The organism is Segetibacter koreensis DSM 18137 (assembly GCF_000374045.1).
GTDB lineage: Bacteria > Bacteroidota > Bacteroidia > Chitinophagales > Chitinophagaceae > Segetibacter > Segetibacter koreensis.
Genome location: NZ_KB893326.1, coordinates 1 through 57671 on the forward strand (window position 1 = coordinate 1; position 57671 = coordinate 57671).

Here is a 57671-nt window from a genome sequence, read left to right on the forward strand (position 1 = left end):
GCATGGTCTTTGCCTTTAGGTGATCATACATTAACTGCCATCCCTTATTCAAACCGTGATGGTAAAGGTGCACAGGGTACGTCCCTCACCATCCATTTCACCGTCATTGGCTCCAGGGTCAACACTTTTACACTCGTAAATGCAAATACANACAAGGACATTNAGCCCNTTCCTGACGAAAGTATTTTAATTAAAACCGNCTTGCCACCAAATTTAAATATCCGTGCTAACACCACTCCAACAAAAGTAGNNAGTGTTGTATTTATTTTGGATGGCCAAAAAGTAAGAACAGAAANNGGTTTTCCTTATGCGCTTGCCGGCGATTTCCCTNNNGGCGATTATNTTGCATGGTCTTTGCCTTTNGGTGATCATACATTAACTGCCATNCCTTATTCAAATCATAACGGCACTGGTTTTCAAGGTGCATCACTTACCATAAATTTCACCGTTACNGCACCACAAGTTAAGTATTGTAATGGNGTAGCCTACGACCCANATAGACAGGGTTGTTGTGTTGGCGTAATCTATAATATTTATGAACAANAGTGNACTTCATGTGGTNTAATANATNNGTATGAAAAGTGTGCACCACCATGTGGAATAATTTCTATTGAACAGTCTTGTTGCCCGGCTGACTCAACTCCCTACGCAACTAACGCACAAGATTGCACAGCATGCGGTGTTAGTGGCGGCAGTGGNGTNGAGAAATGTACTCCTTGTGGTTACGTTCCATTAGACCAGCCACTCGAGTGTTGTGAGGCATTATTGACAGTCTACGATACGCTAANNCAGAAGTGTACCCCATGTGGCATAATTCCTATAGACCANNATTGTGACCAATTGGTTTCAAAAGCTGCTACAAATAAACCCANCTTTGTTGATAAGGCTGCAGGTGTTAAGCTAAGCCCTAACCCTGTTCAAAATACTTTGCATATTTCTATCAACGGACGGCAGAATAAAACANNNGAGTTATANATTTTATCAGCCTCTGGTGTGGTTATTAAAAACATTCACTCTGTNACTTCAACAGACGTTCGCTTAGATGTTTCATCATTGATTAATGGAGTATATTTTATAAAAGTTATCAGCGGAGATAAGGTGATGTATAAACAATTTGTGAAGATGTAAATGGATTTGTGATTAAAAAGCAATGAAAAGCGCTGTGAATATTGCATATTTATTTTAGGCTTCTTATGGTATTAACTTTTATGATGTTAACGAGAACAAAGAGATTCAAGTATAAATTACCTAAGTATTCTAAGTGATCGTGCCGGATACTTTTATCAGAACGTAATCATTGAAAATGTCACTAATTATTAATAACCTTGCTTATCTGAGGTTCTGACGCAGTTGTAATTTGTATATCTGGTTGTAAGTAGATTGGTTAGATGTTAAGGTCACAGTTTTCCTAAAGAGGTTATTCTACAAGCGATATATTTTAAATTAAGATTCAGTCTGAGTTACCGGGATGTGGAAGAGTTATTATCTGTCAGAGTTTTAAGGGTAGATGATGCTACAATACAAAGATGGTATATAAGTTTACTCCATTCATTGAAGCTGGATTAAAGAAATGAAGAAAAAGTAATAGTTGGAAGATGGATGAAACTTATATAAAGGTAAAAGGAGATTGGATGTATTTATATAGAGCCGTTGACAAGGAAGGAAAGACAGTTGACTTTCTATTAACAAATAGAAGGAATAAGCTTGCGGCACATAAATTTCCAGTAAAAGCTATAGGTAATAATGTCTGCCCGAAAGTAATTAATATAGATAAAAGCGGAGCCAATAAGGAAGCTGTCAAAACTTACAATAAGAGGCGTTTAAAGAAAATCAAAATCAGCCAGAACAAGTATTTAAATAATAGGGTAGAGGCAGATCATCGATTTGTAAAATGGTGAACGTTTTTAGTATTAGGGTTCAAAAATTTCGATTCAGCACAAAGGACATTGGGGGGTATAGAAATGATAAGGATGATTAAAAAGGAACAAGTTACTTTTCCTAGGTGTACTTATTTTAAAACATTTTGTTCTATGGCGGCATAATTATCAGGGAAAAGGATAATGCGTACTTTTATTTTGACAGACGCGACAAAGCCTATTTTTGTTCCCCCATTAGATTAGTAATAGTGCTCAGATAAAAGACAAAATATCTAGTGTGACTGCTTTGAAATAAAAGTCATTAATAGTATCTGGCCTATGTGACACTGAACAACGCCTCACCATGAACGACCCGACTGGTACACCGAATTAGTTATATAATGATGTAAGCTCTTCAGCTTCTTTCTCTGTAAGTGCAATATTATAAATTCTTACCTCATCTATTTATCCTTTGTAGAATTGCCAGGTTCCCTTATCAACAGCTCCTATCATATTCCAAAATCCCTCGGTGCTATATTGAATTTCTCCACTTTGGAAAGAGTCTTGTTTAACAAGAGTTCCATCAATAAAAAGTTTAGCCGTATTTGAAGTGATATCATACGTGCCAATCACATTAAACCATTTTTCGGAAAGGGTTGAGTTTGACGCATATGAAGAAATATTAGTTGTTCCACCGGTACCTACATCCTTTCTAACCGCAATTGAATTTGAAGAAAAATAAAGAACGTATGGGTCCCTTTCTGGTTGCTCATCACCCCGCCAAACAATTATCCTATCTGCATAAGTATATTCTTGTATAAGATCGGGACGAACCCAGGCGGAGATAGTAAAGCTTTCTTTTATATCCAACGAGCTACTTTTAGGTATAAAAATGAAACTGTTCTCTCCGTTAAAATAATAAGCATGACTTTTTCTGCCAAATTTATCAGTTGTTAAAACTGTATTATTCACTTGACCATCATTGTGGTATTGAGTTGCATCCAAGGCATTGCCTGTAAATGGATAGTAGGCAACTAAATGACTGCTAGATGTGAAACCGCAATCCTTCTTGCATGCTTTCATCGTTACTGCAAGCATTAGGATAATTGATATTAATTATAAGCTTTTCATAATCAAAATTGATTTGTTTTAAAAAAAGGAGAGAGGGGTGGTGTGTCTTAACTTTTCTAAAACAAAATAGGAGTTTTCACGCAAATTTGCAAGTTCTTTTATTCTGTGCGGTCTGGCAAACTAACCCCTTTGCCGGTTTAAGCACTATTATACTAATACAGTAACTTTTTCTAGATCGAAGTTGCTTTGCAATTCATACCTGCCACAAAAGATTACAAAAATAAATCGCATACCTGTTTTTAAAAATTAGATTTCTATAAGAAATTAGAAGCTGGATTAGCCTTCTGGTAAAAGAAATACAGCTGCCATTCTAACATTATTCGACAAACGGATAAGCCAACTCTGAATGACCTGCTATGCACCAAATGAAAAGTTGAAGGCTACTTTTGATCCATCAGGAGCGATAGCCAGAATTTGAACCAAAGTGCGCTTTGCTGCCATCAATGCATTTTCTATATCCTCAGGGTCGTTAATTTGCCGGCCATTAATATAGGCGATAATAGTTCCTGGCGGTATTCCCAGTTGATCAAAAAAACCACCGGGCAATACTTCTGTAACCAACACACCTGAATTAATTCCCAGGCGTTGTGTAACGGAGGGAGTGAGACGGGAAAACCTGGCACCTAACCTGTTGTAAATTTCTTGCTTCGAAGGTCCGTTGTCGGCTAATTGTCTTTCTGTTGGTTCATCTCTTAGGGTAGCAGTTAAAGTATCTTTTTCTGTCTTACGTAAAATGCCGAGCGTTACTTTATCGCCCGGATTATGTCTTGCTATTCTTTCAGAAAACTCTGATGAAGAAAAAAGTTTCACTCCGTCAATCGTTTGGATAATATCTCCTTCTTTCAGGCCTGCTGAATCTGCAGCACTGCCTTTTTGTATCCCCGTAATGAATACCCCGGTAACAGATCCCGGAACAATACCTTGTTCTTTCAGAAACTGTTCTTCCGCTGCCGGGCTAGGAAAAGCGACACCGAGTACGCCACGTTTAACCCTTCCAAATTGTTTAATATCATTCAATACCTTTTTAGCCAGGTTAACAGGTATTGAAAATGCATATCCTGCATAACTTCCGGTGAGTGATGCAATAGCTGCGTTAATGCCAATAAGCTCGCCATTTGTATTTACGAGTGCTCCCCCGCTATTGCCCGGATTGATGGCTGCGTCGGTTTGCAGGAAAGATTCTATTGCCGATTGCGCCAATGGGGAACCACCTCGTTCTGATTGATGAATAATACCTATACTTCTGCCTTTTGCACTGATGATTCCCGCTGTAACAGTTGTATTAAGCGAATACGGATAACCTACTGCAAGCACCCACTCGCCCACTTGCACTTTATCTGAGTTCCCTAACTTAAGTACCGGAAGATTTGTAGCATCTATCTTCAGCAGTGCAAGGTCGGTTCCAGGGTCACGTCCTACTAATTTTGCTATAAACTGTCGTCTGTCGGGCAGAATAACTTCTAATTTAGTGGCATTTTCCACAACGTGATTATTCGTTGCTATATATCCGTCAGCAGCTATTATTACCCCTGATCCTGATGCCATTGCTGGCACATCCCCTCCATTGCCACGACCATAAACTTGCTGCTGTTGTATACTAGAGCCGTTCGGGTTGCCGTAAGTGCTTTTTATGTGAACCACAGCGGGCATAGCTGTTTTTGCAGCCGCAACAAAATTAATCCGGTCGTTTATGATTGTGGTTGTATCAGTGTTGCCGTCATTAGTATCATCTGCATCTTTTCCAGATACACTTTCTGTGTTTGAAGCGGCGGCCGGCTTGCTACCCAGCGAGTTGCAGCCAACACCTGCACAAACAAATAATGGGAACAGTAAAAAAACGGCATTTTTCATATATCTACATTTTCAGATTAAATATTTTATTAAAGAAGAACATCAACTTATCCAACAAGATCGAAAAAAGAAGCAAAGGTGATTGGCACTAAAAGAGCGCAAAATGAAATGCAGTAAATAGCATTTAGCTTCGGTAATTTCGGCGATATCGTAGTCTGCAAATAATGCTAAGCTGATCCAGCACAAGTCTCCATATTCCTGCCGGTAACCATTAGCTCTATCATATCCTTCATTTTATTTTTTTATCAAAACCTCCCAATCATCCGGCTTTTGAATAACATGAAAACTAACACCATAGTCGTGCCTGTGTACTTCGAAGTGGCAATAACTGTTTCCTACTTTAAGATTAGCTATAGTTACTTTGTTAAGGAAGTCAGGAAGCTGGGGCTTATTAAAGACAACACATTTTTCAATTCCATCTATTTCTATTTGTAGACATGCCTGCAGCATTAAAAACACCGCACCTACAGCCCATGCCTGGGGCGAACACGCAACGGGGTAAGCAGTAGGTCCTTCATTTCTGCGAGCATTGAAACCACAAAATAGTTCGGGCAACCTTTGTAATTCGATAAACAAAGATGAATCAAATAGGCCCTGCATAACCTTAAGCACTTCCTCATGCATGTTGTATTTAGATAAGCCATAAGCAACCATCGCATTATCATGCGGCCATACCGAGCCATCGTGGTAAGACATAGGATTGTAACGCTTCTCATTACTTGCCAATGTTCTTATACCCCAGCCGCTAAACATTTCTTTACCTGTTAAACGTTTTGCAAGTTTTTGTGCATGCTCTTGTTTTGCTATGCCGGTAAATAAACAATGTCCCGCATTTGATGATAAAACTTTACAGGGCCTCTTATAGCCATCTAAAGCCAGTGCATAAGCGCCTAACTCTTCATCCCAAAATGATTTATTGAACTTCTCTTTCAAATGCACTGCAGCTTGTGCTAATTCATCTCCATACTTGTCTTCGCCTAAAGCTTTAGCCATAACAGCTACATTTTTTTTTGCAGCATACACATAACCCTGAACTTCACATAATGCTATCGGCCCTTCACAAAGCTCTCCATCAGCATACATAACAGAATCGTATGAGTCCTTCCAGCCCTGGTTCGTTAAACCCTTTTCCGAATTATTTTTATATTCGACAAAACCGTCTCCGTCAAGATCGCCGTATTTATCAATCCACGTAATAGCAGCTTTAATATTGTTCCATATCGCTTTGATCGTTTCAAGATCATTTGTTTGCTTATAGTACATGCCCGCAAGCATTAAAAAAAGAGGGGTTGCATCAATCGTTCCATAATAATGTTTAAAGGGAACTTCTCCTGTATTAGCCATTTCTCCTGATCGCATTTCGTGTATTATCTTACCGGGCTCTGCATCATTATCGGCATTTACTTCGGTTGCCTGCTCGCTCGCCAAAAAACGTAACACATCTTTTGCCACTTGCGGAGCTAACCACAATATTTCCATAGCTGTAATAATTCCATCACGTCCGAAAACGGTATTGTACCATGGCACGCCGGCATAAGGATAATGACCGAATTTCGTTTCGGTTAGAAGGGATTGAAGATCTGCTCTTGATCGTGTAAGCCAGGTATTAAACTTTTCATTATCGCTAATGATATTTCCAAAAAGCAAACGTGTTTCCGCTATATCTTTTTGTATGCTTTCCTTTATATGGTTAAAAACAGGCATGGTATCGCTATATATCTTTAAACGGTCATCGTCTGTTTTAAAGTAAACAGCAAATTCAATTTTTTCGGCTTCCTGGCTATCGAGTTTTAATGGGAAGACCACGGTATTTTTATGTATCGTGTGCTTTGATTCTTTTTTAAAAGCTATTTCCGTGCTTCTATGTATGTGATCGAGACCTGTATAATCAAAAACGATTTTGTTATTTGTTGATGATAGTTCTGTTTCTGGCCGTATAACTTGTCTTTTGGTTCCTCTTATTTCAAATATGTCGGAAAAATCTGCACCGAAAGAGATTGAAAGCTCAACCCTGCATGTTGTTTCGCCATAGTTCGCCACGTTTATTTCTTCAAAATAAACACCGTTTCGTATAAACTGCTCCCGCAGTATGTGAAGGGTATTTTCTTTTATGTCTGGCTCATTCATCTTGCAATTAGTAAGGTCGACTGAGAGTATCTCATTATCCTGCTTAATAGCAGAGCTTAACAAAAGAGGCTTTTGCTTATTAAGACGCAACACCAGTTCATTTATAAAACGGCTGCCTTTATAAAATATTCCTTGTGCTTTTTTACCTTGAGGATGCACATTTCCCAACCGGTCAAAAATGCAAAAAGTGTCATAATGGTTGATCACCTGTGTTCTGTCATCGTAATTAATAGAATCGCTACCTACATTAAATTTTTCCCCTGTTGATGATGCTTGTGTTTTTGTCATAATATTAGAATTTTCATAACCATTTTTTGCCATCATTTAAAAAGTTGCAGCACCGGTTGGATGATTATTTATGCTTTTATTTTTTACCAGCTTTTTATAAATCTCTACGTAATCGAGCGCCATTCTTTCGGCTGTAAATTTTTGTTCAAATATTTTTCTAACAACATTTCTATCTACTTTTCCCAACTGACGTATCACCGCCACGGCTTCTTCTGTTGAAGTAACAATAAAGCCGTTTTTCCCTTCTTCTATAATTTCAGGCACGGAGCCTTTGTTATGTGCTATTATTGGTGTGCCGCAAGACATCGCTTCTATTATCACCATTCCAAAAGGTTCGTTCCAATTAATGGGAAATAAAAGTGCTTCAGCTCTGCCTAAAAACTCAGTCTTCTGGATCTCGTTGATTTCACCGATATACTCTATAAGGGGATGGTTTAACAGCGGTTCTATCTCGGTTTTAAAATACAGTTGATCAGCCTTATCTACCTTTGCCGCTATCTTTAATGTAACGTTTGCAGCCAGTGCCCACTCTATCGCTTTGTAAATTCCTTTCTCGGGAGAAATGCGGCCAAGAAAAGCAACATATCCTCCATCTCCATTGCCTTTTTTATGCAGGTTTGCCGGCAAACCGTGATAAACAGTGCCTACAAAATGGGCCTGAGGTAATGGCCTGCGCTGACTGTTGGATATAGATACAACAGGCTGGTCAAACTTGTTATATACACCCTGCAGTTCTGGAATATTAAGCTTGCCATGTAGCGTGGTAAGATGTGCTACGGGCGAATTTTGAGAGAAAGGAAAATGTAGATAATCAATGTGAAAATGAATGATATCAAACTGGTTCTGCCGCTCAAGAACATCCTCAATCTGCACGATATGCGGAGCGAGGGTATCTTCACTCAATGGGTTTAAGCGAAGTGCTTTTTTTACAGTAGCAACAAGTTTAGCGGTTGTACAGGAATCGCCCGAGGCAAATAGTGTTACATCGTGGCCTTCTTTTACCAATTCTTCTGTTAGGTAGTGCACCACTCGCTCTGTCCCGCCATAATATTTTGGCGGTACAGATTCTGATAGTGGCGCTACCTGTGCAATTTTCATAGACTTTAAGTTATTGCGGCATTAGAGCCGCTTTGTTATTGTAAAAGCAGGTAGCCTTGGGGCTAAATGTAGTTCCAGCTATTACCTACTGGCCATACGCAATTGTTGTAATCAATGCGTTTGCGTCTTGTCTTGAATCTAATCGTGTATGTTGAACCACTATAGGCACATCCGATACAATAACGCTTGAATAATCGGTGGCTAGCGGTATTGGCGCCGGGTCTTTTAAATCATTGAAACGAAAATGCCGGGTGCGCTTCGCCGGCACCTTTAATTTATATGGACCAACAGGGTTTTTATCTGAAAAATAAATAGTGATTTCGATGTTTGCTTCTTTATCACTAACGTTTAATATACAAGCAGCTTCATGACTTATAAAATCATGACCGGGGCCATTGCTCCAACCGGGAATATAACCTTCTGCAATCGCCCAAACTCTTCTACCGATTTCCATAGTATATTTTTTTATATTTTCAGTCTATTACAATTAATGGCAGGCCTGTTTCCCTGTCCATTCTTCGTTGCAAATAACCAGGTGTCTCTTCCAGTATTACCTCCAGTGTAGGATGAACGATTGCATTCATTAAATGTCCGCCTATAGCATTGCCATCAAACTTACCCAGCACTACGTGTGCGTGCAATTTGGATTCATCTCCATACAAGGCAACATCACCCAGTAAAGACAATACTTCTACCTGGTCACTAACCTCTATTTTTTTATAATCTTTTATATCGAAGTCAAAAAAACCAAGCTGAGCTTTTTTAAATGCTCCTATCGCTGTAAACCTTGCACTCGATAGCTTATGATCGTTGGCAAATGTTTTTAATCCGTGCATCACCTCTTCACCGCTATCAAATACTAAAGCATACATCGTTATGTCGCCGCTGTTTAGAAGTTTGTATTTCATAATGTCAGATTTAAATATTTACATTTTTGCACCTTCCTCATCTCATTTTATACAATATCAACAGGCAAATCATCTTTCATTTTATTAAGCACGGTAAACAAAACAATGGCTGATACAACAGCAGCCGCTATCCACGCATTTCTTTTTTTGTGTGGATTTTTTAATGCCATTCCATCTACATATTTTTTTTCAGGAAGACCGCCGATTTTATCTCCCTGCTGTTCACGCAAACCCATTTGAATTACCTGGGCCAGGTGCATGCCTTTGCGGATGGTTTGTTGTTCAATTTGTTCACGGCAGCTAAAGCCGTTGGTGATGATGATGGTGTTTTCGTCGGCATCTCTTACCGTTGGCAATAACAGCAACTCTCCTGCTTTTACAGACACATCGTAGTGCTCGCCTTTTTCGTAGCCGAAGTAGCCAGCCATGCCACAACAGGTGGTAGGAAGTATTTCATAATTCAAGCCTGTTTTTTTCAGCACCGCTTTTTCGGCATCCATTTTCATGATGGATTTATGATGGCAATGACCATGCACGATCGCCTTCCTTTTGAGTTGCGGTATTTTAAAACCGGGCGCTTTTTGTTCTAAAAACTCGCCCAGCGTAAACACCTGTTTTGATAAGCGGTTTGCCTGTTCGTTGTGAGGAAAAAGATTGGTCAATTCATCTCTAAAAACGGCTACGCAACTTGGCTCAAGACCAACGATTGGAACACCGTTTTTTATATCCTCTTTTAAAACACTCATAATCTGCAGCAACATCTTCTTTGCGGTATCCAGCATGCCAAAGTCGTACAAGGGCCTGCCGCAGCAAAGCGACTGTTTTGGAACCACTACTTCAAATCCTGCTGCCTCCAGCACCTCTACACCCGCCACCAATGTTTGCGGTAAAAAGTTGTTGTTGAATGTGTCCGCCCATAGAATCACTTGTTTCTTGTTGCCAGGTGCGGGTTGCCGGTTGCCTTCGGCTTTATATCCTCCACCTTCCGCCTTCCGCCTTTTGTCTTTCCCCTTCTCCCTTTCTTCGAACCAACTTTTAAAGGTTATTTCTGCATATTTCGGCATTTTTCTTTGTTGTGCAATGCCGGTAAGCGCTTTCGTAATCGTACTGATACCAGGAGCATGCATAATAAAGTTTGCAATGCCGGGCATTCTGGATGCAATCTTAGACCACCAATAAATCCAGCCAAAGACGTATGCTGTTATTGGTCTTAACCGCCCTTCATAATAATGAGATAAAAACTCTGATTTATAGGTGGCCATGTCCACGTTGACAGGGCAATCGTGTTTGCAACCTTTGCAGGCTAAGCAGAGGTCCAGGGACTCTTTTACATGCTCGTCTTTCCACCCGCCTTTCACCACATCACCGTGCAGCATTTCGTACAGCAAACGTGAACGTCCCCGGGTGCTGTGCATTTCTTCCCGTGTTACCATGTAACTAGGGCACATTGTTCCGCCTTCGTGCCTTCTGCATTCACCAACGCCTACGCACTTTAGTGTAATCCTTTCCCAACTAAAAGCATCGTCGGGAAATTTAAAGTGAGTTTCTAACCGGGGAGGGTTATAATCGGTACCTAAACGTAAGTCATTTGTTTGCCCGTAAGTATCTACTATTTTTCCGGGGTTCATCCGCCATTCAGGGTCCCAGATTTGTTTAAATTCTTTGAAAGCCTGCACCAGCTCTTTTCCGAACATAATTTCCAATAAATCGCCCCGAGCCTGGCCGTCGCCATGCTCCCCTGAAAGCGATCCGCCGTATTTAACTACGAGATGTGAGGCTTCTACTGTAAAATTTTTATATTTTTCAATACCGTCTTCGGTTATAAAATCGAAACCTACACGGCAGTGAATACACCCTTGCCCGAAGTGACCATAGATAGAAGGATAATAATCATATTTTGTAAAAAGGTTGCGAAGGTCTCGCAGATAATCGCCAACGTGTTCAGGAGCAACCGCAGAGTCCTCCCAACCGGGGCCGCCATTTGGTTCACCAGGCACCCAGGCGGTAGCGCCAAGGCCCGACTCACGAACCTTCCACAGCTTTTCTTCCTGTTCGGGTATATCAAATATGCTTGAAGTAGGTGTGTTCTTTTTTGTTTTTAAATCTTCAATTAAAGCCTTTGCTTTGTTGTCTGCTTCCTCTTTTGTATCGGCGCCAAACTCAACCAACAGCCACGCATTACCTTTGGGCAACAAGGTTATATCCTTTACATTTAGCCCCTTCCTGTGCATGAACTCTAACAGCTTATCATCCATGCCCTCCAGGCCGATGGGTTTGTGAGGTAAGATGTCCATAATCGCATAACCAGAATTAGGCAAATTATCGTAGCCCAATACCAACAGCGTTCTTGCTTTGGGCGCTGTTAAAAGTTGCATCGTCGCTTCTACAATGGTAACCAAAGTGCTTTCTGAACCCACCAGTGCCCGGGCTACATTGAACCCTTTTTCGGGCAGCAACTCATCGAGATTATATCCGGAAACACGACGAGGTATTTTAGGATATTTCTCTCTTATTTTATCGGCATACTTATCTCGCAGGTCTCTCATCTTTTGATAGATTTCTGCCTTTCGCCCGCCTTCTTTTATTATTTGATTAAACTCCTCGTCTGATGTTGGCCCGACTTTCATTTTAATGCCATCATAAGTAATAATGGTCAGGCTTTCAGTATTGTCTGATGTTCTTGCACCATTACCCTGGAACTGCGCCATGACAGAATGCACCCCGCATGAATTGTTTCCCAACATGCCACCTAATGCGCAGTGAGTATGTGTGGCAGGGTCTGGACCAAAAGTTAGCCCAACCTGTTTTTTGGTAGCGTGACGCATTTCATCAAGCACAATGCCGGGTTGAATGGATACCAGCTTTTTGTCTTTATCGATGTGTAGAATCTGATTGTAGTACTTGCTCATGTCTATCAAGACAGCCACATTACATCCTTGTCCCGCAAGGCTTGTACCCCCACCACGGTTTACAATAGGCGCTTTATGCTTATGACAAATGCTTATTGTGTTAATGACATCTTCTTCCGTTTTTGGTATTACCACGCCTATTGGAATTTGACGATAATTAGACGCATCTGTTGAATATAGCCCACGACTTCCATCATCAAAACGAACCTCGCCACTAATGACTTTTTTCAAGTCTTTTTCCAGTTCCTGCACATTTACGCCAATAGAATATTCGGTTTTAAAACGTGTATCTAATTTTGCTCCATCTGCGGTTCTGCCTCCATATCCTTCACCAATAAGCGGTGGCTTTCCATTGCCCTGCGGTACAACTTCGCCTTGCTTTCTTTCTTTTGTTAGCGGAGTATCTATCATACTGTAAATGATTTTAAAGTTTATACTTTTCAGCATCCTGAAATTTAAATTCAAAGCCTAATCCTGGCCTGTTTAAGTCTGGTTTCAATACTCCATTTATTGGCGGAGGTATCCCATCAAACAACATATTTTCAATGCGAGCATGGTCATGAAAATATTCAGCAATAAAAAATGAAGGCAACGACAAAGCAGCCTGTAAATGCAATGCAGGAGCACAGTGCGATGAGAAAGGAAGTTGATGAGCTTCGGCCAAATAACCTGCTTTTAAAAATCCGCTAATGCCGCCACATCTTGTTGCATCTGCCTGTAATACATCTACAGCTTTTGCATGTAGCATTGCCTCAAAGTAAGGAAGGTTATAGCCGTATTCCCCTGCTGCTATATTCATTTGTGCAGGTGCATGCTCACGAATAAAATGAAGACCTTCTAAGTTATCCGACGATACGGGTTCTTCAAACCACATTACACCATAGCCAGTAAATTGTTGGGCTTTATCAAGCGCTTGTTTTGCCGTGTAAGCGCCATTAGCATCAACCATTAATTGAGCATTGCCAATAACTTCTTTTGCTTGTTGCACTCGCTCCAAATCTTTATTCGGCTCTGTTCCAATCTTCATTTTTACATAACCAATTCCTTGTGCTGCCCAATCTCCTAATTGTTGTTGTAATTGTTGTTTGTTGTAAGATGTAAAGCCTCCGCTTCCATATATCAACATTTCATTTCTTACTGCTCCTAATAATTTAAACAAAGGAACATTGTACAGCTTTGCTTTCAAATCCCACAGTGCATTATCTATAGCAGAGATAGCCATCATGGCAATACCGCAAGTGCCGCTATTCCGAATATGTTTGATAAGATTGGTTGTTATGGAAGGAATATCAAAAGGGTTAGCTCTAGTTACCAAATCCTTCAGTTTTTTGTGAATAAAGAAAGCCGAGGCTTCATCAGCATAAGTATAACCTAAACCTGTTTTATCCCCGGCTTCTAACTGGACCACTACTAAGCTTGTGCTATCCCAATTAAGTGTGCCATCCGCCTCTGGTGCATCAGTTGGTATCTTGTACGCAGACACCTGCAGGCTGTTTATGACTGCATCTTTATAGCCAAAAGAAGTACCATAGCTGCTATTTACAGCATCACTTACCAAGGGTTTCATATAAGTTTTATTAGTTAAACCAGGTAGCTCTAGTCATTTTATTTAGATGCAGGAAAGTATTCATCCACTACATCCTTATAAGTTTGCTTTACCATATTCCATGCTTTGCTATCGCCTTTTATAATGGCAGAAGTATAAGCTTTCATTTGTTTGAAATTAATATGCGGAGGCGTCATTGGTACAGAGGGGTCGGTATAAGCTTCAACCAATACAGGTCTTTTTGCACTAAAAGCAAAGTCCAGCGCGTCACCTACTTTTTTGGGGTCGTCTACTTTTATACCATCCAATCCTAACATTTTCGCATATTCAGCATAAGGAAAATCAGGAACGCTTTGCGAAGCATCGTAACGTGGATCGCCTACCATTGCACGTTGCTCCCAGGTTACCATGTTTAAGTCGCGATTGTTCAACACAAGTATCATCAGTCGCGGGTCGCTCCATTCTTTCCAGTATTTGGCAATGGTTATCATACCGTTCATTCCTAACATTTGAAAAGCACCATCGCCAATCAAACAAATGGGCATTCTTTCGGGGAAAGCAAACTTTGCAGCAATGGTATAAGGCATGCCCGGACACATGGTTGCAAGATTGCCAGACAGTGATGCCTTCATTCCTTTCCTTATTTTTAAATCACGGGCAAACCATGCGGCTGTAGAACCGGAGTCGGCTGAAATAATACAATTATCAGGCAGCCGTTTAGATAGCTCCCAAAACACCTGTTGAGGATTGATCGGATCTGCGCTGTCCTGCGACCGTGCTTCCAACACTCTCCACCAGCGTTCCACTTCCTTTGCAATACTATCCTGCCAGCTTCTGTCCTCTTTTCTTTTCAGGAGCGGAATTAATGCCTTTAAAGTTTCTTTTGAATCTCCCTGCAAAGCAACATCCATCGGGTAACGTATGCTAAGCATCTTACCATCAATATCTATTTGCACACCTTTGGCCTGGCCTTCTTTTGGCAAATATTCTGAATATGGAAAACTTGAACCAACCATTAATAATGTATCACAATCGGTCATTAAATCCCAACTTGGCTTAGTTCCTAACAACCCAATTGAACCCGTTACAAAAGGCAAATCATCTGGCAACACTGCTTTGCCTAATAAAGCTTTAGCCACACCTGCACCTAATAATTGTGCAACTTGTATTACTTCATCGGCAGCTTCCATTGCGCCAGCTCCTACCAACATCGCCACTTTTTTGCCGGCATTTAAAATATCTGCGGCTCTCTGTAAATCTTCTGCTTTTGGTATTACAGATGGTTTTTGATAACCGATGCCTGAATGAATAGTGCCATGCGCTCTTTCAGGCTCTTCATAATCCACTTCCTGTATGTCGTTTGGAAAGATGATACAGGTAACACAACGCTCTGACATGGCTATGCGAAAGGCCCGGTCGATGAGATGCCTTGTCTGATGTGGGTCACTGCACATGTGCACGTATTCTCCCGCTACGTCTTTAAATAATGAAATTAAATCAACTTCCTGCTGGTAATGTCCTCCTAATGCCGCCCGTACCTGCTGACCGACTATTGCAACCACCGGTTGATGGTCCATTTTTGCATCGTATAGTCCATTTAATAAATGAATAGCACCCGGGCCTGAGGTAGCCATACACACACCCACTTCGCCGCTGAACTTTGCGTGTGCGCAGGCCATAAACGCAGCCATTTCTTCGTGCCGTACCTGTACAAAATCTATTGCTCCATCCGCACGATTTAGTGCACCCATGAATCCATTAATGCCATCGCCGGGAAAACCAAAAATTCTTTTAATTCCCCATTGAGAAATTCGTTCAATAGCAAAATCGGCAACAGTGGTAGCCATACAATAATATTTTTTAAGTGAAGGAATGTTATAAGTAATAAGGGCAGGGTTCCAGGCATTTGTACTACCTGGCAGAAAAAAAGTAACCGGAATAAATTAAGCGAATGCTATTAAAAAATTGAAATGTTATTTAAGGTTATAACATTATTAAATCAAACACTACACCATAAGATCATTCTCCCCACATTTCTAATCACAATCTAATCTTGGTGCGTTTACGGCTTCTGGCGGGCATCTTACACTTCGTTTTCTACAATTAAAACACTATTGAAACCTGCAAAGCCATCAGGCTCACGATTAGCATTAGCGATATCCTCGAGCCATACTTTATCGTCTACCAAAAACTTGTAGTAATATTTCCCCGAAGGAAGCAGAGGAATTTGTATTTTCCAAATGCCGTCATCATCTCGGTTAAAGAGCAAAACATCCTGTGACCAATGGTTAAACGTGCCTACAAGAGATACTTTGTTTATACCATCGAGGGCTATCTTATTCTCGTAATTGCTTTGAAGATAGAATTCTATTGTTTTTCTGTTTGTATCGATATTGGGTGAAACTTTTTGCATTGATAAAAGTTTAAGAGTTTTTACTTTAACCTTCTTCTTCTTCAAACACCTGAAAAACCGCCCGGGTATTTATTGCTGCAACTAGCCTGCGGCAACCTCAAAAAACTCTATTTTTATACTTACAGTACATTTTACATCCTTCGAGGTGCCCATAGGTAAATCAAGGTGAAGAAGCCACCAAAAAGGCGTTTTAAAGTTACTATTCTTTTTATCTTTTTCTCGCTTAAAAATCTGTTTTTATAAACAATAGAACTTCATTGATTATAACCTTGTTAAATACTGTAATTATCATCTTCTGCTTTTTAAAAAGGCCACGATCTCGTTTAGTTCATGGCTCTTTAGAGATGACCCGTAAGCCGGCATATTATCGCCTCCGTTTACTATCCGGATGGTCATTTGTTTTGCATTCAGGCTTCGTGCTATATACGTTAATTCAGGGCCTACTTTTCCGCCGTAATCTTTTACCTTGTGGCAATACAGGCAGCCTTTATCGTAGAATAATCTGCTGCCTGCAATGGCCATTGTATCGGTTGTATTTACTACGGATAATGGCAGCATCTTCGTTTTAAAATTGGGCGACCACGGCGTCTTTGCTCCAGCGACTAATAAACTCGCAACAATGATAATGGTAGCGATAGAGCCAACGATTGCCCACGGTCTTTTTATCGGGCTCCGCTCTCCTTTGTTGGATATAAACGGAAGCGAAAACAACAAGCCGATAACGATGATAGGCCCAAAGAACATTACATAACTTTCTATTGCCGGCGGCATCAATGCAAACAACGCAAAAATCCACAACAAGTACCAGTCTGGTGAAGGTTTTGTATAAACGATGGAAGGGTCAGGAGGCTTGCTGACGGCCGGTGGACCAACAAAATACGCAAGCACAATAATGATAAGTAAGGTAGCTACGCCGAACACAACATCACGCCAGGCAGCATCAGGAAAGAAGGGAACGCCTTTCGTTTTCAAAAGATCTTTATACCAGGCCCTGTACGTTTTAGGGTCAACGAGCTGACCCGGCTTTGGAGGTTCGGATATGCCGTTTCGCAACACCAGGTACAGGTGAAATGTAACAAACAATATAAGCAACCCCGGAAACAAAAACACATGATAGGCAAAGAACCGGCTAAGGGATTGACCGCCTAAAGTATCTCCTCCAATCAGCAATCTGGCAATGTATTTTCCAATCAGTGGTATCCTGCCCATTTGCTCTGCAGCTACTACTGCACTCCAGACACCATTATCATCCCACCGCAATAACTGGCCTGTAAACCCCATTGAAACGGTCAGCAACAACAACACCACGCCACTTATCCAACTCATCTCTCTTGGGTACTTATAAGCTGCAGTTATGTACACTCTCATCATGTGAATGCCCACCATCAGTATCATTCCCGAAGCGCCAAAATAATGCAGCCCTCTCAACCACTTACCCATGACAGCCTGGTTGGTTATAAACTGTAGTGATTCAAAAGCTTTATCGGAAGAAGGTTGATACAATAGCGCCAAACCAACGCCGGTTACTATTTGTAAAATCAAACAAAATAAAGTAGCACTTCCAAACACATAACTCCATTTAGAGCCAGGCGGAACAGGATGTCGTAGCATGGGCATAATCAATTCTGATATGCCGCTCCTGTCATCAATCCAATGCCATACTTTTTTTAACCACTTTTTCATTAAGCCGTAATGTTTGTAATAGGTACAGGAGCGGTTTTTATTTCTACCACGTCTTTGTTCAATCTTACCTGGTATCGTACCAATGCTTTTGGTGGTGGTCCTGATGCTACAGAACCGTCTTTATAATAAACCCCTCCATGGCACGGACACATAAATAATTCTGCTTTCGCTTCCCACCGTACCGGGCAGCCAAGGTGTGTGCAGTTTGCTGAGAAGGCAGTAAACTCCTTTTCATTTTCACGTCGCAACCAGGCTGCTGATTTAGCCGTTGTTCCTGCCCAAGGCAAAGGGTCAGCGTTTATAAATTTCACCAGCTTTGTTGTGCCTACGGGGAAGTCTGCAGCATTGCCTATTTGCCTCCATTCCTGTTTGTTCTTTTGCAATAACGGACCAAGCAAAGCACTGAACACAGGCACAGAAATGATGGCGGCAGGAAGTGCTCCCAGCCATAAACTGAGCTTCGTTAAAAACTTTCTTCTTTCAATCTTGTCCTCGTTCATACATTTCTTTTATCCATCCCGCAAGCGCGATAAAAAATCCAATAGTGCCCGCAACACTCATTATCCAATAGCTAATCAAACCCCAACCCATAAAAAGCAGCGACACTGCCAGCAAAAAAGGCATGTAAGTTCCTTCCGGAATCACCTCCGGTTTAGCCTTGTTCATTTGTGTTTTTTCTTCGTCCATTGTTATTTTTTTTGATACCTGCCTTTGTTTTATCATAGCATCATCGTTGCGTCGCATTTCGTTCATCTTGTAGTAATTCTATGCATCGTTTACGTTGTGTTAGCTTACGCTCTCCGTTTGCTTCTTTTCGTCCACGCTGATAAAATTCACATTCGCAAATCCCACCCATCCCATAAATCCCAGTTCAGACAACCTTCGACACTACATCCTTCTCATCAAACCATCTTCCTAATAAATACAACGCATATACTACATACAACAAACAACAAGGAACCCACATGATTAAACCTGCTATCTGCTGGTCTGTTGCCTGGTTGATTTGCCATTGCTCAACAATAACACTGTTCAAGTGATAACTATCCGTCATTGATAAAAAATGACGATATAGTCCTGCAGGAGCAAAAGTTATAAGCAGCCCAAGCAACGAACAACCGATGCATGCAGTAAACAAATACGCAACCCCATTCAATGCTGGCAAACGGCATTTTTTAATGGGAGAAACAATACTCCAGCTAAACAACATTCCTGCTGTTATAAGGCTTAGGCTTTCTAATGCATGCGTCGCAAAACCTAATACCGCTGACGTATGTGCTGCCATCATGCAGTAATTAAAAACGAACGGAATATGCCAAAACCACATTATTCCCACACCAGCAATCCAGCCAATAAAAGGCCTTTTATAAAGTGCACCCGATAGATTAGTAATAACATTATTGCCAGTGGTATCCATCTCCAAACTAATAATCAATAATGGCCCAACAACCAGCAGCAACACAACGTGTACCACCATGTGTGCGCTAAACAAATATTGTTCGGACAAAAGATGTAGCGGTGAAAAAAAGCAAATCAATAAGAGAAACAGACCAATTACAAAAGGCTTAATCCATTTGCCGATTGTGAAGTTGTGATACTTTGCATATAAAAAGCATAGAAACACGATGCCGATAAAAGCACTCCAATTAAAATTCCAATATGTGTAAATGCTTTTCATTATAAATAGGGTACTACATAAATTATGGTAAATACAACCAGCCAAACGGCATCAACAAAGTGCCAGTAAATTCCAATAGTGCTCAGTAATGTTGTTTTTCTTTGAAAAAAACCTTGCAGTGTAAGGATGAAAAGAATGATGAGCATGATGATGCCAAAAATGACGTGCAAGCCGTGGAAGCCCGTTAAGGTGTAAAAACTTGTTCCAAACTCGCTGCTGCTTAACGTTAAGTTTCTTGAAAGCAACCCATAGTACTCGTGACCTTGACCCACCATAAAAACGATTCCTAAAACGATGGTGGCCAGCAGCCAAATCTGCAGTTTCTTTTGTTCGCCTTTTTTGTATTCACGTTCCGCCATCCAAAAGGTAAAACTGCTTGTAAAGAGCAGTATAGAAAACACGCTGGTAAGTTTTATATCCAGCATCGCCTTTACCGTCGATTGAAAATGACCTGTTCTCCAAAACACTATATAGCCCATTATCAGCGATATGAAGAATATTGCTTCGGAGCCGATTATCAGCCACATCATCAAATGGTTTTCTTTCTTAATCATTGTTTTTCCAGTCTGCTTTTTCAGGATACTTTTCGTCAAAGAATGGCCTCCTGCTTTTTACTTCAGGCACTTCTTCAAAATTTTTCATCCCTGGCAATGCCCACGAATACCATTCAAGGGTGAAGCCGTCCCATGGGTCGTTAGAGGCAGGCTTGCCATGCTTCAGTGTTTTATAAACGTTATAGAATAATACCAGGATAGCCACTCCCATTAGCAATGCTCCGCAAGACGAAACCAGGTTCAGCAAAGTAAAACGTGGCAAATCCGGGTAGGTATATACTCTTCTTGGCATCCCCATCAACCCTAAAAAATGCTGAACAAAAAATGTCATATTAAAGCCCAGTACCATTAGCCAGAAGAATATTTTACCTAGCTTTTCATCTAACATTCTTCCACTCATTTTGGGAAACCAATAGAACAACCCGGAGAAAACAGAAAATAAGGAACCGCCAATAAACACATAATGCAGGTGAGCTACCACATAATAACTGTCTGTTACCTGCCAATCGATAGGAATAATAGAAAATGCAATACCGCTTAGTCCACCTATGGTAAACTCAATAAGAAATGCAATGGCAAACAACATGGAAACCGTAAGCCGTATAGAGCCGCCGTACATCGTACCGAGCCAGTTGAAAATTTTTATTCCTGTCGGCACCCCAATCAACATACTGCTGGCGCCAAAAAACGCATTTACCGTATTACCTAACCCTGTTGCAAACATGTGGTGAACCCACACGCCAAACGACAACAAAGCGATGGCTACTGTAGATCCCGCAACAAAAGCATACCCATAAATTCGCTTTCCACTAAATACCTGGAAAACCTCAGAATAAATTCCGAATGCTGGCAGTATGAGAATATATACTTCCGGGTGACCGAAAAGCCAGAACAAATGCTGCCATAACAAAGCATCACCACCGCTGGCGGTATTAAAGAAATGAGCATGCAATTGCCGGTCGAGCAACAGCATGCTCAAAGCAGCATTTAATGAAGGCAATGCAGCAACAATTAAAAAAGAGTTTACCAGCCCCATCCAGACAAACAAGGGAACTTGTTTCAAGCTCATTCCTGGTGCACGATATTTTAATATAGTAACTATCAGGTTAACACCTGTGCTGATAGTGCCCGTTCCTGCCAGTAACAATCCTACACAATAGTAATCGATGCCGGGGCTATCAGAGTAATTGTATTCATTTAACGGCGCATAATTAAACCACCCTGCATTAGGCGCTCCTCCCGCTGCGAAGCTGAAGTACAAGAGCAATCCGCCAAAGAAAGTAATCCAAAAGCTAAAAGCATTCATACGAGGATAGGCCGTATCATTTGCACCTATCATCATTGGTATAAAGTACACCTGGAAGCCTAACAACGCCGGCACCATTACAAAGAATATCATGGTGACGCCATGCATGGTAAAAACCTGGTTGTAAATATTAGGACCTAAAAAATGATTGTTAGCAACGGCCAATTGCGTGCGCATCAACAGGGCAAACAAGCCGGCAACTACAAAGAACAATGTGGCCATGCAGAGATACATAATGCCAATCTCTTTATGGTCAACAGTAGTAAGCCAGCGAAGGATTTTGTAATCCTTGTAAGCGGCTCGGGGCTGCTCAATCTCGTATGATGATTGCATGATTACTTAAGTGATGAGAGATAGGCTACAATTTCGTCTGCCGATTGTTTGTCCATCTTAAAGTCGGGCATCTTTGCTCCCGGTTTTATTTCCTGTGGTTTTAAAATCCACTTTCCTAAGTTGTCTTTATTATTTTCAATTAAGCCCGTCAATAAAGTCTTACGGCTTGCAAGGTGTGTAAGGTCAGGACCGTCCCTGCCCCTGTTTGAAGTACCACTTATGTTATGGCAATTGCCACATGTTTTTTCTGTAAAGAGTTTTTCGCCGATTTGCGCTATTGTATCTGTAATCACTGCTGGCAGTGACGCATGAGACGTTAACCATTTTTCATAATCATCCTCGCCTTCTGCTATAACTGTCAGTTGCATGCCCGCATGTTGAGCACCACAGAACTCGCTGCATGCGCCATGATACACGCCGGGCTTCTTTATGTTGAGCCATAAATAATTTTCTTTGCCCGAAACTAAGTCCATCTTGTTACCAAAATCCGGAACCCACCAATCATGTATAACATCAGCCGACAGCAGTTTAAGAAGAATGGTTCTGCCCGCAGGCAAGTGAATTTCATTGGCTGTAATAACTTTTTGAGCTGGATAATTGGCTTCCCACCAAAACTGGTGACCAGTAATAACTACGTCTGGCTTTCTGCCATTAACTTCGGGTAACACACGATGCATTGTTTTTAACGTCAAAACAAAAAAAACTATTACCAAAAGCATGGGCACACCAATAGTCAGTATCTCCCATTTCTGGCTAAGGCTTTTTGGTTGGTAGTCTACGCCTTGTCTATGCCTGAACTTCAATAATACGAGCACTGTACACCCGATAACTACAAACAATATAAATGCGGCGGCAAATAAGAAATACACATGCAGCCGGTTTATATCTTCCGCCTGGGTTGAGGACGAATCGAAAACATAATCTAAAAGATAGAAGTGATTAGAATTCAGATATTGGGTCCATGGCACCAACATGGTTATGTTTTCATTTTTAGTTATTGGCTATGCTTATTCGTTATCTAATTTGTCTAATTAAGAGGGCTGAACAGAACATCTGTGAGTACAAGTGAGCGACGCAAAGTTCCAACATCTTTGAGATAAAATATTTGCTACTGCATTAGAATGGGATTAGAATTGCTCTCAATAAAAAAGGGCGTTATTTCATCTTTAATTCTTTCAGCTACCTATTACTTCTAATCACATTCTAATGCAGTACAAGCCTATTGCTTATTAGAGGATAGTAATTTTATGAATAATCTGTTTCTATCCAGCTATGAACACAACCCGGTTTGGATGGGTACTGAGCAAGCTTCCGAATAAGCCACGACCAATGGGTAAAGTATACCAGCCTGAAGTAGCGGCAAGGGCCATTGTATTTGCAGCATCAAATCACCGAAGAACAGTGTGGGTAGGCTACCCAACTTATAAAGCCATCCTTGGCAATAAAATTGCACCATGGTATGCAGATATCGTTTTAGCAAAAACAGGCATTGAAGGTCAGCAAACAAATGAACATGCAAGCTCCAACAGAAAAAATAATGTATGGCAGCCGGTTGGTGAAGACAGGGGGGCTTATGGCGAATTCGAAAATATCAGTCATAATAAAGGCCTCACCTTATGGGCAGGCATGAACAGGAATATAATAAGAAGTATAGCCGGGCTTGCATTAGGAGCCCTCATCATTGGCTTGTCTACAAACAATAAAGCCTAGTATTTACAAAAAAAACATGACGCATAAATTAAGCAACAACCGCTACGAGCCGATAGAGAATTATGGCATTATTGGAAACCTGCACACAGTGGCCCTGGTATCAAGAAACGCTTCTATTGACTTTATGTCTTTTACCCGTTTCGATTCGCCCACGATATTTTGCAAGATGCTTGACGCAGATAAAGGAGGCAGTTTTTCCATTCAGCCGCAATTGAAAGATGCGCTCACCAAGCAACTCTACCTGCCCGACACCAATGTGCTTGTGACCCGTTTCCTATCCGAAGAAGGCATTGCTGAAGTGATAGACTATATGCCTGTTAACGAAGAAGAAGGTGATTGCGCTATCGTACGAAAGATAAAAACAGTAAGAGGTAACATCACATACAAAATGAGATGTGCCCCACGGTTTAATTATGCTGACGATACCCACACTATCCAGAAAAACAAAGATGGAGATGGTTTCATTTTCATTCCACAGCATAATTTCAATCCCGCTGTATGGCTGTTAAGTGAAGTAGAAGTAGCCATCGATGGAGATGATGTTACAGCAGAATTTACACTAAGCGAAGGAAACAGCGCATGCTTTATAATAGAAGCTGACACGCATCAAAAACACCACGAAAAAACGATACGTGAATTTGTAAATAAAACGTACCGTCAAACCATCAAGTATTGGCAGGGGTGGGTGTCCCAATCAACCTACAAAGGACCGTGGCAGGAAATAGTTAACCGTTCTGCACTTACATTAAAGCTCTTATTTTCGAGGAGGTATGGTTCAATTGTCGCTGCAGCAACTTTTAGTTTGCCCGAAAGCATAGGTTATGGCCGTAACTGGGATTATCGTTTTACATGGATACGGGATGCCGCTTTTTCTATGCACGCCTTTTTACAATTAGGTTTTATGGAAGAAGCGCAGGCATTTTTAGGATGGATAAAAAAACAAAGTACTGACAAAGAACTTCAGTTAATGTTTGCTATAGATGGAAACACCCATCTTGATGAAAAAGAACTTCACTACCTGGAAGGGTATAAGAAATCGAAGCCTGTAAGAATAGGCAATGGCGCCTCTAAGCAAACGCAAATGGATATTTATGGAGAGCTATTGGAAACAGTTTATATCTATTCGTTACACGGTGGCGATTTAAGCTACGACTATTGGAAAATAATTGTGGAATATGTTGAACTTGTTATTAATAACTGGCACGAACCCGATCATAGCATTTGGGAGGTAAGAGGAGAAAAAAGAGAATTCTTATTTTCCCGAATGATGTGCTGGGTCGCACTTGACAGAGCTATAAAAATTGGCGAACACTTTTCATTTCCTTATGACATTCTAAAGTGGCACCAGGTACGTGACGATATCTTTGAAGATGTTTACAACAACTTCTGGAGTGAAAAGCGACAGGCATTTGTGCAATACAAAGGGTCAGAAGCATTAGATGCAAGTGCCTTGCTGATGCCTATTCTAAACATCATTTCTCCCTTTTGCGAACGTTGGCAAAAAACAATGACTGCGATAGATAAAGAGCTTCGCTCAGACGTTTTACTTTATCGCTACCGGGAACAAACAGAAGAAATTGACGGACTAAAAGGTAAGGAAGGCACTTTTACTATGTGTTCGTTCTGGCATGTAGAATGCCTTGCCTTGGCTGGAGAAAGAGAAAAGGCAAGAGAGCATTTTGAAAAGATGCTAGGCTATGCAAATCATCTCGGCTTGTTTTCTGAGCAGCTAGGAATGAAGGGCGAACATTTAGGAAATTTTCCACAGGCGTTTACGCACCTTGCACTGATCAGCGCAGCAATCGAGCTCAGCAACAACAAAAAAACTTATGGCATTACCGGCAATATGGACAGCAAGCGAAGAATGAAGTAGACCTTTTTTTAGTTGTTGTTTGAGAATAAGCAAACTCAGTCTGTGGAGTAATATCATTTAAAAAATCAGCTCTATAAAAATCCTCCATAAAAAAGTGGTTTTTGTAGAAGAAAAAAAGATCGGCAATACTAACTACATGAACAAAAAGCCCGTAGCTGGCTTGGTATAAATTTTAAGTGATATCAGTTAATTCCCACCAATTAAATAGAAAAAACATGAATGAGAAAACTATCACCAACTATATTGATGAACAGCAATGGCTGGACGATGCAGGTAATGCATTGCAGCCTGCGATTATAAAAGCTTATAAATCAGGTGGCGAAGCCGGCCAAAAGTTAAAAAACTTTATGCATGGAACATGGCTTGGGCATCCGCTACATCCCGTTATTACAGACGTACCGGTAGGTGCCTACACGGCAACTGCAGTCTTAGATGTGTTAGAACTTGCAGGCCACAACAAATATTCAGCTGGTGCCGACGTTACGCTTGCAGTTGGGCTCGTCGGCGCTCTCGGCTCTGCGGCAACTGGCTTAACTGATTGGAGCGCAACAAGCGGCAAAGGTCGTAAGGTGGGATTGGTTCACGGTTTATTAAATGTTGGTGCCACAGCTCTTTACGCCACTTCGTTTTTCCTGCGCCGGGGCAAAGGCTCACGTAACACAGCAATTGGCCTTGCGTTGGTCGGTTATGGCATAAGTGCAGCTGCTGCCTACCTTGGCGGTCACCTGGTTTTTGGTGAGCAAATTGGTGTTGACCATACCGCCACTGCTGCGGAGTATCCAGTTGATTTTATTGCTGTTCTTCCCGAAAATGAATTAGCAGATAATTCAATGCGCTGCGTTCAGGCAGGAGAAGTTCCTGTTTTGCTGGCTAGAAAAAATAATAAAATTTTTGCCATTGCGCACACTTGCTCACATTTTGGCGGCCCTCTTTCTGAAGGTGACTTGTTAGAAAATTGTTCTGTGCGTTGTCCGTGGCACGGCTCAGTCTTTTCGTTAGAGGACGGAAGTGTGATAAACGGACCTGCATCGGAACCACAACCGAAGTTTGATGTACGCATCAATAATGGCCAAATTGAAGTAAGAAAGGCAACATAAAAGTTTATACGATGTAACTCGCTTGCGTTTGCGGAAGCTGACCCAAGCGAGTTACTCATTAGCTTGCCTAATACCCTTTATAAACAGGAATTTCTTTTTACTAACTAGAAGATCATTGACGTAGAAAAAAGATTGCTTAAATCGGGAAAAATTAATGAGAAAAGAGACTAGACTTAAAATGGCTTCGCTTTATCTATTGATGACCGCATTTACAATAAAAGCATTTGAGAAAGGCATTCAGCTTATTTAAAAGAAGAAGATTTAACAGCCTGTATATGCATTGGGTTTTTTTGAAACAAAGATCTCCATCCTCCTCCATAGCCTTCCATACCGGGTTCCCGATCCGTTTTACTCGTTGCAAATATTGCAGGCTATTGCGTCAATCAAATAAGCAAAGGCACTTAGGGCGACGTCCGGAACTGGTAATGACTTGGCTAGGGATGAGGTTAGTACTTGTATAGGTTGTTCATGAAAAAATGGATTCCAAACAGTCTTGATCATCTTTAGCTGATATAGAGAAAAATAAGCTGCTATGCCAAAGCCAACTAAAGCTTTCATGATTATTGGCAGCCGATGCCGCCAGCGGGAAGGGTTGTAGTTCCAATCAGGAGGTATTCCACTAGAGGTCATCATATACTTTTCTTATGTTTCATTAAGCAGATAAATGATTGGATGGAGCTTTTCATTGCTAATTAAATTTTATTAATTAAAATAGAAACATGAGGCGGCGCTCGACAAGCAATTGTGATGATTGTGACACCGATAAGAGATCAATAAAACGTCGCTTCTATAGAATTATGACTTATAGCATTATTTCCGGCAAGTAAAAACAGGTTGCAAAAACAAAACCATTTAGAGCATCTAAGATTAGAATACGAACCTTTTTTTCCTGCTTAGCAATTTTAGAATATCTTACTCAACTAAGGCTCGAAAAGGCTACAACCCTCTTAAATAATCCAACATACACTCTAGATCACATGGCCGGTGAATGCGGCTTTAAAACTTCAAGACAATTACAAAGAATTCTTAAAAAGAAAAATGAACAGCCTAAATTAGATGGTGTTTTAGCTCAATAAAGTTCTGGAAATTCAGTAAAACGTTGTCAATTGTAAAAGTCGAAATTCAAGGAATAGACAAGATACCATAAAACGGCAGTTGAAATATAATGCTTTTGGCTTGTTGATAAAGAGACTTTGCACAAGCCTGTATGTTTGCATAAGTGATACATGAGATAAGGTTAACGTATGTTAGAAATTGCATCTATTCCTTTTTCAAAAAATTATATAAATCTTCCCCGTAATTGTATAACGTGTGCAGGCCGGGCCGAAGTAATTTTACATCATCAAAATTTTTTATAATCAATTAAATACAACAAAAATGAAAACTAACTTCAAAAATGTTAACTGTGATAGCGCAAACTGTAATTGTAGCACCTGTACTTGTGGTAGTGACTGCAACGGTATAGGTTGTACTTGTGGCTGTGCATAAATATAGAAAGAAACCGGAGAAGCAAGAGACTCTCCGGTTTATATAAATCGCAGATTTAAACCAAACTAACTTATTCTTATGTCCCTCTACACTCTATCAGCATCAAACAAACTTCCTGAAGTAAAAATACCAACAGGGCTGACTGTTGAAGAAAATACAAATCCCTTATTCCTGTCAGATCTTTGTGATATTACTATTGAAGAAGCACACAATCGTTTGGCTAATAATAATCTTGCTTTTGTTGCATACATAAATGACGAACCTGCAGCTTTCGGCTGGATAGCGTTAGGCAAAGCAAAAATTGGAGAGCTAAATCATGAATTTGCAATGCCTCAGAATTACGGGTACTTGTGGAACTTTAGAACATTAGTTGCGTACAGAGGTTTGGGCATTTATCCTGCTTTGCTGCAATACATAATAAAATATCATAAGCCGCAAACTTCTCACTTTTGGATAATCCATGCGCCTGAAAACAAATCTTCTTTAAGAGGTATAATCAAGGCTGGCTTTACCTATGTTGGCAATTTATACCTGGGCAAAACGATGCAACCGGAATTGAAACTTGATGAACAGTCTAAATTCGATGAGGAAGCGTTGAAAGCAATGGGATTCTACAAATCAGATGACGAAGCTTCTTCATGCTGGAATTGCAGCAGTCCATACCTCAAGAAACGTATAATGGAATGCTGTTGCAGCAACCAGGCAGAAGAATGTAAAAATTACAACTTGCCGGCATTTATTTAAAAATAGCCGATAAGAGATATACAGTTGAACGGAGCGTCGCAAGTAAAGCTCAATTAGCCAACTAATGTTTGCTTCCAAAATTCTGCAAACAAATCATACAGAAAGGATGTTGTAGATTGTTATAACCGCTCATACTATATATTACAACCGTGCTACAGAAATTAAACCGTTTATAAAAATTGAAACAAAAGCGGCAGTTGTAAGAACGGGTTTAAGTTACTTTTGCAAGGATTGCCTCTTAAGGAAAGAACATCTATACTTCTTCAACTGCCCATCTCTACTATTACAAATTCTAAAACAAATAAAGTGCGTATAATATTTTTAATAATTGCATTCCTGTTTTTTGCTTTTCCCATCATCCTTCATGCGCAGGAAAAGTTTACAATCAGTGGTACCATTACGTCTGCAAAAACAGGCGAAACTCTTATAGGAGCTTCAGTACGAGTCAAGAATACAACGACCGGAACGACAAGCAATGAATATGGCTTTTACTCTCTTACCGTTGCAAAAGGATACCCTACCCTTGAAATTAGCGCAGTTGGTCAACAACCAAAAGAACAGTCATTAGAGCTAAACAAAAACATAGTACTGAATGTGTCTCTTAGGGAAGAAACCAAAGAACTGGAAACAGTAGTTGTAAGAAGCACAGGAAGGCGCAGCATTACCAGCCCACAAATGGGCATGGATAAGTTAACAATAGCCGAAACAAAGAACATCCCCATGCTTTTGGGAGAAAGAGATCTATTAAAAACAATACAACTTTTGCCGGGCATAAAATCGGCAGGCGAAGGCAGCAGCGGCTTTTATGTACGTGGCGGAGCTGCAGACCAAAATCTTATTTTGCTAGACGAGGCTACTGTTTACAACGCCTCCCACCTGCTCGGTTTTTTCTCTACATTTAATTCTGACGCTATTAAAGATATTACCGTTTACAAAGGTGGTATGCCCGCTCAATACGGGGGCAGGTTGTCTTCGGTGCTTGACATAAAAATGAATGAAGGCAACAACCAGGACTATGATGTAAGCGGCGGTGTTGGTTTAATATCCACCAAGCTGAATGTGGAAGGACCTATTCAAAAAAATAAATCGTCTTTTTTAGTTTCGGGCAGAAGAACTTATGTGGACATGTTTTTGAAACTATCGAATGATTCTACTATCAATAAAAACCAGCTATATTTTTACGACCTTAATGCCAAACTTAACTACCACTTAGGTAAAAAAGACCGCTTATATCTTTCGGGTTATTTTGGAAGAGATAAATTGGGTGTTGGCGAAACATTTGCGCTTTTATGGGGCAACGGTACTGGCACTCTAAGATGGAATCACATCTTCAGCAGTAAATTGTTCTCAAATACGTCATTCATATATAGCAATTACGATTATAAAATCTCTATTCGCAGCGGCAGCAACGACTTCGATATTTTCTCACAAATAAGAGACGTTAATCTAAAGCATGAGTTTCAATGGTATGCAGGCACGCGAAACACGCTTCGTTTTGGTTTCAACTCTATTCATCATACCATACGACCGGGCGAAATAACTTCGTCGTCTACATCTAATATCAATGCCTCAAACCGCCAGAGAAGGTATTCCTGGGAGAACGCCTTGTATGCCTCCAATACCTTTAAAGCATCTGAAAGAGTAAACCTGACTTACGGCGCACGCCTTACTGCCTTTAGTGTGTTGGGTAAAGGAGATTATTATGCTTTTGATACAGCCGGAAATGTTACAGACACTTTCAGCTATAAAAGCGGCCAGATTGTTAAGACCTACCTAAACCTTGAACCACGGGTTGCTATCAGTTATGTGTTCCATCCAACGGTATCTATAAAAGCTTCTTATGTTCGCAATGTTCAAAATCTTCACCTGGTATCTAACTCCACTACTGGTTCCCCTACCGATAAATGGTTGTCCAGCACCAATGTTATAAAGCCCGAAATCTCTGACCAGGTTTCGTTAGGATGGTACAAAAATCTGTCAAATAATAAATACGAGTTAACGATTGAGGGGTATTACAAAACCATGCAAAACCAGGTTGACTATCGTACAGGTGCCAATATTTATATTAATAGCGATGCAATAGAGTCGCAACTATTATTTGGTAAAGGAAGAGCTTATGGTATAGAATGGTTGCTGCGCAAACAAACAGGTAGATTGACGGGTTGGCTCAGCTACACCCTTTCAAAAACAGAGCGTAAGATTGACGGCATAAACAATAACGACTGGTACAATGCAAGGCAAGACCGCACTCACGATGTAGCTGTTGTTGGTATATATCAATTGGATAAAAAATGGACTCTTTCTGCCAACTGGATATTTTATACCGGTGATGCTGTTACCTTTCCCGCAGGTAAATACAGGGTTGATAACCAGGTTATTTTTTATTATACCGAACGTAATGGCTATCGCATGCCAAACTATCATCGGCTCGACCTCGGGGCCACCTTGCAACTTAAAAAGAAAAAGAAATACTCTTCAGAACTCGCCTTTAGTTTATACAATGCTTATGGCCGCGAAAATGCTTATACCATTTCGTTTCGAGAAAGCAAAGATGACCCGCAAAAAACAGAAGCAGTTCGCACAGCGCTGTTCAAGTACATTCCTTCTGTTTCATTCAACTTTAAATTTTAATCTATATGCAAACGCTATATAAAAAATATATTTCTTCTTTATTGCGCCAACTGAAGCGCTTTCTTCAGCTTCTGTTGTGTCACTCAATTGTACCGCAACAATTCTATTCGGTAAAAAGCGGCAGCAAATCTTTATTAAGCCACAGTATTCTATCATTCAGCTTAATACTATCGGCCATGTACTTTACCTCGTGCGAAAAGGTTATAAATGTTAACCTTAACGAAGCTGAGAAAAAATATGTTGTCGAAGCAGTGTTGACCGATCAGCCTAACTCTTGCAAAGTATTAGTTACGCAAACAAAAAATTTCAGCGACAATAATACGTTTAACGGAGTAAGTGGCGCACAGGTAACTATTACAGACAACAACGCGACTTCTGTAACGCTGATTGAAAGCAGCCCCGGTGTGTATCAAACAAGTACGCTTACAGGTGTTACAGGGCATACCTATAACCTCACTGTTAATGTAGCAGGGCAAACATTTACGGCTATCTCAACCATGCCCGCTCTGGTTCCATTTGATAGCTTATATATAACCCAAAGAACCTTTTTTGGTGAAACAAACAAATTTGCTACAGTGTCGTTCAAAGACGCTGAAGGCATAGGTAATGCTTATCGTTGCATACAATATGTAAATGGTGTAAAGGAAAAAACAATTTTTGTAAGAGATGACAGTTATAGTGATGGAAGACAAATAGAAAGCACGCTCTACTTCTTTAATGACGATGACAAAAAGAAATTAAAAACTGGTGACAACGTAAGGATAGAAATGTTAACTATTGATTATCCTGTTTACAAATATTGGTACAGTCTCGACCAAAGTTCAACCGGCGAAAACCAAAGTGCAACCCCTGGAAATCCATTAACTAACATTAAAGGCGGTGCGCTAGGATACTTTAGTGCGCAAACGATTCAAAGCAAAACTGTAGTGGTTAAATAAGGGAGGGTAGTTCCGGAGGTCTGTTCTTTGGCCGTCTAAGAAGTTCTGTTGCAGTTGTAATTTGTATATCGTTGTAAGTAAATTTGTTGGATGTTTAAAGGCCACAGTTTTCCTAAAGAAGTTATTCTACAAGCGATATATTTTAAATTAAGATTCAGTTTAAGTTATCGGGATTTGGAAGAGTTATTATCTATAAGAGGTGTAAGGGTAGAATCATGCTACAATCAAAGATGGGTATATAAGTTTACTCCATTAATTGAAGCTGGATTAAAGAAAAGAAGAAAATTAGTTGGTAATAGCTGGCGGATGGATGAAACTTATATTAAGGTGAAAGGAGAGTGGATGTACTTGTATTAAGAGCTGTTGATAAGGAATGAAAGACAGTTGATTTTCTATTAACCAGGAGGAGAAGTAAACTGGCAGCACATAAATTTCTACTGAAAGCTATTAGTAATAATGGCTGTCCCAAAGTGGTTAATATTGATAAGAGTGGAGCTAATAAGGAGGCTATCAGAACTTATAATAACAGGTCCTTAAAGAAGATAAGGATAAGACAGTGTAAGTATTTAAATAATGGGGTAGAAGGGGATCATAGATTTATAAAGTGGAGAATTCAGAATATGCTTGGTTTTAAGAGTTTTGAATCAGCATCAAAGACCTTAGTAGGAATAGAAATAGTAAGGATGATTAAAAAGGAACAAGTTACTTTTTCTAGGTGCACTTATTTCAAAACATTTTGTTCTATGGCGGCATAATTATCGGGGAAAATGATAATACATACTTTTATTTCGACAGACGCGACAAAGCCCCTTTTATTTCGATAGACGCGACAAAGCCATATTCCTCATGCTTCTCGACAACACACTCTAAAAGCATTTCGGTATTCAACTTTCCCGCTCCTTCCTTCATTTCAGCCAAGGCCGCTTCCGTTCGCTGAGTCCACCCCACTGTCTCCGTTATGGCATTATCATGCCATAACGGAGACTTGCCCTTTGCTCATTCAACCGGAAACTGCATTCAGTCATTCGCTTCAAAGTACAATACGAGGACAAAACAAAACAGACAAACTGAACACGAACTTTATAAAAAGTGTTTCTTCAAGAATTAAGTGTTATATTTCCCATTCTTCAGAACAACTCACTTTTTAAGGTGGGATTGCTGCATTGCACTTACTTGGACTGTCTGACCCGTTTTCTTAAGCCGAGATCCATCCTCCGTCTACGGAAATACAAGCTCCGGTCGTATAACTTGACGCAGGACTGGCCAGATAAAGGGCAATGCCAGCTATTTCGTACAACTCACCCCAGCGACCGACAGGAATTTTAGAAATAAAAGCTTTATACTTTTCAGGATCATTCGTAAGTGGGAGGTTTAAATCGGTAGCAAACGGACCGGGTAAGATTGCATTTACATTAATATTTTCCTTTGCAACTTCCATTGCAAGCGAACGGGTTAGCTGTAAGATTGCTCCCTTGCTTGTGGCGTAAGCAGTGCGGTCTGGTATAGCTGTGACAGAAAGCATTGAACCCATGTTGATAATGCGACCGTACCCATTTTTCTTCATTACTGGAACTACTTCACGGCATGCTAACCATGAACCTGTAACATTAATCTGTTGTACCTGGTTGAAATCGTTGAGCGACAAATCTTCTATACTGCCCCTGATATTGATACCTGCAGAATTAATTAAAATATCTATTTTCCCAAACCGCTTTACGGTTTGTTGAACAGTTTGTTTTACACTTTCCTCTGACGTAACATCGCAGACAGCACTCATGCATTCAACGCCATAGGACTGTCGAATTGCTTGTTCAGCTTCTCCGTTTTCTTTCTCGGAACGAGCAGCAATACAAATATTTGCACCTGCCTCAGCCAACGCTTTTGCCATAGTTAATCCAAGTCCACGATTGCCGCCTATTATTAATGCTACATGTCCATTCAGCCTAAATAAATTCAAAACACTTTTTTCCACAACTTATTTTTTAATGTTAAGTAATGATGCAACCTAGTACCCTCCGTAAAGTTCAATAGAGAACCACCAGTCAACGTGAGTGCCAGCAAGATTGATGGGATAGCCGCAGCTATTTTTAATAAAAATTATCTGCCCACCTTTCTTAATGTTTACGAAGATGGGTAATTTACGATGATTGTTGTGATACACGGAAAAATATCGCCGGTTTAATTAAAAGAATAGTGGCGGCCAAACACATTCCTCTGGGCTGCTGTACTTGTGATAGCCAAGGGTATAATACTTGCCAATTACAGCATCATGTGGCATATGAAATGCAATTAAAATCACGAATAGTCGCTAAGTATAGCATTCCTTTATTCATACATTTGCAGTCGATAATCGTGAAACTTCCCATTCACTGCAACACATGCCTACGCAGTTGGGAAAATATAAAATGATTTTTAAAGACGAAAATAGATGACGAAAATGCGAATATTTTTTACGGGAGGATCGGGAAAAGCAGGAAAGCACGTAATACCTTACCTTCTCGACCAAGGACATAGAGTAATGAATGTAGATCTCACGCCTTTGAATTACCCAGGGGTCGATAATCTAATGGCTGATATTACCGATTCCGGACAAGAGTTTAATGCAATGAGTTCGTATGCCGGGTTAGATGAGTTAGAAACAGGTAGTGGCGTACCACGATTCGATGCTGTAGTACATTTTGCTGCTGTGCCGAGGATCTTAATCAAACCTGATAATGAAACGTTTCGTGTAAACACCATAGGCACATACAATGTAATTGAAGCGGCTGTTAAGCTGGGAATTAAAAAGATTATTATTGCCTCGTCGGAAACCACCTACGGTATTTGTTTTTCAGACGGCAAAACGGACCCTCACGTCCTTCCCCTCGAGGAAGACTATGACGTTGATCCCATGGATTCGTATGGCCTGTCGAAGGTTGTGAATGAGAAAACGGCCCGCAGCTTCCAGCGTCGATCGGGCTACGATATTTATGCGCTTCGCATCGGCAATGTAATTGAGCCCCACGAATACGCCGAACTTTTTCCGGGTTATTTCAAAAACCCTGAAGTGCGTCGTAGAAATGCGTTCTGTTATATTGATGCCCGTGACCTGGGGCAGATCGTGGATTTATGTCTGAAAAAAGATGGCCTTGGTTTTCAGATTTTCAATGCCGGAAATGACCACAATGGTGCAATTATTCCATCTAAGGAATTAGCTAAAAAGTTTTTTCCCGGAGTCCCTATAACACGTGAATTGGAGGATCATGAAGCATTGTTTTCTAATCGCAAAATCCGCGAAGTTTTGGGGTTCAAAGAACAACATAATTGGCAGAAGTACGTCAAAACGGAGCAAGGGCAAGTTTAGCAAACGTGATAAAAAGTAAACTAAATTGCTCACGTGGAGTATTTAATGCCATTAAAAGCTAACCTTGAGTTTATGAACGAGCAATCGCCCCCTATTAATCCTGTTGGCCGCATACTTACTGCAAGCCTTATAGGAACTACTATTGAATTCTTTGATTTTTATATATACGCTACCGCTGCTGTACTCGTTTTTCCGAAGCTTTTCTTTCCTACTGCCGATGCAACCTCATCAACACTGCAATCTCTGGCGACGTTTGCGCTTGCCTTTTTTGCGAGGCCGTTAGGAGCAGCGATATTTGGACATTTCGGCGACCGTAAGGGCCGGAAAGCAACCCTGGTAGCAGCATTAATGACAATGGGACCGTCAACTGTTGCCATCGGGCTTTTGCCTGGTTATAATTCAATTGGTATTGCCGCTCCCATATTGTTGGCGCTATTTAGATTTGGACAAGGACTTGGGCTTGGTGGAGAATGGGGTGGCGCAGTGCTGCTGGCAACGGAAAATGCGCCTGCACATAAGAAGGCGTGGTATGGTATGTTTCCTCAACTTGGAGCTCCAATCGGATTTCTTTTGTCTACCGGAATATTCTTCACCTTAAGCAAAGTTCTGAGTGATGCAGATTTTCTTTCGTACGGTTGGAGAATACCGTTTATTGCGAGCGCTGTATTAGTATGGCTGGGCTTATTTGTCCGTCTTAAAATTACCGAAACACCCGAATTTTTAAAGGTTATCAATACGAAAACTCGGGTCAAAGTACCGGTTGTAGAAGTCTTTTCGAGAAACACAAAGGCCATTTCACTTGGTACATTGGCAACCGTTACAACCTTTTTGTTGTTTTACCTGATGACTGTATTTACGCTAAGTTGGGGAACTAATACATTGCATTATTCAAAAGCTAATTTCTTAATAATGCAAATGATCTCGATGCTATTCTTTGCTATCGGGATACCACTATCGGCATATATTGCTGACCTGCAAGGTCATAACAAAATGCTCCTCATTGCAACGATCGCTATTATATTTTTCGGCCTTGCTTTTGCTCCATTATTTACAACTGGTAGCCTCGTAATTACTGCCACATTTTTATCGTTGGGAATGTTTTTGATGGGCTTAACTTATGGACCTATCGGCACTGCTTTAGCTGAGATATTTCCACCATCTGTTCGTTATACCGGCGCATCGTTAGCCTTTACATTGGCAGGCATTTTAGGTGCCTCGCTTACACCATATCTTGCTACAATGCTTGCCACAAAATATGGTCTTCCATATGTCGGGTACTTTCTTGCGTTGACTGCTATTATTACCTTATTTGCATTGCTCGGTGCACGGCCGCTTATGAAATCTTCTGCCAAATGAAACTCGTAATACTCTATTAACGGAAAATATTAATCTGGTTCCATGAGCTGTTCGTACTTGCCACTGTTATGAGATGAAAAAGAACCGCGTCTTTCTGAAGTAGACTGAAAATTAGAAGCAGTTTGGGATCATTCTACTGGCAACTGCATTTATTCATTTACTATAAAAGTCTAATACCAGCACATGTATCTTCGGCGTCAACCTCTTTACTTTGCTTATTTCCTGTTATAAAAACTCCTCCACCTTTTTATAGACCATCAGCGTTGTAATATGGTCATAGCGCTCCTCTTCCGATCTACTTTATCATTTATGAGTGGCTGAGACTGTGACAAAATCATAATTGTTTCTTCCTGCCACCAATGTTGGGCAAAAAGCCTGTGAGCAGGCCAATTAATGGTAAGAATGAACAAACTTTAAAAACATTTTGAATACTTGTATGATCTGCAAGCATGCCCAGTAAAGCAGAACCTAATCCGCCCATTCCAAAAGCAAATCCAAAGAATAGCCCGGCTACAGTACCAACTTTACCCGGAATCAGTTCCTGCGCATATACAAGAATGGCAGAAAAGGCAGATGCAAGAATAAAACCAATAAAGACAGTTAAGACGCTCGTCCAAAATAACGAAACATAGGGTAATAATATCGTAAAAGGAGCCGCCCCTAAAATCGAAAACCAAATGATATACTTGCGCCCAAAGCGATCGCCGAGCGGACCTCCCAACAATGTTCCGGCTGCAACAGAAAATAAAAACACAAAAAGGTACACCTGGGAATTTTGTACCGAGATATGAAACTTATCTAATAAGTAAAAAGTATAATAGTTTGTGATGCATGACAGGTAAAAGTATTTTGAAAAAATCAGCACAAGCAAAATAATGACCGCTCCGGTAACCCGTCCTTTAGACAATCCTACGGTAGCGGCCCCGTTGCGCGAACGCTTCCCTTTAATACGATACATATTCCGGCTATACCATTTACCAACGGCGATCAGCAGGCCTATTGCAAGCAAAGCCAGCAGAGAGAACCATAAAATAGAAATTTGACCGTAGGGAATAATGATGGCAGCGGCCAGTAACGGACCTATTGCGCTGCCTGCATTCCCACCAACCTGGAAGATNGATTGTGCAAGTCCTCTACGCCCTCCGCTTGCCATAAAAGCTACCTTGCTTGCTTCCGGATGAAACACTGAAGATCCCAATCCGATCAAGGCAACAGATAGCAANAAGACCAGATAGCTATGGTTCAATGCCAAAACAATTAAACCTGTCAACGTCAGTGACATGCCGATCGAAAGCGAAAACGGCTGCGGTTTTCTATCGGTATAAAATCCTATAAAAGGCTGCAGCAACGAAGCGGCAAGCTGAAAGGTTAGCGTTATTAATCCAATCTGTGAAAAACTTAACGCATAAGTTTCTTTTACCAAAGGGTAAATAGATGGGATTAAAGATTGTAAAGTATCGTTTAATAAATGCGAAAGGCTAATGGTTAACAGAATGGGCATTACTGTTTTATCTGCCACTTCTTTTGACGCTTCTATTGTTTCTGCTACAGCAATATTTTTCATTTCGTTTTATTGCCGGCAAAGTTATGAAGAAGTGCAGGAGGGGCAATCGGTGGTGTATCAGATAAAACAATATCATGTGAGCCATCTTCAGGAGGCACTACGTATTCTACTTTTGACAAGGATACATTTAACGAACCCAGTTCTCGTGTCAGTTTGCGAACAAGACTTATCACCTTAGATAATATTACCCATTTTATGCCGCTGATGAATTTGCTAGTTTGTCCCATGTTCCCCGAAAAGCAATTACGGTAGGTATAGGCACCATACTAAAGGCGATATGGGGGGAGAGCAGTAGTTTCTATAAATACCAAGTAGCGAAGAAGTAACGAAAGGACAGTGAATCATGCGCCTAACTCTCCTATTTATGAAGATGCCTGCACTGCAACAAATATTGTCATAACTAATATCCAAAAGGAGAGTAATTTTATGATCTTAGAAAGATTTTGGCACACTTTTCTTGTGACCTTTTTAAAATTGGGACTTACATTTGCACTTCCAAAAAGTGTATAATAAATAAAAGACAAGAATGGGAATTTTTACAAAGCTCCACTTACTTTTAGTTACCATTGTTGTTGCCGCCCAAATATCGTTTGGGAAAGAAATTAATACATCCCTACCGCCCGTATTTAACCTGTCTTTAAATAACCAAACGTCCGCCTACTCTAATATCCTTACAAATGTTGTTGATGATAATCCAATCATAAATCCTTCAACTTTAGAAAAAATTGTATATGCTAAAAAATCAGTACATTTTAAGCAGACACTGACGAAATACAAGAAGAAGTATAGGAACACAACAGTTTTTCCTGGTCTGAAAATACCTATTAAATATCTTGATGAAGTTTCCATTTTCATCAATTCGATCATCACCTACAGCAGACCTCATTTTCTTACCCACTTACATCATTTTCTCTTTCGGTTAACTCCTTTTTGAGCTGTTTCATTTTTTTATTGTAACAACAGTTTTTTTAATAACCATTCATTTGTTATTAAAGACAATTGTTTTGTAGCTGTATAAATGATTGTTTAAGTGCACTCATTTGCAGCATCATTAAATTTTTAAAGCAGTTTAAAAACTATTGAACCATGAGAAATAATTGGATAGGCGTTATCCTTATTGCAACTTTTATTGCCGGATGCGCAGGTAAAGAAGAGAAAAAAGAAACAACAGAAGTTGTTGAAGTTCCGGTAATACAACTGCAATATTCAGATACTTCCCTTCAGCAGAATTATGTAGCAGACATACAGGCAATAAAGAATGTTGAAATACGCGCAAGAGTGAATGGCTTCATAGAAAAAATATATGTTGATGAAGGGCGACCTGTACGAAAGGGTCAACTATTGTTTCAACTTTCGAATAAGGAGTTTATTAATGACCTGAATAAGGCTAAAGCGAATATGCAAAGTGCAAAAGCGGCTGCAAGAATTGCAGAGCTTGAGATGGAAAGAGTAAAAGTACTGGTAGATAAAAAAGTTATCGTAAAGTCAGAGCTTGACCTTGCAGAAGCAAGGGTTGCTGATGCAATTGCGAAGGTGGCAGAAGCACAAACAGCTATTGCAGATGCTGAAACTAAGATAAGTTATTTGTCTGTTCGTTCTCCATTTAGTGGGGTAATCGACAGGATACCGATGAAGATGGGAAGTGTCGTGGATGATGGAAACTTACTTACCACCATTTCTGATAACGGAGAAATGTATGCCTACTTTAATGTATCTGAAAATGAATACCTGCAACACCAAAAAACGGCAGGCGGTAAACTTAGCGAAAACGAGGCAGCGGCGCTTATTTTGTCTGATGGCACCAGTTATCCATTTAAAGGTAAGATAGAAACGCAGGAAGCAGAGTTTTCTGAAAATACTGGCTCCATTGCCTTCAGAGCAAAATTTCCTAATCCAAAAAACATGTTGAAGCACGGGTCGTCGGGTAAAATACAACTGGTAAGTAACCTTGAAGACAAGTTGCTTGTTCCTCAAAAGTCAGTGCTCGAAATACAGGACAAGAGCTTTGTTTTTGTATTGGGAGAAAATAATAAAGTAAAGATGCAAAGTTTTACCCCTCAACTACGGATTTCCGAATACTATGTGGTGCAGTCAGGTTTAAATGCAGGTGACAAAATTGTGTATGAAGGCGTGCAAAACATACGTGATGGAGCAGAAATAAAACCACGAATTCAAAGTACAGGTTTAGTAGTAGTAAAATAGATACAACGTAGATTAAAAAAAAGGAGTATTCGCTTAAAAAAAGCTGAATCGAGAAGTTATAAGTACAAGTGAGTGACACAACGATGTTGAACTCTGATGTGCCGTTGATTACCAAAATAACTAAATAGATACTTCTCTGCTATAAAAGAATCAAAATCTTATAATACAGATGCAATGGTAGCTTGTTAAGAGCCTTACCTGCATTACCAATATTAACCAGATGATAGAAATGTTTATCCGGAGACCGGTGTTGTCTCTGGTGATATCGCTTATAATCACACTGCTAGGTGTGCTTGCATTATTCAAACTGCCTATAACGCAATTTCCGGATATCGTGCCGCCCTCTGTGGTAGTAACAGCAAGTTATAACGGTGCTAATGCTGAAGTGTGTGCAAAAGCCGTAGCGACACCGCTTGAAAGAGCAATCAATGGAGTGCCGGGCATGACGTATATGAACTCTGTAAGCAGCAACAATGGCGTTACATTGATACAGGTGTTTTTTAATGTTGGCACTGACCCTGACCGGGCAGCAGTAAACGTGCAAAATCGTGTAACTACTGTGCTCGACGAATTGCCTGAAGAGGTGATTAAAGCGGGCGTTACAACGGAAAAAGAGGTAAACAGCATGCTGCTTTACCTGAACGTGTTGAGCAAGGACAAGGACATGAACGAAGAGTTCATTTACAATTTTGCTGATATAAATGTTTTGCAGGAATTAAAACGTATTGATGGTGTAGGCTTTGTTGACATCATGGGTGCAAGAGATTACTCTATGCGTGTATGGCTAAAGCCTGACAAAATGCTTACATATAACATTTCCAGTGAAGAAGTGATAGCTGCGCTGAGGAGACAGAATATAGAAGCTGCCCCCGGAGTTGCTGGTGAAAACTCAGGAAAAGATACCCAGGTGAAGCAGTATGTCTTAAAATACACCGGCAAATTCAATACCCCTGAAGACTATAAAAAAGTAGTACTGAAAGCGGAAGAAGATGGCGGGTTGGTTCGGTTAAAAGACATAGCAGATATTGAATTTGGAACGGTTAGTTACGACATGGTATCTAAAACGGATGGAAGACCGTCCGCATCGATTATGATAAAGCAGCGTCCTGGTTCAAATGCAAGGGATGTTATCAATAATATCAAAGCAAAAATGGCTGAGCTAAAGGAAACAACCTTTCCTCCCGGGATGGAATACAATTATGCTTATGACGTATCAAGGTTTTTGGATGCAAGTATTCATGAAGTACTACGCACGCTGCTGGAAGCTTTTGTACTGGTATTTATAGTAGTGTTCATCTTTTTGCAGGATTTTAAATCGACCCTCATACCTGCGCTTGCCGTGCCTGTTGCCTTAATTGGTACGCTTGCATTTCTGCAAATATTTGGTTTCTCTATCAACATACTTACCCTCTTTGCCCTTGTGCTTGCTATCGGTATTGTCGTAGATAATGCAATAGTGGTTGTAGAAGCCGTCCACGTAAAAATGATGCACGACGACATGAATGCAACAGAAGCAACTGTTGCTGCAATGAAAGAAATCAGCGGTGCAATTGTGGCAATCACACTGGTAATGTCGGCAGTGTTTGTTCCGGTTGCCTTTCTTTCGGGCCCGGTTGGTGTATTCTATCGGCAGTTCTCACTTACATTGGCAATATCTATTGTTATTTCGGGTATAAATGCACTAACCCTTACTCCTGCACTTTGCGCTTTAATGCTTACACATTCTCATGGTAAGAAGAAAAAGAATTTGCTCGATAAATTCTTCAACGTATTCAACAAAGGCTATAACGCAACCGAAAGAAAGTTCGGAACACTGGTAAGCAGGCTTGCAGTGAGAAAGCCAGTCACCATTGTTTTACTACTATTCTTCTTCCTGGCCACATGGGGCGCTAGTGCCATCCTGCCGTCCGGTTTTATACCTACAGAAGACCAAGGGATGATCTATGTAAATGTAACTACGCCGGCAGGTTCAACAGTTGAACGTACAGAAAAAGTGTTGGACGATATTGAGGTAGCAACGAAGAAATTTAAGTCTGTCGAAAACGTCAGTACTTTGGCTGGTTATAGTTTGATGAGTGACATTAGCGGCGCTTCTTATGGTATGGCGATGATAAATCTTTCTTCGTGGGAAGAACGTAATTCCTCCGTTTCTCAACTGATAGAAGAGTTGAAACAAAAAACCAAACACATCAGCGATGCCTCTATCGAATTTTTTGCTCCGCCTACTGTTCCGGGTTTTGGTAATGCCAGCGGTTTCGAGCTAAGATTGCTTGATAAGAACCGTGGCGGAGATTTAAACAAGACCGCAGAGGTAACTCAAAAGTTTATTGAAGGATTAAGGGCTCATAAAATGATTTCAGGTGCCTTCACCAGTTTCGATCCAAACTTTCCGCAATACATGATACACGTTGACCAGGATATGGCGGCGCAAAAAGGTGTGAGCGTTGATAACGCAATGAGCACATTGCAAACACTGGTAGGAAGTTATTATGCTACAAACTTTATCCGGTTTGGACAGATGTATAAGGTGATGTTGCAGGCCTATCCGCAATACAGAAGCAAGCCGGAAGATATTTTGCACCTGCATGTAAAGAACGATAAAGGTTTAATGGTGCCGTACTCCACTTTTATAAAAATGGAGAGAGTTTTTGGTCCCGAACAGATCAGCCGTTACAACATGTACACGTCTGCTATGATTAATGGTGACGCCGGAGAAGGATACAGCAGCAGCGATGCCATAGCGGCAGTAGAAGAAACGGCTGCTAAAATTTTGCCGAAAGGTTATACCATAGAATGGTCAGGCATGACGAGGGAGCAGATCTTATCAGGAAACCAGGCGGTGTTTATTTTCATCATTTGCCTGGTATTTGTGTACCTGTTATTAGCTGCACAATACGAAAGCTTCCTGCTGCCGTTGCCCGTAATACTTTCGTTGCCGACCGGCATTTTTGGTGCATTTCTGACGCTGAAAATCGCCGGTTTAGAAAACAATATTTACGCACAGGTTGCCCTGGTAATGCTAATAGGCCTTTTAGGTAAAAATGCCATCCTGATAGTGGAGTTCGCTGAGCTTCGACGCAAACAGGGTTATACGGTGTTAGCTGCTGCAAAAGAAGGCGCTGTCTCTCGGCTACGTCCTATTTTGATGACCTCTTTTGCCTTTATCGCAGGTCTTATTCCTCTGTGTATCGCTTCAGGTGCAGGTGCGTTAGGTAACCGTTCTATCGGCACTGCCGCTGCCGGTGGTATGTTGTTCGGAACCGTTTTTGGCGTTCTGCTCATTCCCGGCCTGTATGCCATTTTTGCTTCGATTGGTCAAAAGAAAAAGCGCAAAAATGAGTCTCCGCAGATTGCCCTCGATGGGCACCAGGTTACACATAAACCTTCTTTAGTCAATTAAACACACTGATAAAAAATAAAGAAAACCTTTTTGGTACCGGCAGCAGAAAGTCTATTGAACATCCTTGCGTCGCACACTTGTACTGCAACAAAAAATTAGCAGGTTCGACTCGTCTTTGAAGAGCCTCTTTAGGAGTTTAGGCAATAAGTGAGGACTTCTGGTGCGAACATTCGAAAAGAACATTTAATTAACGAATTTAAACACCCCTCCCGGGGTATGGGAGTAAATAAACGATGATCAGATATATCAGATCCTATTTAATAATAGCAGCATTTTCTATAACAGGCTGTGCCACTGTAAAACAGGCAGAACTTCCGCCGGCAGTGCAAATACCGGCAACCTTTACAGCAAATGCAGACACTACCAGTCCAAAGATTTTGCTAAAAGAATTCTTCACAGATAAAAAGCTTCAACGTTTGATTGATACTGCTTTAGCCAGCAATTTTGATCTTAAGGTTGCGCTGCAGAGAATTGAAATAGCAAGAGCCAATACAAGAATTGCAACTGCGGCGAAGCTTCCATTGGTAAATGCAGTTGTAGGTGCATCAGTAGACAGGTATTCCAAATACAGCATGAACGGGGTGGGTAATTTTGATACAAACAAATCGCCGAATATCGACCATAATCAAACGATTCCTGATCCGACACCTGATTTCTTTTTGGGTTTCAGGAGTTCGTGGGAAGCCGATATTTGGGGTAAGCTTAAAGACAGAAAAAAAGCCGCATATACGAGGTATCTGGCCAGCGAGAAAGGAAGACAATGGCTCACAACTCAAATTGTATCTGAAGTTGCAAGCCTGTACTACGAGTTGATGGCGCTGGACTACCAGTTACAGATCATTCAACGAAACATTGAACTGCAAAAAAGAGGACTTGAAGTTGTTGAAGCGCAAATGGCTGGCGGGCGTGCAACGGCTCTTGCAGTAAGGCAGTTTAAAGCACAGGTACTGCACACACAGGGCGCCGAAGTAGTAATACGACAATCAAGAATAAGAACAGAAAACGAACTAAATAGCCTGCTTGGCCGTTTTCCAAAAACTATAGACAGAGACACATCAATCATTGCAAAAGCAGTTCCGCAAAAAATACAGGCAGGCATTCCAACCGAAGTATTATTAAGAAGGCCGGACATACAACAGGCAGAACTGGAGTTAATAGCAGCAAAGGCAGATATAAGTGCAGCAAGAAAAGCACTTCTACCATCTTTAAATATCAATCCTTACATCGGTCTAAACGCTTTCAAAGCTCCGCTATTGTTTTCAGCCACATCAGTTGCTGCAGGAGTTGCCGGTTCGCTTGCCGGACCAATTTTAAATCGCAAAGCTATAATCAGCGGAGTTGATATTGCCAACGCTGAACAGGCAAATGCTTTTTACAATTATCAAAAAAACATAGTACAAGGCTTCCAGGAAGTAGTAACACAGTTACAGGCAATAGATCATCTTACCACTGCGTATCATTTAAAAGTGGAAGAAGTTAAAACTTTAACCGAAGGTGTATCGACTGCTAATGACCTTTATCTCGCAGGTTACGCCAGTTATCTTGAAGTTATCATAGCACAAGGCAGCGTACTTCAGGCAGAAATGGAACAAATAGACCTTAAAAAACAAAGTTTCTACGCAACTATTAATCTGTATCGTTCCTTAGGAGGTAACGTTCAATAGATCTGTTATGAATAATTACATGAGTATCTTTAAGCAGCGAACCATCTGTACTAAGCTAAATTTTTAAGGAGGTACTCTCCTAACATTGCGTCAATGCAACGGAAATCGGTCTCCAGTAATTGAAGGACAACACCTCGTTGCAACTTAAGAACTTATGCTCATAGTCATAAAATAGGAGGCTTTTACTTGTCCAGGACACTGGAAGCAAAAGGTTCTGTCATAGCACTAAAAATCCTTAAATCGGAAAAACTACGCAAGACGGGAAAGCTTTTCAATAAACAGGGTTCTGTCGCAGTTGTAATTTGTATATCGTTGTAAGTAGATTTGTTGGACGTTTAAAGGTCACAGTTTTCCTAAAGAAGTTATTCTACAAGCGGTATATTTTAAATTAAGATTCAGTTTAAGTTATCGGGATGTGGAAGAGTTATTGTCTATTAGAGGAATAAGGGTAGATCATGCTACAATACAAAGATGGGTATATAAGTTTACTCCCTTGATTGAAGTTGTATTAAAGAAAAGAAGAAAATTAGTTGGTAATAGCTGGAGGATGGATGAAACTTATATTAAGGTGAAAGGAGAGTGGATGTACTTGTATAGAGCGGTTGATAAGGAAGGAAAGACAGTTGATTTTCTATTAACCAGGAGGAGAAGTAAACTGGCAGCACATAAATTTTTACTGAAAGCTATTAGTAACAATGGCTGTCCCAAAGTGGTTAGTATCGATAAGAGTGGAGCTAATAAGGAAGCGATCAGAACTTATAATAACAGGTCCTTAAAGAAGATACGGATAAGACAGTGTAAGTATTTAAATAATGGGGTGGAAGGGGATCATAGATTTATAAAGTGGAGAATTCAGAATATGCTTGGTTTTAAGAGTTTTGAATCAGCATCAAGGACCTTAGTAGGAATAGAAATAGTAAGGATGATTAAAAAGGAACAAGTTACTTTTCCTAGGTGTACTTATTTCAAAACATTTTGTTCTATGGCGGCATAATTATCAGGGAAAAGGATAATACATACTTTTATTTTTACAGACGCGACAAAGCCATGATGTCTCCTGTAAGCATTAAATGCATTCCAAGTACTGTTTCATCTGAAAATACAAACGGAAATTCCTTTCCTGACCTATAAATGTCTTTTAGAGTTTTCCCTTCCAGAGCTGATGATATTTCTTCTGGAGTGTCTTTAAGTTTTTTGCCATTTACAACTTCCACCTTCACTAATTTTTTACCCGCTAGCTTTTGCTTAAGGTTATACGCAAATACTTCTATATCTGGTATCTCTGGCATTGAAGTAATATTGTGCTCCAAAATACTAATTTTATTTTATTTCAGCAATACAGGAACCTTTTAAAATTGCATACTGCGGGGTAACAATTGAAGTTGCCCCAGTAGTTAATGGACTGGATATGCAATATATTGTTAGCTTACCTACAAGAACGGTTATTATTGAAACAGCATTGAATGAAAAAGAATTTGACTATTGGCAGGAGATACCTGCAGGAAGAACAAAGCTTGCAGAAGAAATTGGGGCAATTATAGAACGAAGAGAAATATAGTTATACACCCACAACTAAATTTTTAAAATATTGCAAAGCTTCTAGCTGTTTTTTCTGAACTTTCTGTGTTTCCAGTGACTGTACAAAAAAATAGGCTTCCGTTAATCCTTTACTTCCNCATTCNTTTATNTTATCATACCATTCTTTAACNCNGGTAAGATCGCCTGNAGGTGTATANCTGATGNANCATTTAGGGATNGTNANACCNAGATGTAAAATCCTTTCAGGAGAGTCATCTATAACTGATCCTACATTTACAGATTTAAGGAACTTCAAGTGGTNTTCATACTCTTCCCCCTCAAACCACTCATGCTGTCTAACTTCTAGAAAGAATTGAATATTTTTGGGAAGTGTTCTCAAATAGTTATAAAGATTTTCTTTTCTTTTGGGCGAAAATTTATTACTTACCTGGAGAATAACGGGTCCTAAATGNTNNCCNAANGCCGAAATNCTATTGANGAACTCCTNTGTCTTGTCCTCTACATGNATGAATGAACTATAATGACTTATCCGCTGGGGTATTTTAGGACAAAAAAGAAAGTCTTGTCCTTCTGCTTTATCAGCCCAGTTTTTTATTTCNTTAGGTGTATATNTTTTGTAATAAGTGGCATTTAATTCTACAGCATTAAAATACTGGGTATAATACTGAAGAAAGTCTTTTTCCTTGCAATTAGAGGGATAAACTTCACCTAGCCACTCTGTTCGTCCCCATGCATCAGCTCCAAAGTAAATTTTCAGTGGTTTATCACCTTGTCGTAGTATCTCATTATTGGTTTTTGGTTCTACTGGGAATACACTTGGCATTAAGCAAAAGTAAGCTAGATGGATTATCAAAATAAGGACCTTTGTTCTACTACTTCATCAGTTCCTAAAGCTGGCAGATTAGACCATTCATATGCATCTTTTTTGCCTTTCCCATCAGGTCTTTCTTTTGTAGTGCGGATGGTATACACAGGACAATAATCCGGGGGTTTGGTGTAAGAAGCTGGAAAGAGAAGTAGTGAAACTATTTTCAAAAAAAAAAGCCGGAATGAAGTTCCTCCACATCTCGTAAAAAATATGTACGGATAGCACCATTATTAATAAAGTATAGTGTCGTAGCAACTTTCTCGAGATGGACCAGTTCTGTATTTTTTTTGTTTTAAAGGCTTGAAACAAGAAAGAATATAATTCCATTCTGATTCAGTGAAAGAGATGTAATTAGCGATAGCTGACTTTAACTGTTGGTACATTTTTAAAGATAATAAATCTTTCCATTTTAATTCACGTGAAAAGAGAAGGACAGCAAATCAAAATCAATGATGTAGTGGAAAAGGTAGAGGGAATGACTAAATGTATGAAGATGTTAACCTTAGCTTTATTTCAATAATATCAGCACACCATAAGACCCAGCATAATGTTATACCAGTTAATAAAATGGCTGTTTTCTAAATTGTTTTATTATTCATTAAAATGTAAGTAATTTAGGTTACTTTACTAGTCAGGATAAAAATGGTAATTAAAGTTTTATAAACAGCCCGGTGAAGATCTTAATGTCGGGTCGTTTTCTGAATGTGACTATTGGTAACGTATAACCTTAGCAATAAGAGCTTTGCTTCATTGACCATTACCCACGGATATAATTACTATAGCAGTCCTGATAACTAACAACAGGAGCATTATTTTTATGGGTAAGTTATGTTTACTGCTGTTTTGGGTTTGCATATTTAAAGCAACTGGACAATCAGGCACCCTTGACTCCACTTTTGGAATTAATGGCATACAAACAACTGCTTTTTTTAGCAATGCAAATACTTTATTCGAGGGAGGAAATGCTGTGCTCACCGACGCTATTGGAAATATCTTTGTTGTAATACGGGTTAATAATGATAACTCAAGACTGGTTAATTATCATAACTCAAGAATTGCCAGGTATCTACCTGACGGAAGGCTCGATTCCTCTTATGGTTATGCAGGCTATTCAAGCGCTGTAGACCTAGATGCTACCAGTGCTGCTTTTCAGGAAGACAAGATCTTAGTGTGCGGAGATGCTGGTAAGTCTCCTTATTATGACTTTGCCCTTGCTCGCTATACGGCTGATGGTACTTTGGACTCTTCCTTCGGAGTAAATGGAAGATTAACTACTGATTTTAATAATTCAGGTGATGGTGCAAATGCAATAACAGTCCAGGGAGAGAAGATATTAATAGCTGGATATACTTATCGGTATTCTAATAATAAAACCAACTTTGCCATTGCCCGATATACTGCCAATGGTGCTTTGGATTCTTCTTTTGGAGTAGATGGTAAAATAGTTACTGATTTTGATAACTCCTATAATCAGGCAAATGCAATAACGCTCCTGGGAGATAAAATCTTAGTGGCTGGATATACTGGTGATTATCCTAATTATGACTTTGCCCTTGCCCGGTATACTGCCGATGGTGTTTTAGATTCTTCTTTTGGAGAGCATGGAAAAGTAACAACTGATTTTAATAACTCTGGTGATTTTGCAAATTCGTTAGCTCTTATGGGAAACAAAATTATATTGGCGGGATATACTGGCTATTCTCCCAATTATGACTTTGCCCTTGCCCGCTATACGGCTAATGGAGTTTTAGATTCTTCCTTTGGAGTAAATGGGAGAGTAACAACTGATTTTAATGACTCCTATGATGAGGCAAATTCAATAACGCTTCAGGGAGACAAGATCATAGTAGCAGGACCTACTTATAACCCTGGTATTGGGAACGATGGCTTTGCCCTTGCCCGGTATACGGCTTATGGTATCCTGGATGCTTCCTTTGGAATGAGTGGAAAAGTAACGACTTATTTTAATAGCTCCTATCAAGGTACAACTGCAATAACACTCCAGGGGGACAAAATCATAATGTGTGGAGACGCTCATAATTCTGTAAATAACAATCAGGATTTTGCCCTTGTACGCTATACTGCCGATGGAGCTTTGGATTCTTCTTTTGGAGATTTTGGAGGGCATGGGTTACTTACAGGTCATTTTCCTACAATCCAAACTTCTTTCACAAGTACTGCTCTTCAGGGTAACAAAATCATAGCCGCAGGGTATGCACTTAACTATTATAACAGTGACTTTGCCCTTGCACGTTATACTACTGCTGGTACTTTTGATTCTTCCTTTGGAGTGAATGGAAAAGTAACCACTGATTTTAATAACTCCAATGATCACGCAAATGCGATAGTGCTCCAGGGAGATAAGATATTAGTGGCAGGAGCCACCGGTGATTATCCCCACGCAGATTTTGCCCTTGCCCGCTATACAACTGATGGTGTTTTAGATTCTTCCTTTGGAGTGAGTGGACTAGTAACAACTAATTTTGAAGTGATAATTGGTTATGGTGGCAATGATGGGGCAAATTCAATCGTGCTGCAGGGCGATAAGATCATAGTGGCCGGCTATGCCAATAACAATACTTATTTTGCCCTTGCCCGCTATACTGCCAATGGTATGTTGGATTCTTCTTTTGGAATAAATGGAATAGTTACAACTGATTTTGATAGTTTCTATAGTTATGCAAATGCAAGTGCAATAGCGTTGCAGGGAGATAAGATCATAGTGGCTGGAAGTGCTCAATTTCAAACTAATAATTTTCATAGTGACTTTGCCCTTGCCCGATATACGGCAGATGGTATTTTGGACTCTTCCTTTGGAGAGCATGGAAGGCAAACAACTTCCTTTAATCACATAACTAATATAGCAACTTCGTTAGTGCTTCAGGGAGATAAAATCATAGTGGCTGGAAGTACTGATGATGCTGGTGTCGATTTTGCAGGCGATTTTAAAAACTTTGCCCTTGTCCGCTATACGGCTGATGGTATATTGGACTCTTCTTTTGGAGAGCATGGGAAAGTGATAACCGATTTTAATAACTCTGATGATGGTGCAAATTCGATTGCGCTGCAGGGAGACAAGATCATAGCGGCTGGGAGTACTGATGTTAGTATTGATTTTCCCGTAATTGCTCGTGACTTTGCCCTTGCCCGATATACAGCTGATGGTATATTGGACTCTTCTTTTGGCATGAACGGAAAAGTAATCACTGATTTTAATGGAGACGCTCTAATAGAAGATATTGCCTTACGTGAAAACAGGTTATATGTAGTGGGTTCTCTCACTATCGATACAATTAATACTTATGGTATAGTAGCAGCGTACCAACTGGATACTCCGGCGCCTACTATCAGCATTGCAGATGTAACAGTACAGGAATCTAAAAAGCAGGCTGTTGTAACGGTTAGCCTCTCTGCACCTGCTACTCTGCCCGGGAGCGTAAGCTATACTACACAGGATAAAACGGCCATAGATCCCCAAGATTACTTAGGGGGCAAAGATACCCTGCTGTTTAACCCCGGTGTCGCAACAGCTAATATAACTATTCCTATTATTGATGACAGCGGGTATGAGAATAATGAGCAGTTTGCAGTCCTCTTAACAAGTTCATGGAATGCCGCTATTAAGGATAGCGTAGCAGTAGTAACAATTATGGATGATGATACACTCGTTACAGGGGATGACTCTTCGTTTCACATCAGTGTCAGTCCTAATCCATCAAATGGAGCCTTTGCTGTCCAGGTACAGGGGCATGATTACAATCAGCCGCTAATTGTACGGGTATTTGATATGAGCGGCAGATTAATAGAGCAAAGAACGGACACAACGTTAGGTCAACGCTTTCGTTTAGGTGCTCGATACCTGGCAGGAAGCTATATTATTGAAGCACGGCAAGGCAGCCAAAGAACCCATACTAAAGTGATCAAAGCCAAAAATTAAAGCCATCGACTCTAAATGCGGCTGTAAGAAAACTATTAAGGAGCCAGCTTCGTATCTTCTAAGGAAATAAATATAAATGGTGGTATTGTAACGTGGATCGGCACTATTCAAGAAAATGTCTTTAGTAAAGGCGAATAAAACTAGGAGATCGGGTAAGTAGTTTAAAAATAATAGCTGACTATCATCAACCATATTTTGAAATTGCAGGAACAATGATGTGAACTGTATACCATTCTTTATAATTAATTAATTTTCAAAAGCAGCTCACTAAACCTTTAAATTCGGGACAGAAGAAATTTAATAAAAAATTGGTATTGAAAAAAGTAAAAAAGACTTTCCAACTCTGTTCTCCCTACTATTTAAAAATGCATTAAAACATAACTCGATATCAGTGGAACTTTCAAAAGAGGCGGGAGGTAAATTGGACTGGGAATCAGTATTTATCGTTGACGCAATATTAGATAATTAAGTATTGCAATTTTCTTTCGCTTGTTCAGCAACAATGTAACCTGTTACTTAACATTTATGGAGGACTTACTGATGGCAGAAGTAACAATGTGAAGGCAACTTAAGCTGGACAAAAAAGAACAACTACTAAAATGCTAAACGTTATCCAGCCTACATAAATCCGCTGATTTTCTTCTTGGTAAGAATGTTAAACTGCAAGAACATTATCCCGCTTTTTAATTAATTTCATATCATTCCTTGACAACCATAATTCTTTAATCTTTCTTGCCGCTTCTTCCGGGGTAATCCGGATGTACTTATAAAAGCCCTTTACACTTTTGTGGCCGCTAATCTTCATTATTAGCTCAACGGGTGTTCCTGCTAAAAATTCATTTGTACAAAACGAACGACGAGCTGTGTGGGTGGTTATCCATTCATATTTGGGTTTAGCGAACGCAATATCTTTATTTCCTTTTTTATATGAGAACGTAGTTGTCCGATTAATTCCAGCCAACTTTCCTATAGTTTTAATATGACGGTTGAATTCAGCATTGGTTAGTTCCGGTATTTTATCCTTGAATTGCCTTGTGAAAATAAGCTTTGCTTCTTCCCTTAGTGGAATAATAACCCAATGGTCCGACTTGGCTTGTTTCTTATACAGCATATCCCGTTTTAGGTCTTCAGGTTTTAAGGTAGAAAAATCAGAAAAACGCAGTCCCGTTAAACATGCCAACACAAATAGATCCCTGTATTCGAAGAGATGAGGGTAAGCAGTCAAGTCTGTTTGATAAATAGTTCGGATTTCGTCATGGGACAAATAAATAGCATCACTTTCCTCTTCCGGTATTTTAAAATCACTTAAATCAATTGGAGCTATTATTTTTCTTTTCTTCCGAAAATTCTTAATACGTTATGCAAATACTTTTTCTTCACCAGGCCACCTTAGTAATGGATTGATGTTAAGCGAAAGGGTAAGGGTTGGAGTTTGACTAATAAAGCATCATAAGTGCGCCTGCTAAAGATTAAAAATTTTCTTCCCCGTACTATAGCTGTACAATGTTAAGTGCTTATAAGCAGGCAAAACCAATTTCACCGACGGGATTGTTTCACCAATAAGAATCGGCCTTGTACTTATGATGCCAGTTGTACTTCATAGCCTAATTGTTTCAGTTNAAAATACTTTGCATATTTCTATCAACGGACGGCAGAATAAAACAACCGAGTTATATATTTTATCAGCCTCTGGTGTGGTTATTAAAAACATTCACTCTGTAACTTCAACAGACGTTCGCTTAGATGTTTCATCATTGATTAATGGAGTATATTTTATAAAAGTTATCAGCGGAGATAAGGTGATGTATAAACAATTTGTTAAGTTGTAAATGGATTTGTGATTAAAAAGCAATGAAAAGCGCTGTGAATATTGCGTATTTGTTTTAGGCTTTTTATGGTATTAACTTTTATGATGTTAACGAGAACAAAGCGATCCAAGTACAAATTACCTGGTTTATTACACTTTAATAATTTACCACTCTTTCCAATTTCTTGAAAATGCTGCCACTCAAAAAATCCGGATGAAAGAAATAAGCACCTCCTGTTACGTGCTGCATCCCGGTACATTTTGCCTGGCGTCAATAATTATTCTTCTCCGACAGCGTTTAAAGTTGTGAAACCCAGTACCCATTTGCCTGTAGCTTCATTTTTATAGCCGTTTCTAAACCTTTTTACCGCTTCTCGATTTTTAAGATAGGACGGAAGAAAAGTCCACTCCATATCATCACCATCTCGTATCTACATTCTGAAGAGGGCCGTATTACAGGCCAATCCTGGTAAACAAACCCGTTCCGTACTGGTCGGCATTAAATTGTACTTTTCTACCTCTATTTCAAGCTCCTGAGCCGTATAAATTCTGAACGGCTTACTCTTATTCCATTGTAATTGCACATAGGTTAGCTGTTTTTTATAAATAATGTTTTTCAATAGCTTCTCCCACGACGCACACCAACTCAAAATCAACTCAGGATCTTTTGGTTTCCAACAAAGCTCGTCGCACTCTTCTTAGTGAGAGTTTATCGTAAAAGCATAACTCCCATTCATCCAAATTTGGTGATCCGCATTGTCAGGACCGTTTGGTATTACCGTTCTAACTTCCGCTTTATATTTGAAAAGGTATTTCAAATATTTCCTGATCCATGATTTAAAATTATGGGAAAATTGAATTATTTATAATAAATCTACCTTAATTCAGAGATCTCCATTATCAAAAATGGTTAAAAGTGGGGAAAAATGCGGCTAAGTGTAAAAATTTTAATAAAATAGATAAGAGTATTTGTTTGTATGATTACTTTTACAAAACAAAAAAGCTGGTGTGTGAGAAACACCAGCTTTGGTAACTGTTCATTAATGATTAACGAAATGGTCAATTAATGAACTTAACGATAAAACTAAGGTTACCACCTTAGCTAAGAGGTCAAGGTATATATCATACTTTGGCCTCTTGTGTTTTGTATAACACACATAGTTAAACAATTCATTTTGAGCTGTTTTAAAGCAATTTTGTCAAGCAATATGTAAAACTAACAGAAAAGCTACACATAACATCTCTGGCTTAAATTGTTTGACAAAAGCGTGAATTAAAATGTCTTTTCATCGCGAAAATAAATACCTCCAAACTGAATAAAAAGCTTTAATAGTAACAATATGTTACTAACTCAGAAGTTTTATATAATTCAACTTTTTATTTATCTTTCGAAATTATGCTTGTAAAAATCTTTTTGATTATATAGTAATCTTTTGGATTATTTTTGTTATATGCTCACCCTTAAACAAATTCGTTTTGCTCAGTAATACGTTATAGATTTAAATGGAACTCAAGCATATAAGCGTGCAGGTTATTCGGCAAAAACTGATGACGTTGCAGCAGTGGGGGTATTCAAGCTACTAAGAAATCCTAAGATTTTACATTTTATAGAGGAGCTGCAGGAAGAACTGAGAAGAAAAGCTGAATTGACAGCGGAAAACATTGAGGTGGTTTGGATTGCTCCACAAAGCTGTCACTGATCGGTTTGGGCTGGCTGTTCCCACAGGACTAATTGCAAACCGGGGCACCCAAGAACTTCCAGCTTTCCAAAAGCTGCTTGAAACAGTTCCATCGTTTCTTACTACAAAAACATCAAGATGGTTTAGATTGCTCCACAAAGCTGTCACTGATTGGTGTGTACTGGCTGTTCCCACAGGACTAATTGCAAACACGGCACCCGCGAATTTGCAGCCTCCCTAAGCGTTGGACTTAAAGGTATTTTTTGAAGTCATTGCAGCAGCTGCGACAGAGTCCATATTTTACCCCTTTCTGGTCGCCATTGCTTTATGGTCACATTTGTGGTCACATAAACGAAAAAAGCAGCTAAGTTTTATCTTAACTGCTTTATTTATAAGTGGGAGCACACGGGTTCGAACCGCGGACCCTCTGCTTGTAAGGCAGATGCTCTAAACCAACTGAGCTATGCTCCCTTTTTCCCGTTTGGGAGTGCAAATATAGGAGGCGTTTTTATTCCAACAAAAAAATGTTTTAATTGAAAATAAGTTTTTTTAAAACTTATTGAAAATAAACACAATAGTGAATTCGATATGTAAAAAATTTATATTTTACTATTGCGATTTTAAAGATACCAACACTGACACGGATTGGAAACCCTCCCGTGAACAGGCAAAATCCAAATTGCGGTTGAAGAATAGGCTGTTAACAACGATAGTTCTAGGAACTTAGTACTACATTTAAGCTGGAAATGTCTGTTGCTCACACTTTGCTAACAGGGAAATCAATATTTGTAAGCGTGATTGCAGTTCAAGCAATAAAACCAGGATGATGAAAAAAACTTTGTGCCTTATTTTATTTGTTGTTTGCTTTTTTACCGCAGACAGCCAGGTCATTACCGATTCTGTCTTGGTTGAAAACCATTACCGGATCTTTCATTTTAATAAACCCATGGGAGTAACAAAGAATTACAACCTGGTATTTGTTCTACATGGATCAGGTGGCAATGGAATAGAAATGATGAAACCTGCCTTAACCCTCGAAAAAATTAGCCACAAGGAACAGGTGTTTTTGGTTTACCCTGACGGATATAAAAATTACTGGAACGAATGTCGTAAAGCGGCCACCAGTGCTGCTAACCTCGAAAATATCAATGAGCAGGCTTTTTTTGACTCTTTGATTCTTTATTTTACAAAAAATTATCAGGTTAATGGTCAGCGCTTTTTTGCAATAGGCCTTTCCGGTGGTGGCCATATGGCTTATAAACTTGCTTTAACAATGCCTGCCACGTGCAAAGGAATAAGCGCTATTGTCGCTAATTTGCCCGATTCTGCTAATTTAGATTGTACTGAGTCAAAGATACCTGTAGCCGTTATGATTACCAATGGTACAAAAGATCCCGTTAACCCTTACACAGGTGGACAAATGATGGTAAATGGACATTCGTTTGGAGGTGTCCTTTCAACGACAAAGACCTTCAACTATTGGGCAACTTTAGCTGGATATAAAGGGGAGCCGGTGGTAGAACAATTGCCTGATAGAGATACAGCCAATGCCCAAACGATGACAAAATTTACTTTTAAAACGAAGGGAAAGCCTGAAGTAACTCTTTTCCAGGTTACAGGGGGAACGCATTCCTTTCCAGGGGATATGGATGTTTTTATTAATTCCTGGCAATTTTTCAAAAGACAAATGAAGGAAAAAAGCTAACTACCCTTTCTTAAATAAAAAAGAATTGCAGTAGATGCAGAAAAAATTGAGATCATTTTAGATTATAACAAAGGTGGAATAGAAATGATGTTGCAAAGGAAACTTATCAAAGTAGAAATAAATTTTAACGCTAAGAGAAGATAAGAGGCTATTTTTATTACAAAGGAGTAATGATGATTTGTATAAAAGATTTAACTAAAACTACCGCTTTTTCTGTTTTACTGTTTGGCAACTTAATCATTACTAAATCCATTTCCGCTCAAAAACACTTGCAGGAAATTCAAACCCTTCAACTCAAAATTTCGTTCGGCTGTACCTCAACTGATAGAACCACCAAGACTGTGAAATTGCTAAGCGCTTCACCCGGTCTTACGATTGCGAAATTAGGTGGTAGGGAACTTGAGAAAAATGATCGGGTTGCTGCCCGTTCGATTTTGAATTGCGG

General features: G+C 39.9%; 47 protein-coding genes, 1 tRNA gene and 2 pseudogenes (1 of these 50 running past the window's edge). 23 read left to right on the forward strand and 27 right to left on the reverse strand.

Features of this window, described 5'->3' with window-relative positions:
* Positions 1-840: 840 nt before the first annotated feature.
* A complete protein-coding gene (locus tag B154_RS33850) occupies positions 841-1128 on the forward strand; it encodes a T9SS type A sorting domain-containing protein (protein ID WP_169337663.1) in 288 nt (95 codons plus the stop codon).
* Positions 1129-1419: 291 nt separating this feature from the next.
* Positions 1420-2042 (forward strand): annotated as a pseudogene (locus B154_RS31365) (IS6 family transposase).
* 279 nt (positions 2043-2321) lie between these two features.
* Here the strand turns inward: B154_RS31365 and B154_RS0111345 are convergent.
* From B154_RS0111345 to coxB, 17 genes are all read right to left on the reverse strand, one after another.
* On the reverse strand, positions 2322-2954 hold the full coding sequence (locus tag B154_RS0111345; protein WP_018614314.1) for a LamG-like jellyroll fold domain-containing protein: 633 nt from the start codon (positions 2952-2954) through the stop codon (positions 2322-2324).
* 387 nt (positions 2955-3341) lie between these two features.
* Positions 3342-4838: a trypsin-like peptidase domain-containing protein gene (locus B154_RS0111350; RefSeq protein WP_018614315.1), complete on the reverse strand. Its 1497-nt coding sequence runs from the start codon at positions 4836-4838 to the stop codon at positions 3342-3344.
* Between the two features lie 234 nt (positions 4839-5072).
* The gene (locus B154_RS0111355; RefSeq protein ID WP_033411665.1) at positions 5073-7253 is read right to left on the reverse strand and encodes an amylo-alpha-1,6-glucosidase; all 2181 of its coding nucleotides are present in this window, start codon (positions 7251-7253) and stop codon (positions 5073-5075) included.
* 36 nt (positions 7254-7289) lie between these two features.
* On the reverse strand, positions 7290-8351 hold the full coding sequence (locus tag B154_RS0111360; RefSeq protein ID WP_018614317.1) for a glycosyltransferase family 4 protein: 1062 nt from the start codon (positions 8349-8351) through the stop codon (positions 7290-7292).
* An 85-nt stretch (positions 8352-8436) separates the two neighbouring features.
* Positions 8437-8805 carry a sensory rhodopsin transducer gene (locus B154_RS0111365; RefSeq protein WP_018614318.1) on the reverse strand — a complete coding sequence of 123 codons (369 nt, stop codon included), beginning with the start codon at positions 8803-8805 and terminating at the stop codon, positions 8437-8439.
* Positions 8806-8824: 19 nt separating this feature from the next.
* The gene (locus B154_RS0111370) at positions 8825-9259 is read right to left on the reverse strand and encodes a PPC domain-containing DNA-binding protein (RefSeq protein ID WP_018614319.1); all 435 of its coding nucleotides are present in this window, start codon (positions 9257-9259) and stop codon (positions 8825-8827) included.
* Between the two features lie 47 nt (positions 9260-9306).
* A complete protein-coding gene (locus B154_RS0111375) occupies positions 9307-12579 on the reverse strand; it encodes an FAD-binding and (Fe-S)-binding domain-containing protein (protein WP_157580675.1) in 3273 nt (1090 codons plus the stop codon).
* 13 nt (positions 12580-12592) lie between these two features.
* On the reverse strand, positions 12593-13735 hold the full coding sequence (locus tag B154_RS0111380) for an enolase C-terminal domain-like protein (protein ID WP_018614321.1): 1143 nt from the start codon (positions 13733-13735) through the stop codon (positions 12593-12595).
* A 38-nt stretch (positions 13736-13773) separates the two neighbouring features.
* On the reverse strand, positions 13774-15561 hold the full coding sequence (locus B154_RS0111385; protein WP_018614322.1) for a thiamine pyrophosphate-requiring protein: 1788 nt from the start codon (positions 15559-15561) through the stop codon (positions 13774-13776).
* Positions 15562-15797: 236 nt separating this feature from the next.
* On the reverse strand, positions 15798-16127 hold the full coding sequence (locus B154_RS0111390) for an early set domain-containing protein (RefSeq protein WP_018614323.1): 330 nt from the start codon (positions 16125-16127) through the stop codon (positions 15798-15800).
* A gap of 288 nt (positions 16128-16415) precedes the next feature.
* Complete coding sequence (locus B154_RS0111395) at positions 16416-17810, reverse strand: cytochrome b N-terminal domain-containing protein (protein ID WP_018614324.1); 1395 nt, start codon at positions 17808-17810, stop codon at positions 16416-16418.
* Positions 17810-18310, reverse strand: a complete 501-nt coding sequence (locus B154_RS0111400; RefSeq protein WP_018614325.1) for a QcrA and Rieske domain-containing protein — start codon at positions 18308-18310, stop codon at positions 17810-17812. The genes B154_RS0111395 and B154_RS0111400 overlap by 1 nt, the downstream gene beginning before the upstream one ends.
* On the reverse strand, positions 18291-18563 hold the full coding sequence (locus tag B154_RS0111405) for a hypothetical protein (RefSeq protein ID WP_018614326.1): 273 nt from the start codon (positions 18561-18563) through the stop codon (positions 18291-18293). The genes B154_RS0111400 and B154_RS0111405 overlap by 20 nt, the downstream gene beginning before the upstream one ends.
* Before the next feature lie 118 nt (positions 18564-18681).
* Entirely contained in the window at positions 18682-19488 is an 807-nt protein-coding gene (locus tag B154_RS0111410) for a cytochrome c oxidase assembly protein (protein ID WP_018614327.1), read from the reverse strand.
* The gene (locus B154_RS0111415) at positions 19488-20042 is read right to left on the reverse strand and encodes a cytochrome c oxidase subunit 3 (RefSeq protein ID WP_018614328.1); all 555 of its coding nucleotides are present in this window, start codon (positions 20040-20042) and stop codon (positions 19488-19490) included. Before B154_RS0111415 ends, B154_RS0111410 begins: the two co-directional genes overlap by 1 nt.
* A complete protein-coding gene (gene ctaD / locus B154_RS0111420; RefSeq protein WP_018614329.1) occupies positions 20035-21681 on the reverse strand; it encodes a cytochrome c oxidase subunit I in 1647 nt (548 codons plus the stop codon). Before ctaD ends, B154_RS0111415 begins: the two co-directional genes overlap by 8 nt.
* A gap of 2 nt (positions 21682-21683) precedes the next feature.
* Complete coding sequence (gene coxB / locus B154_RS0111425) at positions 21684-22655, reverse strand: cytochrome c oxidase subunit II (protein ID WP_018614330.1); 972 nt, start codon at positions 22653-22655, stop codon at positions 21684-21686.
* 298 nt (positions 22656-22953) lie between these two features.
* Here coxB and B154_RS30110 point away from each other — a divergent pair, with 298 nt between their 5' ends.
* From B154_RS30110 to B154_RS0111440, 3 genes are all read left to right on the forward strand, one after another.
* Positions 22954-23391 (forward strand): SDR family oxidoreductase, encoded by a 438-nt coding sequence (locus tag B154_RS30110; protein ID WP_018614331.1) that lies wholly within the window; start codon positions 22954-22956, stop codon positions 23389-23391.
* A gap of 16 nt (positions 23392-23407) precedes the next feature.
* Positions 23408-25264: a glycoside hydrolase family 15 protein gene (locus B154_RS0111435; RefSeq protein ID WP_018614332.1), complete on the forward strand. Its 1857-nt coding sequence runs from the start codon at positions 23408-23410 to the stop codon at positions 25262-25264.
* 215 nt (positions 25265-25479) lie between these two features.
* Complete coding sequence (locus B154_RS0111440; RefSeq protein ID WP_018614333.1) at positions 25480-26361, forward strand: Rieske (2Fe-2S) protein; 882 nt, start codon at positions 25480-25482, stop codon at positions 26359-26361.
* A gap of 348 nt (positions 26362-26709) precedes the next feature.
* On the opposite strand, the gene B154_RS28350 is transcribed toward B154_RS0111440, so the two are convergent.
* A complete protein-coding gene (locus tag B154_RS28350; protein WP_018614335.1) occupies positions 26710-26994 on the reverse strand; it encodes a hypothetical protein in 285 nt (94 codons plus the stop codon).
* 933 nt (positions 26995-27927) lie between these two features.
* Here B154_RS28350 and B154_RS0111465 point away from each other — a divergent pair.
* The 4 genes and pseudogenes from B154_RS0111465 to B154_RS30115 all read left to right on the forward strand — a co-directional run bounded on the left by B154_RS0111465 (position 27928) and on the right by B154_RS30115 (position 32917).
* On the forward strand, positions 27928-28593 hold the full coding sequence (locus B154_RS0111465) for a GNAT family N-acetyltransferase (RefSeq protein WP_018614339.1): 666 nt from the start codon (positions 27928-27930) through the stop codon (positions 28591-28593).
* Positions 28594-28899: 306 nt separating this feature from the next.
* Positions 28900-31224, forward strand: coding sequence for a TonB-dependent receptor (locus B154_RS0111470; RefSeq protein ID WP_026260123.1), 2325 nt, complete (start codon positions 28900-28902; stop codon positions 31222-31224).
* Between the two features lie 5 nt (positions 31225-31229).
* Positions 31230-32162, forward strand: a complete 933-nt coding sequence (locus B154_RS0111475) for a DUF4249 domain-containing protein (protein ID WP_033411639.1) — start codon at positions 31230-31232, stop codon at positions 32160-32162.
* Between the two features lie 90 nt (positions 32163-32252).
* Positions 32253-32917, forward strand: a pseudogene (locus B154_RS30115) (IS6 family transposase).
* 440 nt (positions 32918-33357) lie between these two features.
* On the opposite strand, the gene B154_RS0111490 reads toward B154_RS30115, so the two are convergent.
* Positions 33358-34134 carry an SDR family NAD(P)-dependent oxidoreductase gene (locus B154_RS0111490; protein WP_018614347.1) on the reverse strand — a complete coding sequence of 259 codons (777 nt, stop codon included), beginning with the start codon at positions 34132-34134 and terminating at the stop codon, positions 33358-33360.
* 456 nt (positions 34135-34590) lie between these two features.
* On the opposite strand from B154_RS0111490, the gene B154_RS0111495 reads away from it, so the two are divergent.
* Together B154_RS0111495 and B154_RS0111500 are read left to right on the forward strand one after the other, a co-directional pair.
* A complete protein-coding gene (locus B154_RS0111495) occupies positions 34591-35505 on the forward strand; it encodes an NAD-dependent epimerase/dehydratase family protein (RefSeq protein ID WP_026260125.1) in 915 nt (304 codons plus the stop codon).
* Positions 35506-35538: 33 nt separating this feature from the next.
* Complete coding sequence (locus B154_RS0111500) at positions 35539-36861, forward strand: MFS transporter (RefSeq protein ID WP_211217487.1); 1323 nt, start codon at positions 35539-35541, stop codon at positions 36859-36861.
* A 334-nt stretch (positions 36862-37195) separates the two neighbouring features.
* Here B154_RS0111500 and B154_RS0111505 read toward each other — a convergent pair whose 3' ends face one another.
* Positions 37196-38425 (reverse strand): MFS transporter, encoded by a 1230-nt coding sequence (locus tag B154_RS0111505; RefSeq protein WP_018614353.1) that lies wholly within the window; start codon positions 38423-38425, stop codon positions 37196-37198.
* Complete coding sequence (locus tag B154_RS0111510) at positions 38422-38652, reverse strand: hypothetical protein (RefSeq protein ID WP_018614355.1); 231 nt, start codon at positions 38650-38652, stop codon at positions 38422-38424. Before B154_RS0111510 ends, B154_RS0111505 begins: the two co-directional genes overlap by 4 nt.
* Before the next feature lie 299 nt (positions 38653-38951).
* On the opposite strand from B154_RS0111510, the gene B154_RS0111515 reads away from it, so the two are divergent.
* From B154_RS0111515 to B154_RS0111535, 5 genes are all read left to right on the forward strand, one after another.
* Entirely contained in the window at positions 38952-39359 is a 408-nt protein-coding gene (locus B154_RS0111515) for a hypothetical protein (RefSeq protein WP_018614357.1), read from the forward strand.
* 152 nt (positions 39360-39511) lie between these two features.
* Positions 39512-40627 (forward strand): efflux RND transporter periplasmic adaptor subunit, encoded by a 1116-nt coding sequence (locus B154_RS28360; RefSeq protein WP_018614359.1) that lies wholly within the window; start codon positions 39512-39514, stop codon positions 40625-40627.
* A 220-nt stretch (positions 40628-40847) separates the two neighbouring features.
* Positions 40848-44027 carry an efflux RND transporter permease subunit gene (locus B154_RS28365; protein WP_018614361.1) on the forward strand — a complete coding sequence of 1060 codons (3180 nt, stop codon included), beginning with the start codon at positions 40848-40850 and terminating at the stop codon, positions 44025-44027.
* A gap of 233 nt (positions 44028-44260) precedes the next feature.
* A complete protein-coding gene (locus tag B154_RS0111530; protein ID WP_018614363.1) occupies positions 44261-45691 on the forward strand; it encodes a TolC family protein in 1431 nt (476 codons plus the stop codon).
* A gap of 322 nt (positions 45692-46013) precedes the next feature.
* Positions 46014-46685, forward strand: a complete 672-nt coding sequence (locus tag B154_RS0111535; protein ID WP_026260126.1) for an IS6 family transposase — start codon at positions 46014-46016, stop codon at positions 46683-46685.
* 34 nt (positions 46686-46719) lie between these two features.
* Here the strand turns inward: B154_RS0111535 and B154_RS0111540 are convergent, their stop codons facing one another.
* Positions 46720-46980, reverse strand: coding sequence for a DNA-formamidopyrimidine glycosylase family protein (locus tag B154_RS0111540; RefSeq protein ID WP_018614367.1), 261 nt, complete (start codon positions 46978-46980; stop codon positions 46720-46722).
* Between the two features lie 119 nt (positions 46981-47099).
* Between B154_RS0111540 and B154_RS32320 the strand changes: the two genes are divergently transcribed.
* Positions 47100-47249 (forward strand): hypothetical protein, encoded by a 150-nt coding sequence (locus B154_RS32320; RefSeq protein ID WP_018614369.1) that lies wholly within the window; start codon positions 47100-47102, stop codon positions 47247-47249.
* Here B154_RS32320 and B154_RS33855 read toward each other — a convergent pair whose 3' ends face one another.
* On the reverse strand, positions 47250-48053 hold the full coding sequence (locus B154_RS33855; protein ID WP_018614371.1) for a DUF72 domain-containing protein: 804 nt from the start codon (positions 48051-48053) through the stop codon (positions 47250-47252). It lies immediately after the preceding gene.
* A gap of 18 nt (positions 48054-48071) precedes the next feature.
* Between B154_RS33855 and B154_RS32325 the strand changes: the two genes are divergently transcribed.
* Positions 48072-48212 carry a hypothetical protein gene (locus B154_RS32325; protein ID WP_018614373.1) on the forward strand — a complete coding sequence of 47 codons (141 nt, stop codon included), beginning with the start codon at positions 48072-48074 and terminating at the stop codon, positions 48210-48212.
* 703 nt (positions 48213-48915) lie between these two features.
* A complete protein-coding gene (locus B154_RS0111560; protein WP_018614375.1) occupies positions 48916-52035 on the forward strand; it encodes a Calx-beta domain-containing protein in 3120 nt (1039 codons plus the stop codon).
* A gap of 655 nt (positions 52036-52690) precedes the next feature.
* Here B154_RS0111560 and B154_RS28375 read toward each other — a convergent pair.
* Positions 52691-53299 (reverse strand): site-specific integrase, encoded by a 609-nt coding sequence (locus tag B154_RS28375; protein WP_018614377.1) that lies wholly within the window; start codon positions 53297-53299, stop codon positions 52691-52693.
* Between the two features lie 319 nt (positions 53300-53618).
* Here B154_RS28375 and B154_RS0111570 point away from each other — a divergent pair, with 319 nt between their 5' ends.
* Complete coding sequence (locus B154_RS0111570; RefSeq protein WP_425423110.1) at positions 53619-53864, forward strand: T9SS type A sorting domain-containing protein; 246 nt, start codon at positions 53619-53621, stop codon at positions 53862-53864.
* Positions 53865-54120: 256 nt separating this feature from the next.
* On the opposite strand, the gene B154_RS33610 is transcribed toward B154_RS0111570, so the two are convergent.
* Entirely contained in the window at positions 54121-54255 is a 135-nt protein-coding gene (locus B154_RS33610) for a hypothetical protein (RefSeq protein ID WP_018614383.1), read from the reverse strand.
* A 1080-nt stretch (positions 54256-55335) separates the two neighbouring features.
* Here B154_RS33610 and B154_RS33860 point away from each other — a divergent pair.
* Entirely contained in the window at positions 55336-55542 is a 207-nt protein-coding gene (locus B154_RS33860; RefSeq protein ID WP_083934951.1) for a terminase small subunit, read from the forward strand.
* On the opposite strand, the gene B154_RS32330 is transcribed toward B154_RS33860, so the two are convergent.
* Both B154_RS32330 and B154_RS0111590 read right to left on the reverse strand, forming a co-directional pair.
* Entirely contained in the window at positions 55441-55734 is a 294-nt protein-coding gene (locus B154_RS32330; protein WP_018614384.1) for a hypothetical protein, read from the reverse strand. The genes B154_RS33860 and B154_RS32330 overlap by 102 nt on opposite strands.
* A 183-nt stretch (positions 55735-55917) precedes the next feature.
* Positions 55918-55992 (reverse strand) — tRNA-Val (locus B154_RS0111590).
* Positions 55993-56347: 355 nt separating this feature from the next.
* Between B154_RS0111590 and B154_RS0111595 the strand changes: the two genes are divergently transcribed.
* Both B154_RS0111595 and B154_RS0111600 read left to right on the forward strand, forming a co-directional pair.
* Positions 56348-57226, forward strand: coding sequence for a CE1 family esterase (locus tag B154_RS0111595; RefSeq protein ID WP_018614386.1), 879 nt, complete (start codon positions 56348-56350; stop codon positions 57224-57226).
* Positions 57227-57396: 170 nt separating this feature from the next.
* Positions 57397-57671 carry the 5' portion of a hypothetical protein gene (locus B154_RS0111600; protein ID WP_157580677.1) on the forward strand. Its footprint extends 2569 nt past the window's final position, so 275 of the gene's 2844 nt are visible here — the first part of the coding sequence; it begins with the start codon at positions 57397-57399; the stop codon falls past the right edge of the window.

What these genes read in the sequence shown, in the direction of transcription:
- B154_RS0111415 (WP_018614328.1), bottom strand. Translation starts at nt 20,042, where the DNA reads ATGATTAAGAAAGAAAACCATTTGATGATGTGGCTGATAATCGGCTCC.
- B154_RS0111560 (WP_018614375.1), top strand. Translation starts at nt 48,916, where the DNA reads ATGGGTAAGTTATGTTTACTGCTGTTTTGGGTTTGCATATTTAAAGCA.
- B154_RS33610 (WP_018614383.1), bottom strand. Translation starts at nt 54,255, where the DNA reads ATGGAGTGGACTTTTCTTCCGTCCTATCTTAAAAATCGAGAAGCGGTA.
- B154_RS0111370 (WP_018614319.1), bottom strand. Translation starts at nt 9,259, where the DNA reads ATGAAATACAAACTTCTAAACAGCGGCGACATAACGATGTATGCTTTA.
- B154_RS0111355 (WP_033411665.1), bottom strand. Translation starts at nt 7,253, where the DNA reads ATGACAAAAACACAAGCATCATCAACAGGGGAAAAATTTAATGTAGGT.
- B154_RS0111595 (WP_018614386.1), top strand. Translation starts at nt 56,348, where the DNA reads ATGAAAAAAACTTTGTGCCTTATTTTATTTGTTGTTTGCTTTTTTACC.
- ctaD (WP_018614329.1), bottom strand. Translation starts at nt 21,681, where the DNA reads ATGCAATCATCATACGAGATTGAGCAGCCCCGAGCCGCTTACAAGGAT.
- B154_RS0111510 (WP_018614355.1), bottom strand. Translation starts at nt 38,652, where the DNA reads ATGGGACAAACTAGCAAATTCATCAGCGGCATAAAATGGGTAATATTA.
- B154_RS0111405 (WP_018614326.1), bottom strand. Translation starts at nt 18,563, where the DNA reads ATGAACGAAATGCGACGCAACGATGATGCTATGATAAAACAAAGGCAG.
- B154_RS0111380 (WP_018614321.1), bottom strand. Translation starts at nt 13,735, where the DNA reads ATGAAACCCTTGGTAAGTGATGCTGTAAATAGCAGCTATGGTACTTCT.
- B154_RS28350 (WP_018614335.1), bottom strand. Translation starts at nt 26,994, where the DNA reads ATGATGACCTCTAGTGGAATACCTCCTGATTGGAACTACAACCCTTCC.
- coxB (WP_018614330.1), bottom strand. Translation starts at nt 22,655, where the DNA reads ATGTTGGTGCCATGGACCCAATATCTGAATTCTAATCACTTCTATCTT.
- B154_RS28365 (WP_018614361.1), top strand. Translation starts at nt 40,848, where the DNA reads ATGATAGAAATGTTTATCCGGAGACCGGTGTTGTCTCTGGTGATATCG.
- B154_RS0111540 (WP_018614367.1), bottom strand. Translation starts at nt 46,980, where the DNA reads ATGCCAGAGATACCAGATATAGAAGTATTTGCGTATAACCTTAAGCAA.
- B154_RS0111350 (WP_018614315.1), bottom strand. Translation starts at nt 4,838, where the DNA reads ATGAAAAATGCCGTTTTTTTACTGTTCCCATTATTTGTTTGTGCAGGT.
- B154_RS0111515 (WP_018614357.1), top strand. Translation starts at nt 38,952, where the DNA reads ATGGGAATTTTTACAAAGCTCCACTTACTTTTAGTTACCATTGTTGTT.
- B154_RS0111385 (WP_018614322.1), bottom strand. Translation starts at nt 15,561, where the DNA reads ATGGCTACCACTGTTGCCGATTTTGCTATTGAACGAATTTCTCAATGG.
- B154_RS0111465 (WP_018614339.1), top strand. Translation starts at nt 27,928, where the DNA reads ATGTCCCTCTACACTCTATCAGCATCAAACAAACTTCCTGAAGTAAAA.
- B154_RS0111435 (WP_018614332.1), top strand. Translation starts at nt 23,408, where the DNA reads ATGACGCATAAATTAAGCAACAACCGCTACGAGCCGATAGAGAATTAT.
- B154_RS0111530 (WP_018614363.1), top strand. Translation starts at nt 44,261, where the DNA reads ATGATCAGATATATCAGATCCTATTTAATAATAGCAGCATTTTCTATA.
- B154_RS0111360 (WP_018614317.1), bottom strand. Translation starts at nt 8,351, where the DNA reads ATGAAAATTGCACAGGTAGCGCCACTATCAGAATCTGTACCGCCAAAA.
- B154_RS0111390 (WP_018614323.1), bottom strand. Translation starts at nt 16,127, where the DNA reads ATGCAAAAAGTTTCACCCAATATCGATACAAACAGAAAAACAATAGAA.
- B154_RS32320 (WP_018614369.1), top strand. Translation starts at nt 47,100, where the DNA reads ATGCAATATATTGTTAGCTTACCTACAAGAACGGTTATTATTGAAACA.
- B154_RS32325 (WP_018614373.1), top strand. Translation starts at nt 48,072, where the DNA reads ATGGATTATCAAAATAAGGACCTTTGTTCTACTACTTCATCAGTTCCT.
- B154_RS0111410 (WP_018614327.1), bottom strand. Translation starts at nt 19,488, where the DNA reads ATGAAAAGCATTTACACATATTGGAATTTTAATTGGAGTGCTTTTATC.
- B154_RS0111440 (WP_018614333.1), top strand. Translation starts at nt 25,480, where the DNA reads ATGAATGAGAAAACTATCACCAACTATATTGATGAACAGCAATGGCTG.
- B154_RS0111495 (WP_026260125.1), top strand. Translation starts at nt 34,591, where the DNA reads ATGACGAAAATGCGAATATTTTTTACGGGAGGATCGGGAAAAGCAGGA.
- B154_RS0111365 (WP_018614318.1), bottom strand. Translation starts at nt 8,805, where the DNA reads ATGGAAATCGGTAGAAGAGTTTGGGCGATTGCAGAAGGTTATATTCCC.
- B154_RS0111375 (WP_157580675.1), bottom strand. Translation starts at nt 12,579, where the DNA reads ATGATAGATACTCCGCTAACAAAAGAAAGAAAGCAAGGCGAAGTTGTA.
- B154_RS30110 (WP_018614331.1), top strand. Translation starts at nt 22,954, where the DNA reads ATGAACACAACCCGGTTTGGATGGGTACTGAGCAAGCTTCCGAATAAG.
- B154_RS0111345 (WP_018614314.1), bottom strand. Translation starts at nt 2,954, where the DNA reads ATGCTTGCAGTAACGATGAAAGCATGCAAGAAGGATTGCGGTTTCACA.
- B154_RS0111400 (WP_018614325.1), bottom strand. Translation starts at nt 18,310, where the DNA reads ATGAACGAGGACAAGATTGAAAGAAGAAAGTTTTTAACGAAGCTCAGT.
- B154_RS0111395 (WP_018614324.1), bottom strand. Translation starts at nt 17,810, where the DNA reads ATGAAAAAGTGGTTAAAAAAAGTATGGCATTGGATTGATGACAGGAGC.
- B154_RS0111475 (WP_033411639.1), top strand. Translation starts at nt 31,230, where the DNA reads ATGCAAACGCTATATAAAAAATATATTTCTTCTTTATTGCGCCAACTG.
- B154_RS28360 (WP_018614359.1), top strand. Translation starts at nt 39,512, where the DNA reads ATGAGAAATAATTGGATAGGCGTTATCCTTATTGCAACTTTTATTGCC.